Below are 57,640 nucleotides of genomic sequence, written 5' to 3' on the forward strand. Positions count from 1 at the left end.
GAACTTCTGGACAAAAAAGAGTTGGGCCTGGCCAATGGACTCCGGATCGGATTTTACCGTGTGGGCATGCTCGCCTCCGGTTTTGTTCTGATTCTCAGTGACTATGCCGGTTGGTCGGGGGCCTACATGGCCGCTGCGGGTATCTTGTGTCTGTCGGGGTTTTTCTGCCTGAATGCCCCCAAGGAGAAGGCCTATGCGCACAAGGAAGGTCCCTCCCTGCTCGGGGAGTTGAGGAGGCTCATTCACCGCCCTCGCACCTTTGGCATTGTGGTCCTGTTTTTTCTGGGAACATTGTGGCTGATCAATAACGCGACCCACTGGTCGGACACGACCCCTTCTTTCTGGCCGATTTCTCTGGGGGTTGCCGCACTCGTGATGGGGGCAAGCATCGGCCTTGGCTCAAAGGCGCTCTCCTCCGGCAATGGGAACAATTTGTCCAAAGTGGCGGAGGGACCGATGTTCGGAACCCTGATGGCGATGCTTCAACGGCCCTATATTATCCCGGTGATCGTCTTTATATTGACCTTCAAACTTGCAGACAGCTCCATGGGCTTCATGGTAAAACCGTTCTGGGTCGATGTCGGATTCAGTGCCACGGAGATCGGTCTTGTTTCAGTGAACATCGGCCTGATCCTCTCTATTGCCGGCGGCGTTGCGGGGGGGTGGATCACGGACCGAACCAGTATTTTTAAAGCCTTATGGACACTTGGATTATTTCAGGCGGTTTCCAACCTGGGATATGCAATGGCGGCATATGTGCTTCCCGTCGTTGAGGCCGGGACGATCATCTCCTTGGAGCACAAGGCCTTGATCTACTCTGCCAGCGCCGTCGAATCATTTACCGGGGGCCTGGGAACGGCTGCTTTTCTAGCCTTCTTGATGGCGATCGTGAATAAGAAGCATTCCGCGACAGAATACGCGCTGCTTTCCTCTGTGTTTGCCCTCAGCCGTTCATTGGCCGGATGGGCGGGCGGTTTCGGCGCCCAAAATATGGGCTATGCCCCGTACTTTTTGCTGACCTTTTTCCTGGCCTTTCCCGCCTATGGTTTTCTCCCTTATGTTAAAAAAATGCTCCACTATGCGGAATCTCAGGAGGAGTGGGATCAAGTGTAGATGGATGACTGATCATGAACGGTTATCTGATTGCCAAAGTGCGTAGCCTGTTCACCGCGGCAGCCCATTCAAATCTTCGAAAACGGACCAGGTCCCCGTAGGGGGCCGATGCCACGCGGTCCAGGCCTTTCTCCTGAATGTCTTCCATGATCAGTTCCACGATATCCAACAGTGTCCGGTGTCCGTTGACGTAGTGTGATTTGGCATAGGCCATGGCATGGGCGATTGCCCGGACCTGGCTCTTTTCGACAATCTGTTCTACCGAGGACAAGTCGATTCGTTCCGAGCCGAAGGCGATGGTCTCGGCGTCAGGGGCCTTTAGGCGGATTCCACGCGATCCTCTTCTGGGATCGAGGCTGTGCGGTAAGGGAATCCGATGACGGATATTCCCGAAAGAGGGGCCCCCTTCGCGCGTTCTTTCGTCGGCATACTTCCTGGCAATCTCCCGCGCTCGCTCGGTCACATCCTGGGGACGGAAATTCTCCAGGGCGATGACCGTGTCGGCGGTTTCAAAATAATCGCCGCTTCCACCGATGACCAAGACGGTGGAAATGCCGTGGTCGGTATAGAGCTGGCGGACCTTGTCAATAAATGGGGTGATGGGTTCTCGCTCTTTCGCGATCAATTCTTGCATGCGGTGATCCCGGATCATGAAATTTGTCGCGGTCGTATCCTCATCAATCAGAAGGCATTTTGCCTTCATCTCCAGGGCCTCAATGATGTTGGCCGCCTGGGAGGTACTTCCACTGGCATTTTCTGTCGAGAATGCCGTTGTGGAGCGTTTTTGGGGAAGGTTGTTGATGAAAGGGGAGATATCGACCCCGACCACGCGCCTTCCGTCTTCTGCACGGATCTTGACCGCGTCGGGATCTGTGATGACAAATTCCCGCCCGTCCCCCGGGATATGATTGTAGACGCCCCGCTCGATTGCTCTCAGGAGGGTAGATTTTCCATGGTATCCACCGCCGACAATCAGGGTCACCCCGTGTGGGATCCCCATGCCATGAATCGGTCCGAGATTGGGGCGGTGAAAGATCACTCGGAAGGCGGCGGGAGATTGAAAGAGAACGGCCTCTGCTGACAGGGGACGGGAGTCGATACCGCTTGATCTGGGAAGGAGAGCGCCATCGGCCACAAAGGCGATGAGTTTCCGGTCTTGTAATTCCGCACGGATGGCATCGGCATCTTCGACCGTTTCAACAATAGTCTGGATGGCGGCACGGTCTAGTCGATGAAACTTGAGGGTTCTTTCGACAAGGACCGGAAGGTCTTCACAGAGCACTTCGACGGCTTGATGGCCCGAAATGCCCCGGCCTTGGGCCGGAAGGCCAACGAAGCATCGTAACTCGACCTGCTGATCATTCACAAAGGCCGATGTCCGTTCGAGAACCTCCTGCCCCGGTCGGTCAATGGAGATGATCCCGCTGTTACCGGTTCCCCTGCGTCGGCTTTTTTCCCGTGCCTGCCGGTCAAACTGGCGGGTGATGAAGTCTGCCAGGGCCGTCCTTCTGCTCCGGCTTCGATAGAGTTGTTCCGGAAAACTGGCGATCGATTGCGGGATTTGAATCCGAACCCGGCTGGGCGCTGCAAAGGGGTCCCCCTGGACGTGATCAATGATGAAGGTATAGTCAGGGAAGGTATAGCTTCCTTTGATTTGTTTATAAGCCTTATACCCCCGCCCGTCTAAACGGAGCAATTTGTCCTGAAGGTCCTGTTGTGTTTGTATCATAGCATTCATTTTAGCCCTATTCGGTTTAAATGTATAGAAAGGTTAGGAAAATACAGGGGAATTTGACACCTTTAATGGCTGATGATAAAATCACCCCTCTTCATTACTGAAGCCCCTTTTTGAAAGGAGATCCCACGAACGATCGATTCTTAAAGGCCTGCCGGCGTGAGCCGGTGGACGCAACGCCGGTGTGGTTCATGCGCCAGGCGGGCCGTTATATGAAGGCCTTCCGGGACATTCGGGCGAAGCATTCCCTTCTCACCGTCTGCAAGACCCCGGAACTGGCCGCGGAAGTGACGATGCAACCGATTGAGCGTTTCAATTTCGATGCCGCCATTATTTTTGCCGATATCCTTCTGCCGCTTGAGCCGATGGGCCTCAATCTGGAGTTTGTGAAAGGAGAAGGTCCTGTCATTTATAATCCGATCCGGGATAAGGCGGGGGTGGAGGCGCTTCGGCCTGTGACGCCTGAGGAGGATCTTGGTTATGTGATGGAGGCGCTCCGGACGGTTCGGAAGGAATTAAAGGTTCCCTTGATTGGTTTTGCGGGTGCTCCCTTTACACTGGCCAGTTATATGATTGAAGGAAGTTCCTCACGGAACTACCTTCTTGCCAAGACGATGATGTACAGTGAGCCCGATCTCTGGGATGTTCTCATGAAAAAACTGACCCGGGTTCTTATTGATTATCTCTCTGCCCAGGTTGCCGCCGGGGCGCAGGTTCTTCAGATCTTTGATAGCTGGATCGGCGCCCTCTCGCCCGAAGATTATCGGCACAGTGTTTTTCCCCATATGAGGCAACTTTTTTCAGAATTGAAAAAACTGGAGGTGCCTCTCATTCATTTCGGGACAGGGACCTCGATGCTCCTTGAATTACAAAAGGAAGCGGGGGGAGACGTAATCGGTTTGGATTGGCGGATCAACCTGGATGAAGGATGGCGGCGGTTGGGAAACGATGTTGCGGTCCAGGGAAATCTCGACCCGGTGCTTCTCTTCAGTCCGATCCCCGAAATCGAAAAACGGGTTGACGATATTCTTCGCCGTGCAGGAAACCGCCCCGGCCACATCTTCAACCTGGGCCACGGCATCCTCCCGGAGACCCCCATAGAACATGTCGAGGCCGTAATAGAAATGGTCCACGAAAAAAGCGCAAAAATCCTAAGCAGCGGTACTTGATGCTGGTCTTTTACCCATCACTCGCAAGAGGTGGAAGGGCTCAGCTTGCCCAGATTTTCCTTCAAGGCAAGGTGCGAGGAGCGCAGAACAGGAGCGTAATGGTTTACGTGAGGATTCGGGCACCACAGCAACGTAGCCATGGAGAAAAAGATGGGTGAGATGAGCCCTTCCAGGGTGGGGGTGCTTTTGATGGCCCATGGCAGTCCAAATGCACTCTCCGACATCGAGCCCTTCCTCACCCACATCATGAAAGACCGGAAACCCTCTCCCGAAGTGATGGCAGAAATCAAGGAACGGTATCGCCTGATCGGCGGGAAATCTCCTCTCCTGGAAATTACGCAGCAGCAGGCGAAAGGGCTTGAAGCCTTGCTTAATGAGGGAGTTGGCCACCGATTCAAAGTCTACATCGGCATGCGGCACTGGGACCCTTTTATCAAAGACACGGTAAAGGAAATCATCTCGGACAGGGCCGACCTTCTGATTGCCGTGAGCCTTGCCCCGCAATATTCGAAACTGAGTGTTGGCGCGTATATCCAAACACTGAAGCAGGCACTCTCAGAATCCGGAAGCCAACTCCCAATGGTGCCTGTTCAAAGCTGGTGCGACCAGCCTCTCCTACTTGATGCCTTTGCGGGAAAATTGAAAGAGGCCCTTGATGCTTACTCAGAAGAGACCCGCCCTTCTGTTCAGCTTCTTTTCACGGCCCATTCTCTTCCGGAGCATATCCTGAAGGAGGGCGATCCTTATCCTGATGAGGTAGGGGCGACGGTTTCCGGGATTGTCGCGCGGCTCTCTCCAAACCTTCCCAAGAAGCCTTGGAGCTTTGCCTATCAAAGTAAGGGATTGCGTCCGGGGAAGTGGCTCGGGCCGGAGGTGGAGGCCGTCATTTATGAGATGGCCGAAAAAAAAGAAAAGCATCTTCTCGTTGTCCCGATCGGATTTGTCTCCGATCATGTCGAGATCCTTTATGACATTGACATCCTTTATAAAGAAACAGCCGCAAAGGCAGGGATAGCACTGCGGCGCACCCGATCCTTGAACACCCATCCCCTCTTTATCCGTGCGCTTGCCGAGGTGGTCTTTTCCCATACCCAATGATCCAGACCATCATCGTCAAAGTAACGACGATTTTCCCTTCTTTTGAATCTGGTCCATCACATATAGAAAAAGTGTCATTCCCAAATAGCCTGCGCTGAGTAGGAAAGGAATTGTTGTATCGACCTGCCAGGGGAAGAAGAGCCGACCGTCCACGAAGGGAGAATGGATGATTCCGAAGAGGCTGAGGACACCGGCAATGCCAAAGAATATTCCAGCTCTCCTGAGTTTGTGATCAATGATCATGGACAGGCTTGATCCCCACAGAAGCGAAGAAATGATAAAACCATTGGCCACCAGAACGATCATGTTGAAGGTGACGGCCATCTCGCCATGGAGATCTGCGGGGCTTTTTCCAAGGTGGTTCAGAAGGGCATTGAGTTCGATCAATAACAGGGCGGCCACGGCAGGGAGGAAGGCGAAGGCCACGGCCTTATAGTGCTTTTTCGGGGTTTCCGAAAAGGCCTGGGACGTAATTTCGAGGCCGATAAAGATCAGGATGGGTGCCAGGGCTGCTTCAGGGATCAGATCAACCATGATGCCGAGATACCCGAAGATTCCTCCCAGGCCGATAAATAGGGCGGTCCAGAGGGTATAACCGGCGCGTCCTCCCATCTCCTTGTAGGCAGGATGCCCGATGTACGGGGTTGTCTGGACGACGCCGCCGCAGAGCCCTGTCAGGAGGGTCGAGAGTCCGCTGGTGAGCAGGATAGACCGCGTGTCGTAGTGGTCTCCGGCGGCGGCCGCGCTTTCGGAGACATCGATCCCCCCGATGATGACCACGATGGCAAAGGGAATGGTGAGCGGAAGGTAAGCCAGTGTGTAGGGAATCCCTTCTAGAAAATCAAGCGTCGGATAGGGAAAGGTAAACTGTATCCCCTGAAAGGATTGGGAGAGAGAGGGAAGGGAGGCGGCATCTCCGAAAAGATTTCCTGTGATGTAGTAGATGAGTGTGCCGAGAAGGGCCGCGCCAAACACGGCCGGGATACGAAAAGGAAAAGGAACCTTTCCGATGATACAGGTCAATATTACAATAAGAGAGATAAACCCGACCAGGGGGTTGTGGAAGATCTTGATCAGGGGAAGAAAGGCGATCAGGAGGAGAGCCACGCCGGCGATTGGCCCTAAAAGTCCCGCACGGGGGACTGCCCGCTGAAGGAGGGGGCCGAGGAAGGACCCTCCTGTCTTCACGAGACCGACGACGACGACGACGGCCGTTGAGATTTTCCAGGCCAGGACGGGATCTTTTGTTAATAAATAAGCGGGGCCGATGACCCCGAATAAAAAGGTGAAGAGAGAGGGGGTATCGATTCCGAGCGGCATCGCCGTGACATCCCGACGGCCGGTTTTTCGTGCCAGGCGAATGGCCATGATGGTGTAGACCAGGTCTCCGGCAAAGACGCCGATTGCGGAGCCGGGGATCATTCTGTAATAGACGAGTTCTCTGGGAAACTCAAAGACCTTGGTCAGAATCGTTGCCATGATGACCAGTTGGGTCATATTGTCGATGACGAGGCCAAAGAAGGCGTTGACATCTCCCGGTCCGAAGATGAGTGCGCGATCTGTTTTTTGCATACAAATTTCTCCCGCATTGCGCCAAGCGCATCGTTCCAATCGTTACAGCGGATGGATTATACAGTCTTCAATTTGGGACTACAATCCTGTATCCAAAAAATAAAATAAATTGATTTAGGTTTATGTTAAACTGCTAAACTGATGAGAAGATTTATCCCTTATATCCTTTTTCTGGTTGTTCTCTCCGCCTCGTTTACATTTGCAGCGGATGGACGCCATTCTGTCGTGGAGGCGGGTCCCTGTTGCGTAGCGATGAGAGCTGTCTTTTCGGAACCTGAGCGGATCACCCCATCAGTACAGCCGGCGGTGTTTGATTCCCGGATTCATTCCCCGCAGATTCAAGCGATTGCCGATGCCCCTGCCTTTGTGGTGAATATACGCCACGCGCCGCATCCGGATCATACGCGGATCGTCATTGATCTGAGCCGCCCGCTTTTATACGGCTTGGCATGGGTTTCGGAAACGACTCTTGCCGTTGATCTCTCGCCTGCAGTACTGGGGGTGACCCTTCAGGAAAAACGGATCTTATCCATCCAGGACAAGTTTCTGAAAAAAATTGAGATCAAAAAAGGGAAGCGGAATGAGATTATCCTGTTGATTGACTTTAAGTCTTCCGGTGAATACAAGGTCTTCACGCTTCCGAATCCAGACCGACTGGTGATTGATGTTTTTCTCCCCAAGCCTGAAGACGGCGTAGTGGCTGACCTTAAGCGCGGGGACTCAACAATTCTCATCCAGCCTCCCTTTGAGATCAAGACGATTGTCATCGATCCGGGACATGGGGGAAAAGATCCGGGTGCCTCGAGCCGACGCGGCCTGAGGGAGAAGGACATTGTCCTTGATGTCGCGCTCCGATTGAAGACGCTCTTGCAAAGAGAGCTCAAGAAAAAGGTTATCATGACGCGGAGTGAAGATGTCTTTGTTTCTTTGAAGGATCGGACGGAACTGGCCAATCGGAAAAAGGCGGACCTCTTTATCTCGATCCATGTTAATGCCGCTCCGAAGCAGCACGTGAAAGGGATTGAGATCTATCTCTTAGGCCGTGCGACAGATGAAGGCGCGATTGCGACGGCGGCGCGTGAAAATGCGACCTCTGAAGCAGCAGCGCTCAATTTTCAGGAACTCATTCTAAATGATCTTGAACGGGATTTTACCTCAAATGCATCACTTGAACTGGCGCACCATACGCAAGAAGCCTTGATCAAACACCTGATTCCCAGATATCCGACAACCGCCCTGGGTGTCAAACAGGCCCCCTTCTTTGTCCTCGCCCATACCGATATGCCGGCGATCCTGGCTGAGATCTCCTTCCTGAGCAACAAAATCGAAGAAAAACGGCTCCGGACAAAACGCTACCGGCAACAGGTTGCCGAAGCACTTTATAAAGGGATCAAAGCCTATATCCAGTCCCTGAAAACCGGATTCTGAGACCCTTAGATGTCCATTATCAAACTCATGATGGCCTATGATGGGATGAATTATCATGGCTGGCAGAAGCAGCCGAATCTAAAGACCATTCAGGGAAGCCTGGAGGCGGGTCTTCAAAAGATCACAGGGAACTCAACGCCGGTATATGGCGCCGGAAGGACAGACGCCGGGGTTCACGCCTTTGGCCAGGTCGCCCATTTCGAATCGACAGCCCCTTATGCCACAGTGAACTGGGTCCGTGCCCTTAATTCCGTCCTTCCGCAAGACATTGTCATTCATACTGCCGAGGAAGTTCCTGATTCGTTTCACGCGAGATTTTCGGCAAAAAGAAAAACCTATACCTACTACATTCACAATGGACAGAGGCGTTCTCCTCATCAACGCCGAGCGTCCTGGTTTGTCTCCACCCGTTTAAACCTCCATAAAATGCGCGCCGCTTCCAGGATCTTGTTGGGGGAACATGATTTTACCTCCTTTGCGGCTAAAAATGGGGAGGTGAAAGACTGCCGCCTTATTCTGGAGGAGATTCATATTCAAAAGCGGGGAGACCAGATCACGACGACCCTGAAAGCACACCGTTTCCTGAAATACATGGTTCGGAATATTGTCGGTTTTCTGGTCGGGGTGGGTAGGGGGCGGTTTTCTGTTGATGAGGTCACGACGGTCTTAAGATCCATGGACCGGGGAATGGCGGGCCTGACCGCCCCTCCACAGGGACTCTTCCTGGTTCAGGTAGAATATTAGGGTATGATTAAGATTGGGAGCCATCCCTTGTGATTCCTTTATTTTATGTTGAACCCCGCGGTGATATTTTGGTAGAGTGCTCCATAGTATAGGTCATCCTTTTTATTCTCCCAGGTCATTCTTCTTGAAGCAGCCCTTCCGAATTGTTCTGATTAAGCCCTCCCACTATGATGATAACGGCTATGTGATCCGCTGGCAGCTTTCATCTATTCCGAGCAATAGTCTTGCCTGCCTTTATGCGATTACGGAAAAGGTTTATGCCTCGGGAGACTTGGGCGACAATGTCGAAATCATCATTGATGTCTATGATGAGACCAACCAGAAGATTCCGGTTAAAAAAATCCTGAAGCAGTTCCGTTCACCCCATGCAAAGGGTGTGATCTGTATGGTGGGTGTACAGACAAATCAGTTTCCTCGGGCGGTGGATCTTTCACATCAATTTATGAAAGAAAAGCTGCCTGTCCTCATTGGCGGTTTTCATGTGAGTGGGTGTCTCTCCATGCTTGAGAAGATACCAGACGATCTGAACTCGGCAATGTCGGAGGGGATTACCCTGGTGGCTGGGGAGGTTGAAGAGACCTGGGGCGGTATTCTGAAGGATGTTATTCAGGATAAGCTCAAGCCCCTCTATGATTTTTTATCGGATCTTCCGAGTCTTCAGGAGCAGGCCGCGCCGATTCTCCCGGAAAAGGTGGTGTCGCGTTATGTCGGCGGATTGACCACTTTTGATGCCGGTCGCGGTTGTCCTTTTGCCTGTAGTTTCTGCACGATTATTAATGTGCAGGGTCAGAAGTCACGTTTTCGAACCGCAGACGACGTCGAAGAGATTGTCCGGAAAAACTGGGAAAACGGGATCAGGCGTTATTTTGTGACGGACGATGATTTTGCCCGAAACCGGAGCTGGGAATCAATCCTGGATCGGCTTATCTATCTCCGTGAAAATGAGGGGATCAAAATTTCCATGATTCTACAGGTCGATACGGCCTGTCACCGGCTTCCGCGATTTATTGAAAAAGCGGGCAGGGCGGGTTGCCATAAGGTTTTCATCGGATTGGAGAACATCAATCCGGAGGCATTGAAAAGTACTGGTAAAAAGCAGAATCATGTTGAAGAATATCGTGTCATGCTGCTGGATTGGCGTCGTCAGGGTGTTTTGGTGACGGCGGGATATATCATCGGGTTCCCGAACGATACCTATGAATCGGTAATGTCCGATATCGAAATCATAAAAAAAGAATTGCCGATTGATCTGCTCGAATTTTTTATGCTGACCCCGCTTCCCGGTTCTGAAGATCATCAAACGCTGGTCAAAGAAGGGGTCTGGCTGGAGCCGGATATGAATAAATACGACCTGGAGCATCCTTGTGTCAAACATCCAAAGATGTCAGAAATGGAGTGGTATCGGACCTACAGGGCGGCGTGGGATTCCTACTATTCAGAGGAGAATGTCGAGCTGCTTCTGCGCCGGCGATGGGCTGATGGCAACAGTATGCGACGGCTCACAGAGCAGGTAATGTGGTTTTACGGCTCAATCCTCTACGAATCCATCCACCCTCTTCAGTCAGGGATTCTAAGAAGAATTGATCGCTTTGAGAGAAGGCCCGGTCTTCCGATTGAAAACATCTTTAAATTCAACCTTCAGCGTTTTGTGAGCATTATTTCGACCGTAAGTGGCCTCTTGCGGCTACATTTTAAATTGAACAGAATCAAAAAGCGGGTTGAATGCAATCCAAGCGGGAAATCCTATCAGGATACCGCAACCGAGCCGATAAAAAAGGGCAAGGTTATCTCAAAGGTATTGTCATCTGATTTGAAGGTACTCAGTTGACCATTCAGTTTACCCATCTTTTTCACGATTCCTTTGAGTAGAGGGTCGGCTTGGATCGGGGAGAGATCATTCTCAAGAACGGCTAAGGACGATCAGGAGGACAAAGTGGAAAATACACCAGAATACGAGAAACCTCCTGAGGAGGTTTTGAAAGAAAACCTGACTTCCCTTCAATACCGGGTGACGCAGGAGGATGGGACGGAGGGGGCGTTTAAGAATACCTATTGGGATAATAAACAAGAGGGTATTTATGTGGACGTCGTCTCTGGCGAAGCGCTTTTCAGCTCACGTGACAAGTTTGATTCTCAGACCGGATGGCCCAGTTTCATAAAAACCATCGCGCCCGAGGTCGTACTCGAAAAGAAAGACGCCAGTCTCTTCATGACCCGGACCGAGGTGCGAAGCCGTAAGGCCGATTCCCATCTCGGGCACCTCTTTGATGACGGCCCGGAACCGACCGGCCAGAGATACTGCATCAACTCGGCTTCATTGAGGTTTATCCCGAAAGAAGATCTCGTCAAAGAGGGATACGAAGAATATGTTTCCCTTTTTGAGTCGGCATAGGCCAATATCGTCCGATATTAACTCCGCTTAACCAACTCAAACATTGCCCATATACCCAAAAGAAGGATTATAAAGTTCAGGGCGATCATTCCAGCTCCCCCTCGCTTATCCCGCCCTGGAAGGGCGGGGAAGGCACTCACTAGTGCGTGGTCAGAATAGCTGTTAGGCAATTCTCGTTCGGATCTATATGCTAGATCCTTACATGATAACGGTCGGAAGATCAAGCCGTGCTTGTCTCCCTAATTCCGAGATTGCGGAATTAGAAACCGCCGATTCGCCTGATAATACTGCGTTATCGGCCAACAGACTCCTCACCGTACGGGTAAGTACGCCTCGGTTGTCCTTATGGCCTCTGGCCTTGTCTTTCAGCCGACTTGGCGGTTTGTCTCAAGATCAATCGCTGATCTTGAGTGTCTTTGCCTTGGTGCATTGGTGCCAGACCATGACCCCTCCCAAGATGAACATCGGGGCGCTGAGAATCTGACCCATTGAAAAGGTGCCGAAGAGTAGACCTAGGTGGGCGTCAGGTTCTCTGGCGAATTCAACCAGGAAGCGGAACAGCCCGTAGAACAAGATCAGGGACCAGAAGATTACGCCCTTCGCGACATTTCGCCCCGAAAGAAAAAAGAGAATTGCAAAGAGGGCGATCCCTTCTAGACCGGCCTGATAAAGCTGAGAGGGATGGCGACAGGCCTCGCCCCCTTGAGGGAAAACCATACACCAGGGAACATCGGTGGCCCTTCCGAAGAGTTCGCCATTAATGAAGTTCCCCATTCTTCCCAGCCCGAGTCCAATCGGTCCGCTGACGACGGCGACATCGGCCACGTCGTAGAATGAAAATCGATGGGTCTTACAGAAGAGGAGGCCGGCGACCGTCACACCGATCATCCCGCCATGAAAGGACATTCCCCCTTCCCATACGGCCAGAATTTTTAAAGGATTGCTGATATAAAAAGCCGGGTGGTAAAAAAAGACATATCCTAAACGCCCGCCCAGGATGACCCCGGTGGCGATCCAGAGGATCAGGTCTGAGATTTCATCCTGAGTGATCTTTAATTTTTTTTTGATCGCGATGACTCGGATCATATAAATGGCGGTGATGAAGGAAAGCGCATACATCAGGCCGTACCACCGGAAGGCCAGCGGTCCGATGCGGACAAAAATCGGATCAATATTTGGATAGGGGATCATGCGGTGTCTCTTCTCCCCTCAATGCAGACCACGCCCTTGGGACCGACGAGGGCGCTATGACGAAGGCCGGCGGGGACAATAAAGCGGTCACCGAAATGGAGTGTGAACTTTTTATTGAGATCGGGAAAGGAAAAGGTAATTTCTCCCTCAATGCAGAACAAGGTTTTTTGGGTTGTCTGAGTGTGCTCCGGATAGGTTTCAAAAGGCGTATTGGACCAGTGCTTCGGCGTGATCCCGCGACTTTCAAAAAAGGCGATTACTTCCGCCTCGGGGAGAGGGTGCTTATGTGGCCAGCGGATCAGATCGATCCCCTCCGGGGTGGTTTCTTGATACGAAGGGTGGGACATGTTGGATCTCCGGGGAAAGTAAGGGAAACTCTGATTAAGTCTGGGATGAATTTTTCATTGAGATAAAATGTTTCGATTCAAGACGCAAATCACAGAGAATAGCCTGCTATTTTTCAAGATCTGCAATGCGGAAGCGGGACATTTTTGCCCTGAAAAAAAATCCATGACTTGATCAGCGCTTCCTTGGATCATACAATAATAGAATGGAGTGCCTGTTTTCAAGTCAATTATGGGCACCTAACATCGAGAGATTCTCCAATTGACACTTTACTCAGAATATCTGTAGAATAACCACTATGTCTAAAGCATATCGAGATCTCGCTACGGGATTGATTCTCCTCACCTTCTTTTTTGCCGCTTCGTGTGCGAAGCCGGGTCTTACGGTACCCCCTCCGCATTCAGAGGTGGTGGAAAATAAATCCTTGTCTCCTGAATCACCTTATCAAAATATTGAACAGATCGAGGAGGGAAAGATTATCCATGTTCCGACCGGCCTCGAGGTCTCTGAAGATCGCCTGATCGATCTCCTGACGATGGCCCGGATTGCCTATGTCGGCGAGGTCCATGACAGCCTGGAGGACCATCGCGTTCAATTGACGATTCTCAAGGAGCTTTGGGAGCGGTTCCCGGACAAGGTTGCTGTCGGCATGGAGATGTTCCGGCGGCCCGCGCAGCCAAAGTTGGACCAATGGGTTTCCGGGAGATTGTCGGACAAAGATTTCCTTAAAATATGGTATGAGAACTGGGGGGTGAACGAGGATTATTACAAGGAAATTCTTGCCTTTATCCAGGATAAAAACATCCCCTTGATTGCCCTGAATGCCTCCCAGGAGATGGAGGTCAGGGTTGGGATGAAAGGAATCGGCGGGCTTTCCGAGAAGAACCAAGAGGCGCTTCCCCAGATTGATCGCGATGATCCCTATCACCGTCAGGCGCTCGAAGCCATCTTCAAGGGGCATGGAACAGGAACGAAGGGATTTGATATATTCTATGACACGATGCTTCTTTGGGATGAGACGATGGCCGAGAGTATTGTGAACTATCTGACCTCGCCGGAAGGGAGCGATAAGCGGATGGTTGTCTTCGCCGGAGGCTTCCATGTCGGTTATGGTTTTGGAATCCCTCGCCGGGTCTTCCGCCGCCTGCCTGATCCCTACAAGATTATCATCCCGTATGCGAAGGATTTCCCCGAAGAAAAACAGATGTTGAATGTTAAGGCCCCTGATCTTCCCCTGGCCCTTGCAGATTTTATCTGGGGCGTGGCTTACCGTGAGCTTGAAAGTAAAAAAGTCCGTTTGGGGATCTTTATCGAGCCGTTTCAAGCAGGAATTCGTGTGACAGATGTCTTGCCCAAGTCCTCTGCTGATGTGGCTGGAATCCAGACCGGAGATATCATTGTCTCTTTTGATGGTCAGATTATTGATGAGCCCTTTGACCTGACCTATGCTGTCGGGCAGAAGTCTGCCGGAGACCGGGTGAAGCTAGAAATCATTCGGAATGGAGAGTCGATTGAGACAGAGGCGGTCCTGAAGTCCTCAAGCCATCCATAACGTAACAACCCAGAACGCCCCTCTAAGCCCACATGCCGGCGTTGCTGCGGTGCTTCCTCACGTATAAACCATACGCTCCGGGTTCTGCGCTCCTCGCGCCTTGCCCTGAAGGCTTATAGGAGCATTCTGAATCGTTACGACCATATGATCTTCCCTTCAATCCCTCTGAAAAAGACTTTAAAGCATTACGCTTTGATTTCCACTCACTTAGCTAGAGGGATATTTCCCAGAAGTACTAAGCTATTGAATCTGAATGTGTTTAGCCAAGAAAGGTCCACAGATTGAATTCCCATCAATCGCAAACCCCCGCTCCTCTTTTGATCAGTCACCTTCCTCGTCTTCCGAAAGGGAAAGCGCTCGATATTGCGTCAGGTTATGGCCGAAATGCTTTTTATCTGGCGGAGCAGGGCTACGAAGTGGAGGGGATGGACGTTAATGAGGAGGCGGTACATTTCTGTAATGCTGAGGCGACGAGAAGGAAACTCTCTTTTGTCGCAAGCCGGCGTGACCTCGAAAAAGGACTCTTTGTTAAAGAAGCGGACTATTCCTTGATTGCCTGTTTTTACTATCTCGATCGAAAGATTATCCCAGAGATAATGTCCGCCTTACGGGTCGGGGGGATGGTTGTTTATGAGACCTTCCTGATCGATCAACATGAGCGATTTGGAAAGCCATCTCGGAAGGCCTTTTGCTGGGGGCACAATGAACTCCTCCAGAGCTTCGTCAAGTTTCGCATTCTCTATTACCATGAAGGGAGGATCTTCCCTTCTACAGATTCGCTGAATTCGCTCCATGAAACGAGCAAAGAAGGACGGTGGGTGGCACAGTTGGTTGCAGAGAAAGTCAGTTAAGGCAGAGATAGAGGTTTAGACTGTAGACCCTAACCATTTCCGAAGAAAGCGCCGAAAGAGGGGAATCGATCCTGCCGTAATTTGTCCCAGACGTAGGCCTCTTCATATGCAAAGAGGGGGTAGTTTTTTCCTTCCAGGGTTCTTGTCCCGATGACCCGACCGGCGAGCGTCAATACCTTTCCTCTCTTAATGAGGATGGGGTCGAGGCGTTCTGGAAAAAGAACAAAAAATATTTCTCCGGGATCAAAACCCAAGGCCAGGTGGCCTCCTTTGTAGAGGGGAATTTCGACAAACTCGATTTCCGTCTTTTCCTCCTGATAACGAAGTTTTCGTATTTCTCCACCGAGGATGATGATTTTTCCCGTGTGCTTGTCCGGATTTTTAAAAACTTCCTCGAAAAGGGTTTTTTCATCCGCGGTAGATTGGATCTGTTCCGAAAGGATGGCCTGACAGGCCGTTGTGGAAATGAGGAAGAGAATACCGACAAGGCGCATGGATTTTCCTAAACTCATTGGGTATCCTCTTACGGTAGATCGACTTTTATAGTATGCCATGACAAACAAAAAAGTCAAGATGAAACCCAAGATCCGTGATTAGATCTTGGGTCAGACCGTCAAGCCCTGGGTCTTCTTGTTTCCCTTACTCGTCTTCCTGCCGGAGTGTTGCCAGGACCGTATAATCCTCCAGGGTGCTGGTGTCGCCGAGGGTTTCATTCCCAGCCGCAATATCACGAAGGAGCCTCCGCATGATCTTTCCGCTTCGTGTTTTGGGAAGATTTTCTGTGAAGCGAATGTCCTCCGGGCGGGCAATGGCGCCGATTTCTTTGGTCACATGGGTCTTCAAGTCTTTTTTGAGTTTTTCAGTCGGTTTGTGCTTTCCCTCCAGGGTAACAAAGGCCGAGATGGCTGTACCTTTGATCGGGTCCGGTCGTCCGACCACGGCGGCTTCTGCGACGGCCGGATGAGAGACGAGGGCAGACTCCACCTCCATTGTCCCGAGACGATGGCCCGCAACATTGATGACATCGTCTACGCGGCCCATGATCCAGAAATAGCCGTCTTTATCTCGACGGGCCCCGTCGCCGGTAAAGTAAACACCTGGGATGTCAGACCAGTATTGACTTTTGAAGCGTTCAGGATCTCTCCAGATGGTTCTGAGCATTGACGGCCAGGGACGTTTGATGACGAGATAGCCCCCTACGTTTGAATTCACGTGTGCGCCCTTCCGGTTAACGACGTCTACAGATATTCCCGGAAAGGGCCGGGTCGCGGAACCCGGTTTGGTCGGGATGGCGCCGGGAAGGGGGCTGATCATGATGCTGCCGGTTTCGGTCTGCCACCAGGTATCCACAATCGGGCATTTCTTATTTCCGATAATTGTGTGATACCACATCCAGGCTTCCGGATTGATCGGTTCTCCCACCGTTCCCAGGAGACGGAGGCTGGACAGGTCATGCCGTTTCGGCCACTCCTTCCCCAATTTAACCAGGGCCCGTATTGCGGTCGGCGCCGTATAGAAAACATTCACCTTGTATTTGTTGACGATTTTCCAGAGCCGGTCCGGTTCAGGATAGGTGGGTACCCCCTCGTACATCACCGAGGTCACGCCGTTTGAGAGGATTCCGTAGATGATGTAGGAATGGCCGGTGACCCAGCCGATGTCGGCAGTACACCAAAAAGTATCGGTGTCTTTGAGGTCGAAGATCCACCGCGCCGTGACGGTTGTTCCGAGAAGATATCCTCCAGTAGTATGAACAACCCCCTTTGGCTTTCCCGTGGTCCCGCTGGTATAGAGGATAAAGAGCGGATGTTCGGAGTCGAGCGGCACGGCCTTACAGCGGTCTGAGGCCTCTTCCATTAAGTCATGCCACCAAAAATCCCTTCCGCGACGCATCTTGACCGGCGTATTTGTTCGCCGTACGACAATCATTTTTTGGACACTGGGCGATCCTTCGAGCGCCTCATCGACCTTCTCTTTTAAGGTGATGACTCCCCCTTTTCGATATCCCCCATCCGCCGTGACGACCAGTTTGGCTTCTGCGTCATTGATCCGGTCTCGCAGCGCGGCCGATGAAAACCCTCCGAAGATGATCGAATGGGTTGCCCCGATTCGAGCGCAGGCGAGCATGGCAATCGCCAACTCCGGAATCATCGGCATGTAAATAGCGACCCGGTCTCCCTTGACAACCCCTTCCTGTTTCATGACATTGGCAAACTTGCAGACCTCTCGATGGAGGTCCTGATAGGTCAGGGTTCGGGAATCGCCAGGTTCCCCTTCCCAAATAATAGCAGCCTTATTTTTTCTCCAGCCTTCGAGATGCCGGTCAAGACAATTGTATGCGACGTTAATCTTTCCGCCGACGAACCATTTCGCAAAGGGCGGTTTCCACTGCAAGACCTTTTTCCAGGGTTTGAACCAGTGCAGCTCCTTCGCCAGCTCTCCCCAGAAGGTTTCAGGATCTTTATCCGCCTTTCTATAAAGACGTTCATATTCCCGAAGGCTCTTGATATGGGCCTGTCGACTGAATTCTTTATTCGGTTTGAAGAGTCGGTGCTCTTTTAATACGGATATGATCTCATTTTCTCCACCAGCCATTTCTAGGTCCCTTTCTGCGTAGGATATTTTTGATTTTAGAGAAAGCGATACAATACTTATTAATACTTGGGATAATTTATCTGGCCTTAATCCCCGACGGATCCCTTACGGTTCACGACAATTTCTTTGATGATGGTCAGCGGGGAAAGGTGTAGGAGTCCGACGACGAGCTTTCCGATATCTTCCGGGGGAATCATTTCTTCTTGAGGAACAGAGACGTCCCGGACCATCGGGGTGGCGACATAGCCGGGGCAGATTGCTGTTGCCCGAATTTGATGGTGAACCGCTTCTTCCAGAAGACTCTCTGTCAAGCCGATCATGCCGAACTTGGAGGCACAATAGGCCGATGCCCCGCTGAAACCTGACTTTCCCGCGATAGAGGCGATATTGACGATGTATCCCGAACGCTGCTGTTTCATAATCGGCAGAACCGCCTTGGTGCAAAGAAAAGCCCCTTTTAGATTAATGTTCTGTGTTTCATCCCAGTCTTCTTCAGACAAAGTCTCGATTGGATTGAACTTCGCGATCCCGGCATTGTTGACCAGGAGGTCAATCCGTCCAAAAGCATCCATGGTCTGATTTACAAAGTCTGCGACCTGGTCTGCCTTTGAGACATCGGCAGGAATGGCAATGACTTTCCCTCCTTCTTTCTCAAGGGATTTTCGGGCGTAGGTGAGTTTTTGTTTGTCGCGGGCTGCGATGGCGATGGCCATTCCTTCCGCGAGCAGCGCTGAGGCAATGGCGAGGCCAATCCCGCTGCTCCCGCCTGTAATCAAGGCGGTTTGGTCCTGAAGGTGAGACAAGGTACAACCTCACAAATAAACGCAGTCTTTATGAGGCCAGATTGTAACAATTTAATCTTTGGAAAGCGAGGGCGACTTGAAGCCCTATGGCGAGCTTAGTCCACAATCTTTCGTAAAGGGCTTCTTCAAAAAGTTGACAGCCGTTTTATGAACATGATAATAAAGGAGCGTTTTTTATCATGTTGTAGAGTCGCTAGCTCAGTTGGTAGAGCATCGCCCTTTTAAGGCGGGTGTCCCCGGTTCGATCCCGGGGCGGCTCACCAACATTATTAAAGAGTTATGGTGTTTTTGTGCGACCTTTATTTCTACACTCTTCCAATCTCTGTACAAACCTCATCATTTTGCTTATCCACAGACCCATTTAACTGGTCCTCGAAAGCCCTCGTATAGATCGTTGTGGTTGTCAAAGAGGCGTGTCGGATAGGGGGGAATTCATCTGAGATGGTTATTCATACTAGGCAGGTCTTTAAAATTGTGACCACTCAGGGTATTATCCTGGTGGAACATATCCAAAGAAATAGCAGAGAATAAGATGATTACACTCGCCAATCCAGACCTTCCTGTTAATCCTAAAGGAGGAAAAACCCTCATTGTGGATGCAGGTAATTCGGCCTTCTATCCTCTGCCAAGTGCGGCCTTCGAAGATGCGAAACCGGACGATCAGGTCTATGTACGCCCCGGAGTCTACGAGGACCAGCTCTTTATCGTGGATAGCCCGATACAGTTGGTGGGCGCGGGGAAAGATCAGGTGGAGATTTTTTATCGTCGTGGTGCGCCCCTTTATCTACAAAAGGTTCCAGAGGGACTGATCAGCGGGATCACTTTCCGCTATGTCGGAAGCGATCAACATTCGGCGATGAACCTCCTCAACAGCACCTGCACCATCACAGCCTGCCGTATAAAGGAGGGTATCCAATCGGGGATCGTGATATACGGGCCAGAGTCCCGGGCCACTTTAGCCGACAATGAGGTCTGCAGTAATCGGGAATCGGGCATCTTCATTTTTGGGGGCGCACACCCTTATATTCGGCAGAATTTCTGTTACGACAACCACCACTTTGGCATCGCTATACGAGATGCCGAAACTTGTCCCGATCTTGTCCGAAACAACTGCCGTAATAACATGCTTAGCGGAATCCTGATGTTTCATTATGCAGAGGCCTTGGTGCTTGAAAATCACTTCCACGACAATCATGAGTGGTGCATGGTGATCACACCCGACAGCAAACCTTCTCCCGAAAGGGATGCCCTTGCAACAGCAAATAGGCTGAGTGAGAATCCCCGGGGGGGCTTGTGTGAAACCAATGATCCCCTTAGGGGAATAGGGCGATAGGGATCGTTGCAAGAGCGGATAAGGGAGTTAAGGAAGCTCCGAATAAGTCATGAACAGTTTCAGGGCAAAAATACCGCCCTTCTGCGTTGAAAATCTTGAAAATGGCGGGCTATTCTCTGCGATTTTCGCCTTAAATCGAAACATTTTCTCTGCTTAAAAACTCAACCCAGACTTATTCAGAGCTTCCTTAAGAGCCTCATGTGGGGACGGCGACGGTTTTGGATAGAGGCATTTCAATCCAGACCGTTGTTCCAGATCCTGGCCGGTTTTCCAGATGGATCTTCCCCCCGTGATCTTCTAAAATCCGCTTTGCCAGAGAAAGTCCCACCCCAACGCCTTTTCGTTTTGATGTGAAAAAGGGTTTAAAAACATTCTTCATCACTTCTTCAGGAATACCGATGCCTGTATCGGTCATTCTGATGTCCAGGCGATCTTCCTCCATAGCACGGGTTGATATTGCAAGTTCTCCTCCTTTTGGCATTGCCTCGATCGCATTCTCAATCAGGCTAATGAACACCTGGTGCAGTCGCTCTGCATCCGCGTCAATATTTGGAGTGTGAGCTTGCAAATCCAGCGTCATTTTAATCTCATATTGTTTCAGCTTTTTTCCCAGGGACTCAAGCGTTGAGTGCAAAAAACCGTTGAACGGCATTGACGTGTAGGTCCCATCAGACTTTTCGGAATAGACCTGGAGCTCTCGGATAGAAGCGGCTAAACGGTCACCTTCTAAAGTCATTTCCCTGGCAGTTTGGTGTAACCAGGACGGCGCATCCGTTTCCAGGGCGACTTCTGCCGAGGAACGCATTGAGGCCAAAGGATTTCGAATGCCGTGGATGACCGCAGAGGTCAAGTCCCCGACCACGGTTAATTTCTCAGATTCGATCAGTTGTTCTTGTTGCTCCTGCATGACATCGGCCGCGCGCCTCACGATCCAAAAGAGGGTAGCATACAAGAATAATCCTCCAATAACGGCACTTCTCCAGATGAGACGGTTCCCCCTACTGATTGCGCTGAACAGCATGAGGGGGACTTTATACACCTCAAAGACCCCAACGACCTTCCTTTCGTCTTCGCTCCATATCGGGAAATAAAACTCAGCAAAGTAAGGAACTTCCTGATCGAATACATGTTCCGCTTTAACCGGTTTTCCGGAAGTGCCGCTCTCGACAACGAGTTCGCCGGAAAGCGCTCGGATCAACTCGGGGTTGGGCATGAAACGATGATTAATCATGCGCTTATCATCAGACCAGATGACGGTTCCTTCCAAGTCGTAGACATTGACTCGCACTACCTCTGGCATTGTGGAAATTCGATTGAAAAAACCAATAAAGACATCCTTTGTCTTCTCGGTATCTTTATCTTCAAAATAGGATATCAGATTTTCTTCTCGAGCAGTGCTCTGGACGAATGCCATTGTTACCTCTGCATCGCCCCGAAGGATATTCCGTGTCAGAAAACGTGAGAGGAAAAAGGCTGAAGCGACCGAAATCACGGCGATGCACACGAAGCTTAGAATTGAGAACCAGTGAAGGAGGTTGAAAGGTTTATTCTGCTTAAATAATTTCATATCGTAAGGGCCCTCTTACGATTGCATTATGATTCAATTATAGCGATTTCCAACGGAATTTACCACTGAACCTGATTCTGAGCCAGAAGCCCTTGATCATATTTACTTCAGTGAATCGCCATGCTACTATATTGGATATTTTGTTGTCGATAAGAGTAAAAGATGTCTAAAAAAAATATCGAAAAGGTATATCAACCGGATCAGGTTGAAGAGAAGTGGATGGTTCTTTGGGAGAAAGATGGTCTTTTTCATGCCGATGTCTTATCGGACCGTCAATCCTTCTCCATGGTGATTCCTCCGCCGAATGTGACCGGTTCTCTTCACCTGGGTCATGCCCTGAACAACACCCTCCAGGACATTCTGGCCCGATGGAAAAGGATGTGCGGTTATAACGTTCTCTGGTTGCCGGGGATGGATCATGCCGGGATCGCGACCCAGAATGTTGTCGAGCGGCAGTTGGCGAAAGAGGGGAGTGATCGCCGGGCACTGGGTCGTGATGGGTTCATCGAACGGGTGTGGGAGTGGAAGCAGGCCTCCGGGGGAACTATCTTAAAGCAGTTGAAGCGACTGGGGGCCTCCTGCGACTGGGAGCGTGAGCGTTTCACGATGGATGAAGGCCTTTCCCGTGCGGTTCAAGAGGTCTTTGTTCAGCTCTACAAGGAAGGCTTAATTTACCGGGACGAACGGCTGATCAACTTGTGCAGTCGTTGCCGAACGGCCCTCTCTGATATCGAAGTAGAGCATGAAGAGGTTCAGGGAAAGATGTACCATATCAAATATCCGCTTGCAGATGATCCTGAGACTTTTCTGACCGTGGCAACCACCCGTCCGGAGACGATGCTGGGGGATACCGCTGTTGCCGTCCATCCTGACGATCCACGCTTCAACCAATTCATCGGAAAAAAGATTCGGCTTCCCTTAACCTTCCGGACGATCCCCATTGTTGGCGATTCGATCCTGGTCGATCGAGATTTCGGGACAGGCGCCGTCAAAGTGACGCCGGGACATGATTTTAATGACGAAAAGGTTGGCAAGCGACACCATCTTCCCAAAATTTCTCTAATCGACTGGAATGGAACGATGCACCCCTTCGCTCTGCAGGAAGAGGCCCGGGTGGAGCCTGATCTGCTCAGAGCACTGGCTTCAAAGTCTATGGCTGAGGCGAGGGTCATTGTTATTGAACGCTTGGAGGCGGAAGAGTTTCTCCTCAAGGCAGAGGACCACAAGCTTGCCCTGGGAAGATGCTATCGCTGTAAAACGGTGGTCGAGCCCTTCAATTCTCCTCAATGGTTTGTGAAGGTCAATGACCCTGAAAACTCTCTGGCGCAGCCTGCGATTGATGCGGTTCGCCAGAAAAAAATTCGTCTCATCCCTGAGTCCTGGGAGGCGAATTATTTTGGATGGATGGAGAATATCGAGGATTGGTGTATCTCCCGCCAGATCTGGTGGGGCCATAAGATTCCTGTCTGGTATTGCAAGGCCTGTGATGACAAATACCTTCTGGATGTGCCCGGATCTGAAGAGATGATCATTACCCTGGAGGCGACACCGATTGTAGGCGCGAAGTCTTGTCCGCGTTGCGGTTCCGATGAACTGGTTCAGGATCCGGATGTGCTCGATACCTGGTTCTCTTCCGCGCTCTGGCCTTTTTCGACTTCGGGTTGGCCCATCGATCTTCAGCCAAACCCGGAAGGGCGCAAAGAAGCAGAACATCTGCTGGAAAGATTCTATCCGACATCGACCCTGGTCAGCGGTTTCGATATCCTCTTCTTCTGGGTGGCGCGTATGGCCATGATGGGGCTCCATTTCATGAAAGATGTTCCCTTCAGAGAAGTTTATATTCATGCCCTGGTTCGCGACGAGGCAGGACAAAAGATGAGCAAGTCGAAGGGGAATGTGATTGACCCGCTCAACGTGATGAAGGAGTATGGGACGGACGCCCTTCGGTTTACTCTTGCATCGATGGCCTCCCCCGGCAGAGACATCAAGCTTTCTGCGGGACGTATTGAAGGATACCGGAACTTTGCCAATAAGCTCTGGAACGCGGCCCGCTTTATCATGATGAACCTCCCCGAAGAAAAGAACGGGGATGATGTCGCACATGTGACGCCCCAGAAAACAGCTGCAGATCTCTGGATTGAGGCACGGCTCTGCAAAACTTCGATGGCCGTGAACGATGCCCTGGCGCATTATCGTTTCGATGAGGCCTCAAAATATCTTTATCAATTTGTCTGGCACGAGTTCTGTGACTGGTATCTGGAGATGGTTAAGGTGGATTTTCAGGAAGCAGGTGATGGGTGCGAGCATCCTGTCCTTTTATCAACCTATGAGGCCATCCTGAAACTGCTCCACCCTTTTATGCCTTTTATTACGGAGGAGCTTTGGTCTTATCTCGCGAGTCGGGAGGGAAGTATCATGTTGGCCTCTTATCCAGTTAAAGAAGCCGGTACCTTTGATCCCTCCATGGAGCAGGTTGTACAAGAGGTCATCATCAACACCGTTGAGGCGATTCGGAACCTGCGGGGGGAGATGAATATTTCTCCGTCTGTACGTATGACGCTCCTGGTGAAGGCAAAAAATGAGAAAGCGGCGGCTGCATTTGAGCGCCATCTTCCCTATATCAAGCGGCTGGGACGGATTTCAGAAGTCACGATCGGCTGCGATTTGATAAATCCGGGAATGGCGGCTTCAGTATCGACCTCCCTTGCGGAGATCTATCTTCCCCTGGATGAAGTGCAGTTGCGTGGAGAGATTCTTCGGATCGAAAAGAGCCTGAGCAAGGCGGAAAAAGAACTGAGCGCTGTTGAAAAGAAGCTGGAGAACCCCCGTTTTATCACGAATGCCCCGAAAGAAATCGTTGAAAAAAACAAGGGACAGCGGGATGAATGGCGCGCGGCATCTTCTAAATTGGCCCATGACCTCAAGCATTTTCAGGAACTTCTCTTATCGGAAAAGGAACCCTCATGAGTGATTCCTTTCTCCTCAATGATCTCGTGAAACGGGCGCTGGCAGAAGATCTGGGCTATGGCGACAGAACGACAGAGGCCCTCTTTCCCTCTCCTCTTGCGGCGACAGGGTTTATTGTTGCAAAGGAAGACCTCGTCCTTGCGGGACTCGACTTGGTTCGGGTTGTTTTTCAGACTTTGGATCCGTCCGTTATTTTTGAAGAGAAATATGCCTCAGGTGAAAAAGTGGAAAAGGGCGCTCAGATTGCCCAGGTTTCCGGAGATGCACGGATTTTATTGAAAGGGGAACGCACCGCGCTCAACTTTCTCCAACGTCTCTCAGGGATTGCGACGCTGACCTGCCGCTTTGTTGACCGGACTCAGGGGACCTCGGCCCGAATTGTTGATACAAGAAAAACCACACCGGGATTACGTGCTTGTGAAAAGGAGGCGGTCCGCTATGGAGGTGGAAGGAATCACCGCTTCCATTTAGGAGACCTGATCCTGATCAAGGACAATCATATTTTATTGGGCGGGGGTGTCGCACAAGCCATTCGTGCGGTCCGTGCAGCGAAGCCGCATTCCCTGAAAGTTGAGGTAGAGGTCAGTACATTTTCTGAGCTTGAGGAGGCCTTGCAGGTAGGCGTGGAAATTATCATGCTCGACAACATGCCGCTCAGAGAGATCAAAAAGGCTGTCGGTTTGATTAAAGCCAAGGCACCGGAAACGTTGGTGGAGGTTTCCGGTGGAGTTAATCTGGAGCATGTCTCTAAAATTGCAGCCTGCGGTGTTGATCTGATCTCCGTCGGGGCCTTAACGCACTCGGCACCCGCAGTGGATATCAGCTTTGATATCACCCCGGCTTCGCGTCCTTCTGGCCGGAGATCTCCTGTCGGAGCGTAACTATTCAGCATGGGCAGATTTTTCTTCAGGGTAAGACACGAGGAGCAGAAAACCGGAGCGTATGTGTATACGCGAGGATTTGAGCACCGCAGCAACGCAGCCATGGAGGAAAAGATGGGTGTGCTGAATAGTTACGTCGGAGGGGAGGGGCCATGACGCTTGACCTGGAAAAAATTGAAAGCCACCGATTGTCTCACCCAGGACTGCGTGAAATGATCCGGGAGATCCTCTTTTTTGAACGGGTCGAGTCAACAAATCGCGTCGCGCTCGACATGGCCGCTGATGGAATGCCAGGGGGGCTGCTCATCCTTTCCGATTCTCAACGAAAGGGGAAGGGGCGACTGGACCGACCTTGGTTTTCGCCCGCCGGAGCCAATCTCTATTTTTCCCTACTTCTCCGTCCTTACCTTTCCCCCAGAGACTTTCCCCTGTTTTCTATGGCGGCTTCTTTGGCCCTGTGCGACAGTATCCATCGGGCCACCGGATTGCACCCAGAGATCAAATGGCCGAATGACATCCTCATTGAGGAGAAAAAGCTTGCAGGCATCCTGCTGGAATCAAAAACAGCGGGGGCGGAGACGACGCCCCTGATCATCGGAATCGGGGTCAATGTCAATGTGGGCCCGGATAGTTTCCCTACAGATTTGCAGAAATCCGCCACCTCTCTTAAGGCGGTTCTGGGGCATCCGATCGATCGAACGGATCTTCTGAATATAATCCTTGAGGGGCTTGCCGAGCAAGTCAGCCTTTTACAGGACGGAAAGAAAGATCTTCTGATACAGCGGATACAAAAAGAATGTGCAACCCTTGGGAAAAAGGTCCGTGTGAATACCCTCCGGCAGGAATTTGAAGGGTTTGCTGAAGAGATCGATGACGATGGGGCGCTTCTACTTAGAATGGGGGATGGACGCCGCAGAAGAATTCGAATCGGAGACATTACCCACCTTCGTGAGGCCTCTGGGCGCAACTGACTCCATGGAGAATGAGAAAAATTTACTTGCCCTTGATATCGGAAACACGAATATCGTTTGTGGGCTATTTGAAGGTCAAAAGCTGCTTGGGGAGTGCCGTCTAGAGACGATCCCCCCTCGGACCTATGATGAATATGCGACCCTCCTGAGCGACTTCCTCTCTTCTCTGAAGATGGCTTTTTCTGACATCAGCGACGTGATTCTTTCTAGCGTTGTTCCAGAACGAACCCCGATCTTACAGCAATTCACTGAAAAATATATATCATCAAGGGCCATGGTCGTGTCGCATTTGACCCGGACAGGGTTGAAGATTCAATGTCGCCGTCCTGAAGAGGTCGGTGCAGATCGGATTGTCAACGCGGCGGCGGCCTACGCTCTCTATGGCGGACCGGTAGTCATTGTCGATTTTGGGACGGCGACTACCTTCTGTGTTGTTTCCAAAGAAGGGGGCTACGCCGGGGGAGTGATTGCGCCGGGTTTATCGCTTTCGGCGGAGGCACTCTTCTCCAATGCGGCCAAACTTCCAAGGGTTGTATTGAAAAAACCCGATGAGGTGATCGGAAAAGAAACGGTGTCTAGTATGCAGTCTGGTATTGTTTTCGGACATATCGGCCTCGTCAACGAGATCCTCATCCGTATTCATGATGAGATCGGAAAAAAAATGCGCGTCGTGGCGACTGGGGGATTGGCCGGGCTCATTGCTTCCGAATGTCCATTGATTTCTGAACTCAGGCCGACCTTGACTTTGGAAGGACTCATGATTATCTATAGAATGAACCGGTAAGGCGGTTTACTTTTTCGTGCTTACGAGACCCATATTTAAATGGTATCCTATTGTAAAATAAGAGTAAAAGTTGTTGTAGGGGAGATGGGTTCAGGCAGGGCGCTTGACAGCAAAAGAGACCGTCTGATAGTTTAATTAGCACTCTCGTGGGAGGAGTGCTAATTTTGTGATGTTGTATATTGTCGGGGTTTATGGAACTAGATGATCGAACTAAGCGTGTTCTGAGGGCAGTTGTCCTTTCTTACATTGAGACGGCCCATCCGGTGGGTTCCCATGCGGTCATCCAGAACTCGAATTTTGGCGTAAGCTCTGCAACGATACGAAGTATTATGGCGGATTTGGGTGAGGGGGGATTTTTGTCTCAACCCCATCCATCGGCAGGCCGCGTTCCGACGGAAAAAGGGTATCGATTTTATGTCGATACCCTTCTTGAGGAAGAGACGTTTCAGAACCACGAAGATGAGATTCTGAAACAGGCCGCATTACTCGTGAAGCACGAAGATATGGCGGCCCTCCTTCAGGATACTTCTAAACTACTTTCCGACCTCACGCATTATATGGGGATTGTGACTGTGCCCAAATTTTCCGCAACGAGGGTCAAGCATATTGAATTTATTCGTTTGCGTAAAAACTGTGTGATGACGATTTCTGTCTCTGAGGAAGGGTTCATCCAGAACCGGTTTTTTGAGATGGTGAATGATCTTTCTCAGAAAGAATTAAACCGTATTTCCAACTACTTAAATACGCTCTATAAAGGGATGAGCCTCCAGGATGTCAGGAAAGCTCTTATGGGGCAGATCCAGAAGATGAAAGATCTCTATGATCAGCTCCAGCGTGAGACGCTCGAATTGACCAAACAAGCCACCCAGAATGGTGAACAGGCGGATGAGGGAGAGTTGTATATGGATGGAACGGCTCATATGCTTGATCTTCCAGATTTTAGTGATTCTAAAATCATGAAGGGGCTTCTGAAGGCCTTTGAGAAAAAGCGCGTGATCTTGCAGCTTCTGGAAAGGCATATCAATAGTGAGGGGGTTCAGGTCTTTATTGGAGCGGAAAACCCATTTTTGGGGGATCATCATTGTAGTCTGGTGGTGTCTCCCTATAAACGTGGGAATCGTATCTTGGGTGCACTCGGGGTCATTGGCCCGACCCGTATGGCTTATTCAAAGGTGATCCCTCTGGTCGATATGGCGGCGAAACAAGTCAGTCGCCTACTTGAGGAAAGTACTTAGAACATTTTCTAGGAGGCAGGGTGGTAAATCAGGACGAAGATAAGACGGAACCTTCGAATGAAGGGTCTCCTTCTCCAGAGGAAGATCAAAACGGTCCGGATGAGATGGTGGAAGCGGTCCCGTCCACATCTGAAGACGAGCGTTTCATGCAGTTGGAAGAAGAGCTAAAGCGCCTTCAATCCGAGACTGAAGAGAAGGATCAGGCCGTGAAGGACGCCCATGAGCGCACACTTCGGGTCATGGCCGACCTTGAAAATTATAAGAAGAGGATTCAAAAGGATCAGATTGAACAAGCAAAATTTGCGAATGAGAGGCTGATCAAGGAGCTTCTTCCTGTCCTGGATAATCTGGAAAGGGCGCTCTCGCATTCAAAGGAGACAGAAGATCCCGAAAAAATTATTGAAGGCGTGGAACTGATTCATAAAGGCGTATTGTCGGTCCTGGAAAAGTTCAATGTCCGGCCCATCGAGAGTCTCGGTAAACCCTTTGATCCCTTCCACCATCAATCGGTTGGGCAGATTGAGGCGGAGGCGGACTCTGAGATTGAAGACAATCAGGTGGTCGTGGAGAGTCAAAAGGGGTATTTCTTGAATGATCGGGTTTTAAGGCCGGCTCTGGTCCTTGTCTCAAAGAAAAAAGCACTTTCCAGTGTAAAAGAGGAGATGCCAGAGGATCATGGCCCGTAGAGGGTCATACTGAGAGAATCTGGTTGAAAGTTCATACGAAAATGGTCGAAGCGCCTCTATTGATGTGTATACGGCTGCAATAATTGTCTTATTTAAGGAGGGAAACATGGGAAAAGTAATCGGAATTGATCTTGGGACAACCTTCTCTTGTATGTCGGTTGTAAGCGGAGGAGACCCCGAGGTCATTCCCAATGCTGAAGGAAACCGAACCACACCATCCGTTGCGGCGGTCTCCGATAAGGGAGAGCGGCTGATTGGTCTCATTGCCCGGAGGCAGGCCGTCACGAACCCGGAGAATACGATTTATTCCATTAAGCGTCTCATTGGGCGGAAATTTGATTCTCCTCAAGTCCAAGATGCAATGAAACGTCTTCCCTATAAGATCGTCAAGGCCTCAAACGGGGATGCCCATGTCGAGATCCAGGGGAAGGCCTACAGTCCCCCCGAGGTTTCCGCGATGATTTTGCAAAAGTTGAAGCAGGATGCGGAAAATTATTTGGGGGAGAAGGTGTCTGAAGCCGTGATTACCGTACCGGCCTATTTTGATGACAGTGAGCGGCAGGCCACAAAAGATGCGGGCGCGGTTGCCGGACTGAAAGTGCTTCGGATTATCAATGAACCTACAGCGGCGGCCCTGGCTTACGGCCTGGATAAGAAGAAGGATGAGAAGATTGCCGTCTACGATCTTGGGGGCGGGACTTTTGATGTCTCGATCCTGGAAATCGGCGATGGCGTTTTTGAGGTCAAGTCGACGAATGGAGATACTTATCTGGGTGGAGATGATTTTGATGTCAAGATCCTCGACTGGCTTTCGGATGAGTTTAAAAAAGAAAACGGGATCGACTTGAAGAAAGACAAGATGGCCCTGCAGCGCTTAAAAGAGGCGGCGGAAAAGGCAAAAATTGAATTGTCTTCTTCCCAGGAAACGGAAGTTAATCTTCCATTTATCACCGCCGATGCCTCCGGTCCAAAGCATCTGGCCATTAAGTTATCACGGGCAAAACTGGAGCAGTTGATTGACGATGAAATCCAAAGAACGATAGAGCCTTGCAAAAAAGCGCTTGCAGATGCCGGCATCAGTGCTTCCGATATCAATGAAGTTGTGCTGGTCGGGGGAATGACCCGAATGCCGAAGGTTCAGCAGGTCGTCAAGGAATTTTTCGGAAAGGAACCGCACATGGGGGTCAACCCCGATGAGGTGGTTGCCATCGGAGCGGCCATTCAGGGTGCTGTTCTGAAGGGAGATGTGAAGGATGTTCTTCTCCTGGATGTGACCCCACTCTCGCTCGGGATCGAGACATTGGGAGGGGTCTTGACCCGTATTATCGATAGAAATACGACGGTTCCCACAAAAAAGAGCCAGGTCTTTTCTACCGCGGCGGACAACCAGTCGGCGGTAACTATCCGGGTTTTTCAGGGGGAACGGGAGATGGCAGCGGACAACAAGCTCCTGGGCCAATTCGATCTGGTCGGGATTCCTCCGGCGCCGCGGGGCGTTCCTCAAGTTGAAGTCACATTTGATATTGATGCAAATGGGATTGTCCATGTGAATGCGAAGGATATGGCAACCCAGAAGGAGCAATCCATTAAGATTACGGCATCCAGTGGCTTGAGCAAGGAAGAGATTGATCGTCTGGTCAAGGAAGGGCAGGCCCATTCGGAGGAGGACAAAAAGAAGAAGGCCCTGATCGAGGTCCGAAACGAGGCAGACAGCCTGATCTATTCCACCGAAAAATCGCTTGATGAATATGGCGACAAGATCTCTCCGGAAGAGAAAACAAGCGTTCAGGATGAAGTCAGCAAGTGCAAAAAGGCCCTGGAATCGGACGATATTGAGGAAATCAAGACGGCCATTGCAGATCTTTCAAAGGTTTCCCACAAGCTGGCCGAAGAGATGTACAAGAAGACGGCTGAAAGTGAGAAAGACGCACCCAAAACGGGGGACGGCGCTGAAGCAGGCGATTCATCCGAGAAATCGGATGAAAAGGTGGTGGATGCCGAGTTTGAAGAGACGGACAAGGAGTAAAGAGTGGCCACCAAGAGAGATTATTACGAAAGTCTCGGCGTCGAAAGGAACGCATCGGATGACGAGCTGAAAAAGGCATACCGAAAGAAGGCCCTTAAATTTCATCCGGACCGAAATTCCGGAAACAAGGGGTCAGAAGAAAAATTTAAGGAGGTCAACGAGGCTTATAGTGTCTTGAGCGATCCTGCGAAGCGGAAAAGTTATGATCAATATGGTCATGAGGGATTATCCGGCGCCGGGATGGGCGGTTTCGATTTTGGTCAGGGCGGGGGGTTCTCTGATGTTTTCGGAGATATCTTTGAAGAGTTTTTTGGCGGGTCCGCCAGCCAAGGGGGGCCTCGCGCACAACGTGGCAATGACCTTCGCTATAGCATGACCATTACCTTTGAAGAGGCCATCTTCGGCAAAGAAGGAAAGATCAAGCTCCGCCGTCCTGAACCCTGTCATCGATGTAAAGGAAGCGGGGCCAAAGACGGGGCTTTGAAGCGGTGTGCCACCTGCGGCGGCGCGGGTCAGGTCCGTCTTCAGCAGGGATTTTTTACCCTCAATCGGACCTGTAGCACTTGCAGGGGTGAAGGACGGGTGATCACGGAGTCCTGTCCGGAGTGCAGGGGTGAACGATACAGGGCGAATGAAAAGACGATTTCAGTCAAGATTCCGGCAGGGATCGAAACAGGGATGCGTCTTCGCGTGGGTGGAGAGGGAGAGATAGGGCATGGCGGCGGCCCTTCGGGGGATCTCTACGTCGATATTATCGTTGAGGAACATCCTCATTTCAAACGGGAAGACGATCAGATTCTATACGAGAAACCCGTCAGTTTTATTAAAGCAATTTTGGGTGGAGAGGTTGAGGTTCCGACGATTAAGGGAGAGACCCGTTTAAAAATACCACCCGGCACACAAGAGGGAAAGGTATTTCGTTTGAAGGGGCTTGGTTTTCCGAATCTTCGGGGACATGGGATTGGGGATCAGTTGGTCATGATCAAGGTCAAGGTTCCCACGAAACTCACTTCCCAGCAGAGAGAACTTCTTGAAGAGTATGCAAGAATTAGCGAAGAAACAATCGAATCCGATTCTGGAAAGCTTTTCGAAAAGGTCAAAAGTCTCTTTGAATGATTGTTTGCTCCTTCCACTTCCATGGCGTATTCTAAGCGGATCTTGAGATGCCTGTCTATTTTATTCGGTCAGAGCAGATTACAGATAAACGCGTCGAGATCGATGATTCTTTGGCCCATCACCTTCGAAATGTTTTGCGCCTCAGAGAAGGGGAAACCCTTTCTCTGGTTGATGAGCGGCCCAGGCGTTATCTGTGCAGAGTGACCTTGTCTTCCTCCTCCCGCTTTGTCCTGACGATAGAGAAAGAAGAAGGTCCCCCTGAAGAAAATCGACCCATGATCCGTCTCGGCATCGGACTCCTGAAGGGGGAGAAGATGGATTGGGTCGTGCAGAAAGCAACCGAGCTGGGGGTTGTCCGGATTTCTCCGTTGGTGACGCAGCGTGTCATCGCCCGGCCGAGGCCGGACCGTGCGAAACATCAACAGAGGCGTTGGGAGAAGATTGCAAGAGAAGCGGCGCAACAGTCCGGTCGCTGGAAGATCCCAAGCCTGGACCTCCCCGCTTCGCTCCCGGACTTCATGATGGAGACTGCGGGGGAGCGTCTTAAGATGATGTTCATCCAGGAAGCCTCTCAAAAATTGGCCATCAGGGAGTTGATCGGATCATTGTCGGATTTTTCCCTTGCCCCTCAAGCGACTCTCTTAATCGGTCCAGAAGGGGGATGGGTACAATCAGAGCGGGATGGAGGGGTACAACAGGGTTTCACCCCCCTCTCACTCGGGCCGAGAACCTTGCGTGCTGAGACGGCGGCGCTTGCTGCGCTCTCTGTCGTCCAGTATGAATTTCAGAATTTAAAGAGGGGAGAAGGCCGCTGATGGATATTGTCGACCCTGTCTCCAGGCCGAGTGATCTCAGACTGCCCGGAAAAGGGGCCAGAGAAAAAAGTGAGTGGCCACCCATGCCCCCTTTACGAGGGACGGTGATCCCAAGGCCGGCGGGTTTTCTTCGCCGGGCCGTCGCCTTTTGTATTGACCTACTCATCATTATAGGACTCTATCTCCTGCTCTTCTTTGTTGGTATAATGGGAATACGCTTTGCGGAAGATGCCGGGGGAGTGCTTGTGCTTTCGGGAGGACTCGCTCCCTTCTTTATCGGAGGCTTGTTCCTCTTTGTCGGATATTTTGCCTTTTTTCATGCCTATGACGGTCAGACCCCGGCCAAGATGATTCTCCGGATCAGGGTGGTTGCGATGGATGGAAGCCGACTTTCTCCTTTTCATTCAGTACTCCGGGCCACTGGATACTTCCTCTCCGGACCTTTGTCCTTTGGTTTTGGTTTCCTGGTCTCTATTGTTGAAAGAAGAAAAAGAGCCTTGCATGACCTGTTAACTTATTCACAGGTTGTCCTTTCTCCGTGATGTCGGGAGACTGAAATCGTATGGTGAGATATCGCAAGGGATTGCAGGTTTTTATAATTGCGGGCATTTTATGCACAGCCTCTCTTGCTGTGTCTGGCGAAGTGGTTGACCGCATCGCGGCGCTCGTCAATGGAGAGTTCATTTTTCTTTCTGATCTCAAGAGATACCCCTTGTTTTTTGAGCCGCGCAGAGAAAATGATCCGAGCCGAGGGCCGGTTCGATTTCGGCAACTGGACCATCTCATTCATCAAAAAATACTTCGATCTGAAGCGCGTCGATTTGTTTTGGAGGGGCCGACTGAAGAAGAGATTGCTGTCCGTCTCGAAGAGGTTCGACGCCGGTTTTTGAATGAACGGGCCTTTCAAGGGGCGATGCATCAAACCGGGTTTGACTTGGGTGCCCTGAAAGAAGAGCTTCGGGAATACCTTTGGGTCGAGCGCCTCATGGAAGAGAGAATTAAGGCCTTTATCTTTATCCGCCCCAAAGCAATTGAACGGTATTACCAGGACCATCAGAAAAGGTATTTCGGGAAAAAACTGGAAGCGGTTTCCAGTCAGATTCGAAAAATACTGGCCGACCAGAAGGAAGTGGACAAGAAAAGAGCGTATCTGACAGGGCTTCGATCTCGTGCAGAGATAGAGGTCCTCCTGACACACAGTCGGGACCAATAGACCCCTGAAGGGCAAAAATGAAGGTGGACTTTCCATGATCATTTCCCAGATGCCTGACTTAACGCATCTTTCGGCCTTCCTCGCCCCAGTTATGTGCGTTATCCTTGTTATTGCGATCATTTCCTTCCTGCGGAAGGAATAGCAATCTTTCAGGCGACTTGAGAAAGTGATGGAGTCTTTGCGGCGGTGAAAGTTATCGGGTTGATGTCGGGAACCTCTACGGACGGTGTGGATGCGGTCCTCGTGGACATACAACGGCGGAGAAGCCGCTTGCAGATTAAGCGTCTGGCCTTCAATGTTTATCCTTATTCCAAGTCGATTCAAAAAAAACTGATTGATCTGGCTTCCGGCCATCCACTCCCGGTGGCGGTCCTCTGCCATTTGAATGCGACCGTCGGGGAATGCTTTGCGGATGCGGTCATTGAACTGGCGAGGGAGGCTGATTACCCCTTGTCGAAGATCGCCTTGGTCGGCTCACATGGGCAGACCGTTCAGCATCTTCCCGTTCCGAAAAAAGAAGGAAAGTGGTGGGTTCGTTCCACTTTACAGATCGGGGAGCCATCGATTATTGCGGAGAGGACAGGCATACCGACGATTGCTGATTTCAGGACGCGTGATATGGCTGCGGGGGGAGAAGGAGCGCCGCTAACGCCCTATCTTCATTATCTTCTCTTTGGAGGCAGGCGGAAGTCGCTGGCCATTGTCAACATCGGTGGAATAAGTAATGTTACCTACCTGAAGGCCGGTGCGGGGATGGAAGAGACGCTGGCCTTTGATATGGGGCCGGGAAATATGTTGATTGACAGCCTGGTCAGCCTGCTTACCCATAACCGTAAGGGAATTGACCGGGATGGAAAATGGGCACGAAGGGGAGAGGTACATCCGGGGATGTTATCCGAGCTGATGCGGCATCCTTTTATTAAAAAAAGCCCGCCGAAGAGTACGGGACGCGAAATGTTCGGGGCTTCGTTTGTTGAAAAAATTCTTAAAACAGGAAAAAAAAGGCTGTTGGGTCCGGCGGACCTCCTTGCTACGGTTACGGCATTTACTGTCAGTGTCATCACGGAGAACATCCGGCGGTTTATCCTAAAAGACGGGCCACTCAATGAGGTGATCGTCGGCGGTGGGGGAGCCTACAACCCCGTTCTCATGGCAGGACTCCAGGAATCCCTTTCCCCGATATCGGTCCTTACATTTGAGGCCATCGGCCATGAGAGCCGAGCCATTGAAGCGATGACCTTCGCCCTCCTGGCCTACCAAACATGGCACCGTCAGCCAACCAACATTCCCTCCGTAACCGGCGCAAGCCACCCCGTCCTTCTCGGAAAGATCATCCCCGTCATTCGTTGAGATCCCTTCTTAGGACTTTCTCAAACATAAGTTGACAGTTATCGCGCTCAGATCAGGGGGATCTCTGAGTAAGTCATGAATAGTTTTATCAGGGCAAAAATGTACCGCTTCTGCGTTGTAACCTTTGGAAATAGCTGGCTATGGCTTCGCGAGAACCATCCTCTGCGATTTTCGCCCTGAATCGAAACATTTTATCTCCTGAAAAACTCAACTCAGACTTATTCAGAGATCCCCAAGGTCAGATTTGGTCGATCTGAAAGAGGAAAACCGGAGGAATAGCAGCGCTATTTCGAGGATTTCCCGATAGAAGATCGGGCAAAGATGGCCTGAAGATGAGATGCGAGAATGGCAACTTATCCGAAGACGGCGCGTTCTAGCCCATCCCAGAAGTTCATGCGGTAGGAGAGAGAACGCAAAGTCCCTTCTCTGAGTTGGTCTTGTGCCGCTTTTGTTTCAACATGGCGGACAATCATCTCGTTGAAAATAACGGCATGTTTTATGTCCTGAACCATGTGGCAGGAAAAATACTCGAATTGTTCTTCTGTAAGGTTGGTGTTATTCCTGAAGCCGGAAATTAGGTACCCAAACATGGTGGGAATCGAAAACTCATGACCCGGTCCGACCACACCCAGACCGATGAGAAAGTCTTCATCCCGCGTTAAGCTCGTATGACCTTCGATATAGGCGACGGTTTCGGGAAGGTGTTCGATCTTCCCCCAGGCGGCATCGCCCAGGCCAAGGGCCTTCAGGAAACTTCGGTACAGTGCTGGATGGCTCCTGAATATTGTGTGCTGTCCGAACTCGTCTTCAAAGACGGTTCGGAAGTGTTTCATGGCTTCCTCCCCTGGTATCCTGGGGAGAAGATTTGTCATGTAGTTGACGAAGATTTTGACGAGTTGATAATGCTGAAGCCCGAATGTCTGGACCTGAGCAATGGTTAACTTCTCAGTTGCAAAACGCTTGAGAAAGGGGTGATGAACCGCCTCATGTTCCAGGATTTCCTGCTCAAGTTCTTTAATAAATGTTTCCGGATTCATGAAATGTCCAAAAACTACCCTGAAGTGCGTCCCCTAATACCCCATCCCCAGGAATTTTTCTTTGCTTTCTTCCATAAGTGCGGCCGAAATGACCGTTTCCCCGCGTTCCTTTGCAATCCGCTCGATCTCTTTCTTGGCCATCGGCCGGATAAACGAAGGGATGTTATCCAAACGGCTTTCGGCCTCTTTGGACCAGCTCAGGTCGCCGGGATCATTCTTGGACGCGTCCATCACTTCCGGGGTAACCGTAGAGATATTATTCTTGCGGGCATAGCTGTCAACCCCCATCTGAATCATCGGCCGCATAAAAGAAGGGACTTTTTCAATACGTTCCAGGGCTTCCGGTGTCCAGATCACCTCCGTCTGTTTTTCCTCCGTCGCGGTCGTACCGCCCTCCATCTGGGCAACCATGCTTGAAAATGGACAGCCCCCGGCTTCCGCCTTCTCAGCCTTTGTCATCTCGGTCTTCAACATCTCCTGTTGCACAGCCGCAGACGGGACGCCAGGAGAAGACACGGTTTCAGCCACTTCCTTGAGGTTTTCACGGGTATGTTCCATCGGTGTCGCGGGAGCCGTCCTTCCTCCCAGTTTCACACCCAGGGCCTGAACCATTGCAGTCTCCCCCGGATTGGTGACCATGGCAACCTTCATCCCACATGTGGGACAGCCAAAAGTGACGCCAAGCGATTGTTCTCCAGGGGTTTGGACCTTTTCAAAGGCCATAAAGCTTTCACATTTCATACAAACAAATTTCATTGGCTCCTCCGTAACGATTCTTCTGCCAGAATTTTCTTGGTTCCCAGGGATTTCTGAATCTTTTTTGCAATATCATCAAAATATTTTGTAATCCGATGGTTGTCCGGAAGCGGTATGCCGTGGTCACAGGCCTTCGCAAGTTGCGCATCAAAGGGAACTTTTCCCAATAAGGGGACGTCGAGTTCCGCACAGAGATCCTCAGACCCTCCATCAAAAAAAGGAACCTCTTCATCACATTTTGGGCACAGGGCCCCGCTCATATTTTCAATAAGTCCGATAATCGGGATGCCCACATCCCGAGCATAACCGATTGATTTCTTGACAACGGTCATGGCCACTTCCGAGGGGGTGGTGACGACGATGGCCCCGTCCAGTTCCGGAATAAATCCGGCAATCACGGGCGGTTTGTCCGCCGCTGCGCCGGGAGGAAGGTCTGCGAGAAGATAATCGACATCGGTCCAGACAATATCGGAAAGGAATTCCCGAATGACATTCATCTCCATCAGCCCAAGCCAGACAGGAGAGAGTTCCATGGGACCCTTCCATTGAACGGATGAGTTCTCTTCCTTCAGGAAAAAGTCCATGGAGGCGACTTTTATCCCTCTTGGGCCGACAGGGGGGATTGCGCCGTCCGGGGTGATTTCAAACCGTCCCTTCATGCCCAACATCTTCGGGATGCAGGGGCCATTGAGATCAACATCCAGGACGCCAACCCGGTGTCCCAGTCGGGAGAAAGCGAGCGCCAGGTTGGTTGTTGTCATGCTTTTCCCGACGCCCCCCTTTCCACTCATAACGACCAGTTTTCGTTTGATCTGGCCCATGCGGATTTTGACCTGTAGCGTCTGGTCAACAAGCTGTCTTTGTACCTGAGCACTGTCGGCATATTGAAGCTTGTCTAAAATCGTTTTGAGATCTTTTTCTGGTGACAATTCCGCTCCTATAAAAGTATCGATTATCTTATAACTAAGGGGGGGGAGTTGTCAATCTTATCGGAATGGAAGAACTTCACGTTTCCAACCATTTCTCTCAGGACTAACGGGTTCATTTGTTTTTTCCGAATATTGGTCAGATGAACTCTACCATATCTTTGGACTGGAAAAGAACGAACGCCTTCTTTCGTACGAGCAATTCATGGCTTGTGTTCATCCTGATGATCGGGCGTCAATAGAAGATACTGTCCATGATGCGTTGTCTGAAAACAAGCTTTACAGCATTGATTACCGTATTATTTTGCCTGATGGACGTGAGCATTTTGTGCAGCAACAGGGGAGACCCGAGTTGAATAGTAAGGGAAAGTCAATCGCCATGCTGGGTACGATCCAGGATATTACGCAACGGAAGGAAGCCGAAGAAGAAATTCGGCTGTTGGCCTACTACGATACCCTGACGGGTTTGCCGAACCGGCAGCTCTTCCTGGATTATTTGACCCGAACCCTGCATCTTGCACAGAGAAATCATCAGAAGCTCGCCTAATGTACCTGGATCTGGATGGGTTCAAGCATATCAATGATACCTTTGGGCACAGTGCGGGGGATGAGTATCTAAAAAAATTTCTAATATCCTGATTAAACAGATAAGGAATTCTGATATTGTGTCCAGGGTTAATATCGGTAAAGAAGTGTTGGTCCCTCTGGCACGGTTGGGAGGTGACGAATTTACAATTCTCCTCACAAACTTTAAAAAGAGAGAGGAAATTATTAAGGTTGCAAAGCGTATTATTGATGCCATATCCAGTCCGGTCGTGGTCAAAGGGCGCGAATTTTATATCTCCGGGAGTATGGGGATCGCCATTTATCCTGAGGATGGTGACAATCCGAACGCACTGTTAAGACAAGCTGATATGGCCATGTATCAGGCAAAAAATCGTGGAGGAAATAGTTTTAATTTTTACTCTGAATCCTTGAATGTCCTCGCACTCAAGCGACTTGACCTGGAGAGCAATTTGCGCAAGGCATTGGAGCGGAATGAGTTGACACTCCATTATCAGCCACAGGTGGATCTTCAGAGTGACAAGATCATCGGTTTTGAAGCATTATTGCGTTGGAATAATACTGAATGGGGATATATTCCTCCTGATGAGTATATTCCTCTCGCGGAAGAGACCGGCTTGATTCTACCCATTGGAGAGTGGGTGCTCCGGACGGCCTGTGCCCAGGCGAAGGTATGGCAAGGGCAACTGGGAGCAGACCTGACGATTTCAGTGAATGTTTTTGCGCCTCAATTTGAACAAGAGGGTTTTGTGAAAACCGTGTCTGGAGTGATTGATGAAACTGGGCTAAACCCGCACTGCCTGAAGTTGGAACTCACAGAGTCTATCTTGATGAAAAATGTTGAGGAGGTGATCACAAGGCAGAAGCGCTTGAGGGAGGTAGGAATAGGGCTCTCGATTGATGATTTCGGTACCGGTTATTCTTCCTTGGGTTATTTGAAGCGTTTCCCAATAGAATCGGTGAAAATTGACAAGTCCTTTGTACAGGATATTCTTAATGATCCGGATGATGCCCTCATCACTAAGGCGATTATTTCTCTATCACATAGCTTAAGATTGCAGGTTATTGCTGAAGGTGTGGAAACAGAAGAACAACTTCGTTTTTTGCGTGAGAACCAGTGTGACGCGGTCCAAGGTTATCTGATCAGTCGCCCGCTCCCGGTGGAGAAAATCGTTCCCTTCTTCAATCAAAGGATTATCGCACAATCCTCCCCCCCCCCAAGATCAGCGATTGACCTTGGGGCAAACCGCCAAGTTGCCTGAAAGACAAGGCCAGAGGCCATAAGGACGATCGAAGCATACTCACCCGTACGGTGAGGAGTCTGTTGGCCGATAACGCAGTATTATCAGGCGAATCGGCGGTTTCTAATTCCGCAATCGCGGAATTAGGGTCCCCTGAGTGATATTGCTTCTCAAGAAGCGGCTATGGTATAAAAAGTCCTCTCGGAGGGATAGATTGGAAAAGCGGAAACAATCAAAGGCCTGGATTAAGACGGGTGAGCAGGTTTTGATGCCGACCTATACCCGTTTCCCCCTTGTCCTGTTGAAGGGGGACGGCGCGGTCGTCATTGATGTTGAAGGGAAGCGGTATCTCGATTTTGTCAGCGGGATTGCCGTCAACAGCTTGGGACACTGTGATCCCCGCCTTGTGAAGGGGATTCAAAAACAAGCCGAAATCCTGATCCATGTTTCCAACCTCTACTATAATATTCCACAGATTGAATTGGCAAAAAAAATCGTTGCCCATTCGTTTGCCGACAAGGTATTTTTTTGCAACAGCGGTGCTGAGGCGAATGAAGCGGCCATAAAATTGGCCAGGAAGTGGGCAAAAGAGCACCGGAGGACGCCCTGCTTTGAAATTATTGGCGCGCAAGGTGCTTTTCATGGCAGGACCATGGCGGCGCTTTCCGCCACAGGACAGGAAAAATATCAAAAGGGATTTGAGCCGCTTCTCCGGGGGTTTAAACATGTTCCCTTCGACGATGCAGAGGCCATCCAAAAGGCGATTACCCCAAAGACGGCTGCTGTTTTCCTGGAACCCATTCAGGGAGAAGGGGGTGTTCGTGTCCCAAAAAAGGGATATTTTGCCCGTATCAGAAAGATATGTGATGCAGAGGGAATTCTCCTGATTCTTGATGAGGTACAGACTGGTATGGGGAGAACCGGTCGGCTTTTCGCTTACGAGGGTGAAGGAATCAGGCCAGATATCGTCACCGTCGCCAAGGGTTTGGGGGGAGGTTTTCCGATCGGTGCGATGCTGGCGACCAAGGCGGTGGCACAATCATTTACACCCGGAAGCCACGCGACGACTTTTGGCGGAAACCCGCTTGCCTGTGCCGCAGGAATCCAGGTGATGGAAAGGCTGACGGGGGGCGAGATCTTTTTAAAGAGGGTGCGGCAACGGGGAGAATACCTGGTGGATCGTCTCACCCGACTTCAACGTCACTACCCTTTGGTGACGGCGGTGCGAGGAAAGGGATTGATGGTCGCCTTTGATCTGTCTGTCCCTGTGGTGGAGATCATCGAGAAGGCAATGACGCAAGGTCTTTTGCTGAATCGGACATCGGAAAATACCCTTAGATTGATCCCTCCCCTGACGATTCGCCGTTCAGAAATTGATCAGATGCTTTCTATCCTGGGCGGAATTTTAAAAGAAATGAAGTGACGAAGAGTTAAGGAGGCTCTGATTAAGTCTGGGTTCAGATGAAAGATTTGACTTCTCACCCGTATAAGAATATTTTGAAGAGCCCCGCCCCAGAGGGGCGTGGGTTACGCTCGCTTGCGTGTTCAAAAAGTGCGATTATTCCTGATGGTGATCACATGGTTCTGAAATTTGTCATCATTTTCTTCTCTTTAATATTGTCTCCAGTTGATGGGTTTTCTACGACGCTCGCCGGTCCTGGAAAAGGTGCCTTGCCCAATGGTGTCATCGAAGGGAGTATCGATGATGTGGCAAAAGCGGTCGCGACCTATTTTCCGAAGGTTCTTGGAAAGGTAATCCGCATTGATGGTGACTTTGTTGAAGTGAGTCTCGGAAAAAGGGAAGGTTTTTCCAAGGGAACCCTTCTGACCGTATACCGGGAAAAGGAGGCCTTCATCCATCCCCTCACAGGGAGAGTCCTGGGAAAGTTTGAAGAGGAACTCGGGTTGATCGAGGTCAGAGAATTCAAAGAGGAGAGCCTGACCACGAAGATTGTTAAAACGTCCGGCGCAATACGTGAGGGGGATCTTGTCCGTATTACGGCCACCCGGATACGTCTCGCCGTATCAATTTACGAAGGAGATGAGGCTTTCCTGATGGATGAACTGGTCTCCGCCCTGGTGGAAACCAGACGTTTTCGAGTCGACAGTCTTCCCGCGCAGGCTTCCGAGAATGCTGCACGTAAAAGAAATAACCACTACTTGATCAAACTGGAGACATCTCGAACAGGCAAAAAATTTCTCATGAATTTACAGATTCACAATACAGAATCTGAGAGTCTGTTGACAAAGATGGATATCCTGATCAATCAATCCGAGGAGAGTGATCTTATTCTTGAGCACTTGCAATACCAGCTTTTCGAGCAGCAACGTCAGGAAGAACCCGGTGAAGAATAGGTGTTGATGATCTATGAAGAATGAAATATTCAGGACTCATGATTCAGGCAATGGATCGGAAGGCCCCGAAGAAAAGTCGATCCTTACGGAGCTCGATTTAAAAAATCTCCCCCGGCATGTGGCCGTGATCATGGATGGGAATGGCCGCTGGGCGGCCCGGAAGCGTCTTCCCCGCATTGAGGGTCACCGGAGAGGGATACAGGCGGTGCGGGAAGTCATCACCCTTGCGCGTGAACTGGAGATCAGTATTCTTACCCTTTATGCATTCTCAAATGAAAACTGGAGCCGTCCTGCACCTGAGATTAACCAGCTCATGACGCTCCTGAAGCGGTATCTGCTGAAAGAGGTCGAAACCATGATGTCCAATGAGATTCGCTTCAGAGCCGTTGGACAGATTGATCGCCTCCCAGGTGCCGTTGCCGACCTGATTCAATCAGTGGAAGAAAAAACCAGGGATAATAAAAAGATGACCCTTGTCCTGGCCTTGAGTTATGGGGGAAGGACAGAAATTGTAGATACGGTGAAACGGCTGGCTGAAGACCTTCGTACGGAGAAGATCTCGGTAAAGGACCTGGATGAGACCCTCTTTTCTGAATATCTATATACTGGGGACATCCCAGATCCCGACCTGATGATTCGGACCAGTGGAGAGGTCAGGATCAGCAACTTCTTCCTTTGGCAGTTGGCCTATACCGAGCTTTACTTTACCCGGGTACTCTGGCCCGACTTCAAGCGAGAGGACTTTCTTCTTGCCCTTCTAGGTTATCAACAACGGGAACGCCGTTTTGGTCTTGTCTCGAAATGGAAGCAGGGGTATCGGGCAGCCAAAGAATCGCAATGATTCTTACGTGGCGTGAAGATCTCCTCAAGAGGAAAGCCAATCACTGGAGCATGGGTTGAATATCAAACAGAGCCGTCTGGCGATTGCCTTTATCCTACTTCCAATTCTTTACGCTCTCCTGCGGTTTCTGCCCCCCTTTTTCTTTTTTCTTTTTGTATCCGTCATTATTCTCCGGGTGCAGTATGAATTTTACCGGCTTTTCTTTAAGGGAGGAGCCAATCGGACTGTAGCTGTTGGGTTGGGACTCGGGTTTTTGCTTTCGATCTCTTTTTTTCAAAAGGCCAGCCTTGTTGAAGAACCCCTTTTCCCGATCGCTATGGTCATTTTTTTCGTGCTAATGGGGGTATTGATATGTACTCTTTTTTCTTTTCGTGATATCAAGTCGGCTCTGATCGATTCGGCCGTCCTGTTCCTGGGTGTGTTGTACATCTCCGGGTTTTTAAGCCACCTCATCTTTATTCGCCATATCCCGGACGGAAGATTTCTGATTGTTTTTCTCCTTCTTGTGATCTGGGGAGGGGATGCCGGGGCCTATTATATCGGGAAGGCAATCGGTAAGCGGAAACTCTATCCAAGGGTCAGCCCCAACAAGACCGTTGAAGGCTCTATAGGGGGTTTGCTGGGAAGTTTCCTGGGAGGCAGCCTGGCCAAATTGACTTTTCTCCCGATGTTTTCCTGGGGCGAACTCCTGTTTATTTCTCTCCTTCTTGGCGGTTTCGGCCAGTTGGGAGACCTCACCGAGTCACTCTTTAAGCGGAGTGCCGGCGTCAAAGACTCAAGCAGTCTGGTTGCGGCGCATGGAGGTTTGTATGATAAACTGGACAGTATTGCCTTTGCTGCGCCGGTGTTCTATTATTATCTGTTCTCTGTAAAAGGATTTTGATTGACCCTAATTCCGCGATTGCAGAATGAGAAACCGCCGATTCGCCTAAAATTACTTCGTTATCGGCCAATGGACTCCTCACCGTACAAGTGAGTACGGCTCGATCGTCCTTATGGCCTCTGGCCTTTTCTTTCAGGTGACTTATGCGGTTTATCCCGAGATCCAATCGTGGATCTTGGGGATTGATGGCTGGCTTGGTTTAACAGAATGAAAAACATTGTAATTTTAGGCGCCACCGGGTCGATCGGCATGAACACCCTTGATGTGATCGGCCGTTTCCCTGATCGGTTCCGGGTTGTTGGTTTGACGGTACGATCCAACGATGTTAAACTTGAAACGCTCATCAAGCAATTTCGACCGAAGGTCGTTTCTTTGATCGATGAAGTTGCGGCGGCGGCCCTTTCAAAGCGGTTGAATGGTTCCGGGACAGAGGTGCTGTCGGGAATGGAGGGCTGTGTTGAGGTGGCCCGTTTCCCGGAATGTGACTTTGTCGTCTCTGCTATCGTCGGGGCGGCCGGCCTTCTCCCGACCCTCGCGGCGATTCAGAACAATAAAGTCGTCGCACTGGCAAACAAAGAAACGCTGGTTATGGCGGGCGAGATCATTCAGAAAGAGGCGCGATCCCGGAATGTACCTCTTATACCGATAGACAGTGAACATTCTGCTATTTTTCAGGTTTTGTCCGGCGAACGTCATGAAGATGTGCTTAGACTTATCCTGACGGCCTCAGGAGGACCGCTTATTGATTTCACGCCGGAGATGAAGGAGAAGGTTTCTCCGGCCGTGGCGCTTGCACATCCAAACTGGAAGATGGGGCCGAAGATTTCGATCGATTCTGCAACACTGATGAATAAAGGTCTCGAGGTGATCGAGGCGCGATGGTTTTTTGACACGCCGCATGAAAAAATAGATGTTGTGATACACCGCCAAAGCATTGTCCACTCCATGGTGGAGTTTGTGGACCGATCTGTTGTGGCGCAAATGGGCCTTCCCGATATGCGTGTTCCCATCTCCTATGCTTTGCATTATCCTGAAAGGGCACCACTATCGCTCCCATCACTTCGATTGGAGGAAATCGGGACGCTGACTTTTGAAAAACCGGATCGAAAGGCTTTCCCATTGCTCACCTGTGCCTATGACGCCCTGAAAGGTGGGGGGACGCTTCCCTCCGTCCTGAATGCGGTGAACGAAGAAGCCGTCGCGGCCTTTCTCGCTGAGAAGATCTATTTTGGGGGAATCGCACGGGTGGTCCAGCAGACGATGGCGTCCCATTCCCCTCAGTCCATCGAGACATTGGATGACGTCATTGGGGTCGATCAGTGGGCGCGCAGGGAAGGTCAAAAATGGATTTCGAAATATGCCGCTTAATTTTGTTACTCAAGAGTTTTTTTTTCGGGGAACGAACAAAGGAGTTCTGCCATGTTTAGTTTAACGTCCATCGTGGCTTTTGTGCTGGTCCTGGGGGTATTGGTCTTTGTCCACGAGTTTGGTCATTATATTATCGCAAGGTGGTGTGGTGTTCAGGTTGAGACCTTCTCTCTTGGCTTTGGCCCAAAGATATTGTCCAAGAAATGGGGTCCTACCGAGTATTGTGTGTCGATCATTCCCTTGGGGGGCTTTGTCCGAATGCTGGGAGATGATCCGAATGAGGAGGTTGCTCCAGAGGATGTGGAGCGATCCTTTCTTGCGCAGAAGGTGAGTAAGCGGATTGCCATCGTCATCGCAGGTCCGGTTTTTAATCTCCTCCTTGCTTTTTTTATTTTTGCGGGTGTTTTCATGGGAGGTATTCCCCGTCTGACGGCGGATGTCGGAGAGGTCCAGGAGGATTCTCCGGCGGGGCAGGGCGGGATGAAATCGGGTGACCGGATTATTTCCATTGGGGAGCAATCCATTACGGAATGGGAAATGATTCGAGAGGTGCTCCAAAAAGAAGGGGGCCGGGAACTTCGTTTCATTGTGGAACGAGATGGCAGTCAAATGGATCTGATCATTACCCCTGAAATGAAAGAGGTCAAGGATCTCCTGGGCGATCCGAAGATTGTGTGGCTCATCGGGATCATTCCAACGGGAGATTCCTTCAAAATGCACTATAGTGTTTTCAGTGCGATTTCCCTCGGGGCACAGAAGACGGGTGAGGTGATGCGGCTGACGTTTCTCGGAATCGTAAGAATGATTCAGGGGAGAATTTCAAGCGATAATATCGGGGGTCCCATCCTTATCGCAAAACTGGCTGGGGATTCTGCTGCCCGCGGCCTCACGAATGTGGCTTTTTTTACCGCCTTGATCAGTATTAATTTAGGAATCCTCAATCTCCTTCCGATTCCTGTTCTGGACGGAGGTCACCTCCTCTTTTTCACCATAGAAGCGATTCTGGGGCGTCCCTTAAGCTTAAAAAAGAGAGAGATTGCCCAGCAGGTTGGTTTATTCCTGATCGTCTCTTTGATGGTATTCGCTTTCTATAATGACATCATGCGTTTTCTCATAAAACCACAATAGAAGACCCAAGATCAGCGGTTGATCTTGGGTGAAACCGTCAAGTCGTTTGAAATACAAGGCCAGAGGCCATAAGGGCGGCCGAGGCGTACTTACCTGTACGGTGAGAAGACTTTATGGCTGATAACGCAGTATCTTCAGGCGAATCGGCGGTTTCTAATTCCGAAATATCGGAATTAGGGGAAGACAGACATTTGATCAGCAATCTGAAGAGCCTGCGCCGAAAAACAAGACAAATCTCTGTTGGATCCGTCAAGATTGGCGGAGATGCGCCCGTGGTCGTTCAATCAATGACAACGACCGACACGCGCGATATTGCTTCAACACTTGCGGAAATTCATCGACTGGAGGAAGCGGGTTGCGAGATCGTTCGCGTGGCAGTTCCCGACAGCGAGGCGGCTCAAGCACTCCCCAAAATACGGTCACAGATCGGTATTCCCCTGATTGCGGATATCCACTTCGATTATCGTCTGGCCTTGGCAGCGCTGGATGCAGAGGTGGAGGGTCTCCGGCTTAATCCCGGGAACATTGGCTCCCGTGATCGTATCGAGAAGGTGGTCAAGGCTGCGGCGGAGCGGCAGGTCCCGATCCGTATTGGCGTCAATGCCGGTTCATTAGAGAGTGATCTCCTCGAAAAGTATGGGTATCCAACCGCAGAGGCGATGGTCGAGTCGGCCCGGCGGCATGTCGCTATTTTAGAATCACTCAATTTTTTCGACACGAAGGTTTCTCTCAAGGCCTCCCATGTGGGTCTGGCTGTTGAGGCCTACCGGTTATTCTCCAGCCAGTCAGATTATCCTCTCCACCTGGGTATCACTGAAGCGGGGACTCCCATCACTGGGGGTGTTAAATCAGCGGTTGGACTGGGCCTTCTACTGGCTCAGGGGATTGGCGATACCATCCGAATTTCACTTGCGGCGGATCCGGTTGAGGAGGTCCGAGTCGGATTTGAAATCCTTAAAGCGCTTAATTTACGAAAACGCGGGGTCAATATCATTGCCTGTCCGACCTGCGGACGACTGGAGATTGATGTCATCAAGCTTGCGACCCGCCTGGAGCAGAAATTCAGCCATATCACTGAGTCCATAGACATCTCAATCTTAGGCTGTGTTGTGAACGGTATTGGTGAAGGGAAGGAGGCCGATATCGGTATCGCAGGCGGGAGGGGGGTCGGCCTTCTCTTTCGGCACGGGGAGGTCATCCGAAAGGTCCCCTCGGCACAATTAGAGGCGGTCTTGATCGCAGAGGTTGAGCAGGTGGTGAAAGAGCGGCAAGAGAAGAAAAAAGAGGCAGAAACAAAGGAAGGGATAGAACCCCCTGTCCGGCCTGACAAAGATCCAATATTTCAGTAAGGACTTCAAACCACAGCGATTCCTAATGAAAGCGAGCGAATAAATGCGTCATACGAAGGTTTTTATCCCCACGCTTCGGGAAGATCCGGCCGATGCGGAGATCGTCAGTCACCGATTGATGCTGCGTGCGGGTTTGGTTCGTAAGGTATCTTCCGGGATTTATTCCTACCTGCCTCTTGGGTTGCGGGTTCTCTCCAAAATTGAAAGAATTGTACGGGAAGAGATGGACAATGCGGGTGCGCTGGAGGTTCTCCTCCCGGCGCTCCAGCCGGCGGAACTTTGGCGGGAGACAGGCCGATGGGACCAATATGGAAAAGAGTTGATGCGCCTTCAGGATCGGCATGCTCGTGATTTTTGCCTCGGTCCAACCCACGAAGAAGTCATTACAGACCTGGTCCGGGGGGAAATTCGCTCGTATCGTCAGCTTCCTGTCAATCTTTATCAGATTCAGACCAAGTTCAGAGATGAGATCCGGCCCCGCTTTGGTTTGATGCGCGGTCGCGAGTTTATCATGAAGGATGCCTACAGCTTCGATGCCGATGCGGAAGGAGCGAAGGAGAGTTACCGCCGGATGTATGATGCCTATCACCGGATTTTTAAACGTTTCGGCCTTCACTTCCGTGCGGTCGAGGCGGATACTGGCTTGATCGGCGGTTCCTCGTCTCACGAATTCATGGTCCTGGCCAGTACCGGAGAGGAGGGGATTGCCTCCTGCACGGCCTGTGAGTATGCGGCCAATGTAGAGCGGGCCGAGGCGCTTGTAAAGACAGATTCAGAGGGGGTGGAACGGGAAAAGGTTTCTGACAAGAAGCGAGTGGAGACACCTGGCATGAAATCGGTTGAAGAGGTTTCCACTTTTTTGAAAGTGTCTGTAGAACAACTGGCGAAGACCCTCCTCTTTCTTGCGGACGGCCATCCCGTCGCTGTCTTGGTGCGTGGCGACCATCAGGTGAACGAAATCAAGCTCAAACGGCTTCTCAAGGTCTCTGAACTGGTATTGGCGGATACTGAAACCGTTCAGAAGGTCACGGGCGGACCTTCCGGGTTTTCTGGTCCGGTGGGATTGAAGGATGTGGAGATTATTGCGGACCGACTTGTTGAGACGATGATGGATGTGGTTGTTGGGGCAAATGAGAAAGATACACACTATCTTCATGTAAACCCGGAACGGGACTTTAAGGTGGGTCGTTATGAAGACATCCGAAACGTGGTCGCGGGTGATCCCTGTCCACGCTGCGGACAGGCGATTGTAATCGACCGGGGAATTGAAGTTGGCCACGTGTTTATGCTTGGGACCAAGTACAGTGAGGCCATGAAGGCAACTTTTCTTGATCAAAATGGAAAGAAGCAGTTTTTCGAGATGGGGTGTTATGGTATCGGAGTTTCTCGAATCATGGCGGCGGCCATTGAACAGAACCACGATGATAAAGGCATTATCTGGCCGATGCCGATTGCGCCTTTTTCGGTACATGTGATTCCGGTTCAGGAAAAATCGGATCGGGTGATGATGTCTGCTGAATTGATCTACAGCTCTCTTTTACAGGCCGGAGTGGAGACCCTTCTGGAGGATAGAAAAGAACGGATCGGGGTCAAGTTTAATGATGCGGATCTCCTTGGGATTCCTTATCAAGTCATCATTGGCGAGAATAACCTCCATGAAAGTCTCGTCGAGGTTAAAAATCGGCGCACCGGAGAAACGAAAAAAATTGAGGTTGAGAAAATCATAAATTATCTCATCGAACTTCTCGAAGATTCGCCGGACGGTGGTGATTTTTATTTTTGACCTTGTCCCTCTCCGAAACACGCACAGCGAGCGAAATCCCCGTCTCTCTGAACAGGGTTCTTCAAAATCGTCAGTTTTTTATTCCTCAATCGCGGAATGAGGGGCAAACAAAAAACTTGACATTATGGGTAACCTATTGTATTTTATGAGCAATTTTATTCCTTGTCGGATCATTTGATAAGGGAGTCACGGGTGTATTTTCCGTCACACCTTGTCTTAAAGTAGACGGACAGACAACTAAATGAGGTAAGGATGAGAAAAGCCGATATTGCCAACGAGGTTTTTGAAAAGGTCGGTATTTCAAAAAAAGAATCGGCCGATATGCTCGAGGTGATCCTCAATTTGATCAAGGAGGTTTTGAAAAAAGGAGAGACGGTCAAGATTGCCGGTTTTGGAAATTTTATTGTTCGTCACAAGAAGGCGAGGAAGGGAAGAAACCCCAAAACAGGAGAGGAGATCGGGATTTCACCTCGAAAGGTTGTTACCTTTCGACCGAGCCAGGTTTTTAAGAAGTATGTAAACAAGTGAATCCGCATAGCGAGCGAAATCCCCGCCCTCGAGCCAGTCGAAGAAATAAGGAATATACTGCGGGGATGGCAAATAGGCACATTTTCAGATGATAGGCGTTAAATATGGAACTATTCTCCTCAAATCATCTCTTAACTTGTCTCTATTTTCCATTTATTTCCTTGCGACCCTATTTTTCCGTCAGGCTCCTAGGGCGGGAGTCTGACTGAGGCGCATCGTAGTCAGGAGAAGTCGATGCAGGAGAAGTTGTTTTATAAAATAGGTGAAGTCAGCGAGATGACCGGGCTCGAATCGTACGTTCTCCGTTTTTGGGAGACGGAGTTCTCTCGGCTTCGTCCCAGGAAGAGTAAGGGGAATCAGCGTGTTTATACCAGAAAAGAAATTGATCTTATTTTAAGGATTAAAGGATTGTTATATAAAGAAGGTTTGACGATTTCAGGGGCGAGAAGAAGGCTGGTCCGGCCTTCTCGAGCAGAGGGTTTGAGCGTACCCAATGGCAAAATGGGCAAGGTGAATCATGCGATTCACACCGTGAAGAGAGAATTGGAGGAGTTGCTCCACATCTTACGTTGATCGGGGCGTGGCGCAGCCTGGTAGCGCACTCGCTTGGGGTGCGAGAGGTCGCTGGTTCAAATCCAGTCGTCCCGACCAAGGAAAGAAGATCAGCCGGTTGGACCTAGTGTCCAAGAGGCGTGGATACGGGGGCTGTTTCTCCTGGTGTGACTGAAACTTCTAAAAAGCTGCTTGGCAGCTTTTTTTGTTTATGCGTAATAAAAGAGAGTTTTTCTGGTTTGAATAATCCTGTCATATTGGTTTCCAATGATGATGGTGTCCACTCCCCTGGTCTTCATTGTCTGGCAGAAGCGCTCAAAGCCCTGGGAGATGTTACTGTCGTTGCCCCTGACAGAGAGAGAAATGCGGCCAGCCATGCGCTGACGCTTCATAAGCCTTTGCGTGTGGAAGAGGTTCGGTCGAGGGTTTTCAGTGTGAATGGGACCCCGACAGATTGTGTGAATCTTGGCGTACTCCACCTCCTGAAAGGGAAACCTCCAGACCTTGTCGTCTCCGGAATCAATAAGGGGGCAAACCTTGGGGATGATGTCACCTATTCCGGAACGGTTTCAGCCGCCATGGAGGGGACGTTGCTTGGAATCCCTTCCCTGGCCTTTTCCCAACCGGACCTGGACAGAGCGCTTCATACGCAGGGAAAATATCACTTTGAAACAGCGGCCCGTTTTGCCCTTCGCCTGGCGCGTCTTGTCCTGGAACGTGGTTTGGAAAAAGGGAGATTCCTGAATGTTAATGTTCCGAATTGTCCCTCTGAGGATATCCAGGGGGTCCGGGTCACATCCTTGGGAAAACGTGTTTTCGATGAAGGGGCGATTCATGAACAGACGGATCCCCGAGGGAGAAAGTACTATTGGATCGGTTTGAACGGGATGACCTGGGAAGAAGGAAGGAAGAATACAGATCAGGCAGCCCTTGCGCACGGGATAATCTCAGTGACGCCGCTCCATCTCGACTTAACGGATTACCGGGCGCTTGATACCCTTTCTTCCTGGGCTGAGGAACTTCGCGATTCTGAGCACTAACCCTTTGTTCAGGCGAGCGGTTTAATATCGGTACAGTCTTGTATCGACAGGAAGACCTGGCCGGAAACCTGTCAGAACAGACTGTTCCGTCTGACGCTCTCCCGGAAACAAACGAAATCCCTGCCAGTATAACGATGTAAGGAGTGACGAGAGAACGAAATGCTCCATTTTGAAACAGTCCGTCGGCGGATGGTCGATGAGCAGCTTATAAAAAGAGGGATCAAGGAGGAGCGGGTCCTGGCGGCGATGCGAGAGGTTCCCCGCCATCTTTTCGTTGAGGAAGCGCTTCAGCACCGGGCTTACGGGGACTACGCGCTTCCGATTGGGGAGAAGCAGACGATCTCGCAGCCCTACATGGTGGCCTTGATGACGGAGGCCTTATCGTTAAGCGGTTCTGAAAAAGTCCTGGAACTTGGGACCGGATCAGGTTATCAGACGGCCGTATTGGCAGAGTTAAGTGCGCGGGTTTTCTCGATAGAACGCATCAAGGGCCTGGCGTATAAGGCGAGGAAGATACTGGAATCCTTACAGTATCTGAATGTTGTCATTCGTCTGAAGGATGGAACCTACGGCTGGAAGGAGGAGGCCCCTTTTGATGTCATTCTCGTTGCGGCGGGGGCACCTGAAATCCCTATCCGACTGATTGAGCAGCTCAAGATCGGGGGCCGTCTGGTCATTCCGATCGGAGGAAGAGCCTCCCAGGTCTTGAAGCGGGTGGTGAGAGAGGAGAAGGGAATCCTTGAGGAGGAATTGAGCGCATGTGTTTTTGTTCCTCTTGTGGGGGCCTACGCCTGGAAAAGGAATGATGTTACGTATTAACAACTCGCTTTCAGGGAAAAAAGAACCCTTCTCTCCCCGCGTTCCGGGGAAGGTCACGATGTATGTTTGCGGGATGACAGTATACGATGACTGTCACCTGGGCCACGCGCGTTCTGCCATTGTCTTTGATGTCATCAGGCGCACCCTTGAGTACAAGGGGTTTGAAGTTAAATACGTAAAGAACTATACCGATGTCGATGATAAGATCATTGAACGCGCCCATCGGGAAGGAAAAGACTGGAAAGAGATTTCGGAGTCCTTCATCGATTCTTATGAACGGGACATGTCCCGGCTGGGGGTCCATCCTCCATCCATCTCACCCAGGGCGACCGAACATATCGGAGAGATGGTCGGGTTGATTGATCGACTGATCTCAAAGGGCCTGGCCTATTCGGTCGAAGGCAATGTTTATTTTGCCGTGAAAAATTCCCCATCCTATGGCAAGTTGTCGAAACAGAAGCTTGAGGAGATGGAAGCAGGTGTCCGTGTCGAAATCGATCAAAGGAAGCGGAGTCCCTTCGACTTTGCGTTGTGGAAGGGGTCCAAACCGGGAGAGCCGGCCTGGAATAGCCCTTGGGGAATGGGCCGGCCGGGATGGCATATTGAATGTTCCGCCATGGCGATCAAACATCTGGGGGAGACAATTGACATCCATGGTGGAGGGAAGGATTTGATTTTTCCGCACCATGAGAATGAAATCGCGCAATCAGAGGGATATACTGATAAAGAGTTTTCACAGTGTTGGGTCCATCATGGCTTTGTCACGATAGACCATGAAAAGATGTCTAAATCTCTCGGAAACTTTTTTACGGTCAGAGAGATTTTTGAGAAATCATCTCAGTTCTCAGAGGAGATCACGGCAGAAGTTGTCCGTTTCTATCTTCTCTCGACCCACTACCGCTCGCCCATTGACTTTTCTGACTATAGCCTGGGTGTCGCCAAGAAAGGGCTGGATAATCTGTATACCCTTTTTCAAAAACTGGAGGAACTCCAAGAGAAAAAGAAAGAAAGTGGCGATACAAAAAACGGTGAATGGTCCCGGTTTCAGTCTGAGTTTGATGCCGCGATGGACGACGATTTTAATACGGCAAAAGCAATCTCCGTGTTACAGGGCCTACGTGCGGAGGTCAATATTCGGATTACGAAAGGCGATCCATTCAACCTTTCCGACACTCTTTCTCTTTTCAAACGGTGTGGAGAGATCCTCGGTCTCTTCCGGATATCTCCTTTGAGATGGCGCTTTCATGCCTGGGATTCAAAGAAACAGATTGTCGTGCCTGAGAGCGTGGAGATGAACTTGACGTCAGCGGTTCCAATCGTCGTTAATGAAGAGGAGGTTCAGAGCCTGATCAAAGAGCGAGAGGAAGCGCGGCGGAAAAAGGACTGGGCGCGGTCGGATGTCATTCGGGATCAGTTGGCTGCGGCCAGGATTGCGATAGAAGATCGTCCTGACGGGACGACCCGTGTGAAACGATGAATCAAGCACAGCCGATGATTTACGGCGTTAACCCGGTTCTCGAATCCTTACGATCAAATCAGAATTGTCTGAACAAGATTTTTCTCCTTCAAAATCGCCGGGGGAAGGAGATTGAGATGATCCGCTCCCTGGCACGGGAGAGTCACACTGTTCTCTTAACGGCAAATCGAGTTGAACTGGACCGAATGGCCCGGACCACGAAGCACCAGGGGATCGTTGCCATCCTGTCATCAGAACCCTATAGTAACCTGGATGACATTCTGCGGATTGCGAAAGCTGGTAAGGTCCCTCCCTTCCTGGTCATCCTGGATGAAGTCGAAGATCCGAGGAATCTGGGTGCCATTATTCGGACGGCGGATGCGGTCGGAGTGCATGGAGTCATCATTCCGGAGAGAAGGGCAGCCGGCTTAACCGCAGTCGTTTCAAAAGCCTCTGCGGGGGCACTTTCCCATCTCCCGGTTGCGAGGGTTGTTAATCTTTCCACGGTGATCGACCGTTTGAAGGAGGAGGGCCTCTGGATTGTCGGAGTGGACTCCGGAGCTCCGATGTCTTACGATCAGTATGATTTCAAGGGACCAATCGCCTTGGTGGTGGGAAGCGAAGGGAAAGGAATCCGCCGGAAGATCCTGGACCGCTGCGATCAGGTGGTTTCAATGCCGATGAGCGGGCATGTCTCATCGCTTAATGTTTCTGTGGCCTTGGGTATCGTCGCGTATGAGGTACTCAGGCAACGTCGGAAGGAGTGAAGTGTGAATATTTCTAAAGAGATGCATTTGAAAGTGGCTTTTTTCTGGTGGGGAGCCGTTGGGACGATGCTCCTGATCGTTGGGAGTGGCCTTCTTTTCGGAGGACGCTCCCTGAGTGTCCTGAACACAGGGCCAACTTCTCCCGGTACGGCACAGTGGGTGGGGCTGGCGATTGCTTTATGTATCGGTTTTATTAAAGGCCGTTTTGTTTTCAGGAAGGTTGCGCGTCGATATATAAAACGTATCCAGGCGCTTCCGGAAAAGAGTCCCGTCTATATGACCTTCAGTCTCAAGAGTTGGGGCCTTATTCTCTGCATGATGGCGCTTGGGATGATATTGAGAGCACTGGAGACCCCTCATTTGGTTCGAGGCGTTATTGATATCGCCGTGGGACTGGCCCTTGTCCTCGGGAGCAAGAACTACCTGATTCACCCGTCGTAACGACTAAATTCCCACCAAATTCGCTCGCTCCTTGCCTTTCTACCCATTCGCGGATAACATTATCCATGAAGCAGAACATCTTGTTTTTGATAATGTCCTGGAGAGCCAGTTGGGGATAGAGTATGTTACCTTAGAGACCACCCCGATGTCTCTGAAACTCTGGCCCAGAAATATATTTGCATCCCGATCAACGTGAACAGAAGGTATCTTTCCGTTGCGATGGCGGATCCCCTGGATTATGAGTGTATTAAGGATATTGGTTTCCACAGTAATTTTGAGGTGAAGCCTCTCATCTCTACCCGGGAAGAGATCCTGAACGCGATTCAGCAACACTATAATTTAGGCGATTCTGTTGAAAATATCATCCATTCCACCGATGGCAGGTTTGAGGACTCCAAGATAGAAATCCTCCCTACCGTCTCTCATGGCTAGACCGTTAGCTCAGATGGCTCAGAAGACTTGAAGAAAAAGAGCCAGATGGCGCCGATCGTAAAACTGTTCAATCTTATATTCATTAAGGCGGTGTCCGCGAGGGCGAGCGATATTCACATCGATGCGCTGCGAAAGAGTCTGTCTGTCCGCTTCCGGGTGGATGGCATCCTGAGGGAAGAGATGAATCTTCCGAAGTGGGTCCAGGGGGCGCTTGTCTCGAGAATCAAGGTCCTTGCCTCACTTGACATCTCAGAACGCCGCCTTCCGCAGGATGGTGCCATCCGAATCCGGCTCGATAACCGTGATATTGACTTGAGAATTTCCACGCTCCCGACCAACTATGGAGAAAAGGTCGTTATCCGCATTCTGGACCAGTCGACCGTTCCGACCAGCTTGACGGGGCTGGGCCTGGGCGAAAAGGAATTAAAACAGCTTGAGGACTTATCCGGGAAGAAGCAGGGAATTCTTCTGGTCACCGGTCCGACCGGGAGTGGAAAGACCTCGACCCTCTATGCCATTGTCAATAAGATTCGTTCTGAAAAAATCAATATTATGACTGTTGAAGACCCGATTGAATATGATATCGAGGGCCTTAATCAGATACAGGTCAAACCTGACATTGGATTGACCTTCGCCAATTGTCTTCGTTCCATACTCAGGCAAGATCCCAACGTCATCCTTGTGGGAGAGATCAGAGATCTTGAAACGGCGGAGATTTCAATCCGGGCGGCCATGACGGGGCATTTTGTGGTCAGCACGCTTCATACCAATGATTCGGTTTCAACCATTGTGCGCCTGTTGGAGATGGGAATACCGAGATATATTCTTTCCACCTCCCTGGTGGGCATCGTTGCTCAGAGACTGGTGCGAAAGATATGCACGAAATGCCGGGAAGAGGTTCCAGTTGATAAGGAGCGTATCAAGAAGATCGAAAGTCATATTGACCCCGCTGCTATTTCCCGTTCCTATTGCGGGAAAGGGTGCCAATAGTGCAAATTTACCGGCTTCCGTGACCGCATTGGGATTTTTGAGATACTCCCCTTGGGACCGAAGGTGAAAGAGGTGATTTCTTCTGGTGGGAGTGAGGAAGAGGTTCGACGTGCTGCTGAGCTTCAAGGAATGAAGACCATGGCCGAAGAGGGTTTTTCAAAGGTCAATGCAGGGATTACTACGCTGGAGGAAGTCCTTCGGGTCATTGCACTGGAGGATGACATCAAGACTCCCTGCCCAAGTTGCGGAAAAGTTATTCACCTGGATTTTATTGCCTGCCCCTACTGTAAATATGACGGCCAGTCCAGTTGTCCGTCCTGCCAGAGACGGCTTCAGGATGAATGGGTGGTCTGCCCCTACTGCAAGCAAGATTTATAAACCGTCGATTTTCCTGCAATACTGCGTCATCGGTCTTTTTGACTCCTCAACGTACAAGGTGTACGCTTCGGTCGTCAAAAAGACCTCTGGCCTTGTCTTGCAGATGACTTGACGGTTTACTTTAGAAATTACCCCGCCTGTTCGATTTCGACAATCAAGTTTATCTCTTTTAAAATATTGGCCACTCTTTCACATTCTTCCCTTGTCCCGGTAAAACAGGCGGCGCGGCCTTTCGTGTGGGCCACCATTGTGATCTCGAAGGCGACCTGTAGAGAGGCCCCGGTCGCCTTTTGGACCTGAAAGATGACGGCGTCGATGGGATGATGCTCATCGGTAATCCCCCCATTAATAATGGTTCACAGAAGTAGAGCCTGTGTTGCCAGCGTCAATTTTTGATAGGGTGTAATTCCTCCAATCGCCATATTAGGCCGATTATTGTTGTAAAGCCATAACCATCGTGTCGCAGTTTCTTGT

The 57,640-nt window shown here is 50.5% G+C and carries 54 protein-coding genes, 2 tRNA genes and 1 pseudogene (1 of these 57 running past the window's edge); 45 read left to right on the forward strand and 12 right to left on the reverse strand.

Translation table 11 applies throughout. The features are described 5' to 3' along the window. On the forward strand, window positions 1–1,113 hold the 3' portion of the coding sequence (locus EYQ01_00550; GenBank protein ID HIE64306.1) for an MFS transporter. The gene continues 372 nt to the left of window position 1, outside the view; only the last 1,113 of its 1,485 coding nucleotides appear in the window; its start codon lies beyond the left edge, outside the window; its stop codon occupies window positions 1,111–1,113. Window positions 1,114–1,135: 22 nt separating this feature from the next. Here EYQ01_00550 and EYQ01_00555 read toward each other — a convergent pair whose 3' ends face one another. Further along, a complete protein-coding gene (locus EYQ01_00555; GenBank protein HIE64307.1) occupies window positions 1,136–2,839 on the reverse strand; it encodes an ATPase in 1,704 nt (567 codons plus the stop codon). A gap of 122 nt (window positions 2,840–2,961) precedes the next feature. Here EYQ01_00555 and hemE point away from each other — a divergent pair, with 122 nt between their 5' ends. Continuing rightward, window positions 2,962–4,017 carry a uroporphyrinogen decarboxylase gene (gene hemE / locus EYQ01_00560; GenBank protein HIE64308.1) on the forward strand — a complete coding sequence of 352 codons (1,056 nt, stop codon included), beginning with the start codon at window positions 2,962–2,964 and terminating at the stop codon, window positions 4,015–4,017. 138 nt (window positions 4,018–4,155) lie between these two features. Then, a complete protein-coding gene (locus EYQ01_00565) occupies window positions 4,156–5,115 on the forward strand; it encodes a ferrochelatase (GenBank protein HIE64309.1) in 960 nt (319 codons plus the stop codon). Between the two features lie 15 nt (window positions 5,116–5,130). Here EYQ01_00565 and EYQ01_00570 read toward each other — a convergent pair whose 3' ends face one another. Beyond that, complete coding sequence (locus EYQ01_00570; protein HIE64310.1) at window positions 5,131–6,687, reverse strand: MFS transporter; 1,557 nt, start codon at window positions 6,685–6,687, stop codon at window positions 5,131–5,133. Window positions 6,688–6,828: 141 nt separating this feature from the next. Here EYQ01_00570 and EYQ01_00575 point away from each other — a divergent pair, with 141 nt between their 5' ends. The 4 genes from EYQ01_00575 to msrB all read left to right on the forward strand — a co-directional run bounded on the left by EYQ01_00575 (window position 6,829) and on the right by msrB (window position 11,251). Next, window positions 6,829–8,115: an N-acetylmuramoyl-L-alanine amidase gene (locus EYQ01_00575; GenBank protein HIE64311.1), complete on the forward strand. Its 1,287-nt coding sequence runs from the start codon at window positions 6,829–6,831 to the stop codon at window positions 8,113–8,115. A gap of 9 nt (window positions 8,116–8,124) precedes the next feature. Next, window positions 8,125–8,859: a tRNA pseudouridine(38-40) synthase TruA gene (truA, locus tag EYQ01_00580; protein HIE64312.1), complete on the forward strand. Its 735-nt coding sequence runs from the start codon at window positions 8,125–8,127 to the stop codon at window positions 8,857–8,859. Window positions 8,860–8,983: 124 nt separating this feature from the next. Continuing rightward, entirely contained in the window at window positions 8,984–10,687 is a 1,704-nt protein-coding gene (locus tag EYQ01_00585) for a radical SAM protein (protein ID HIE64313.1), read from the forward strand. A gap of 15 nt (window positions 10,688–10,702) precedes the next feature. Beyond that, a complete protein-coding gene (gene msrB, locus EYQ01_00590; protein ID HIE64314.1) occupies window positions 10,703–11,251 on the forward strand; it encodes a peptide-methionine (R)-S-oxide reductase MsrB in 549 nt (182 codons plus the stop codon). A 393-nt stretch (window positions 11,252–11,644) separates the two neighbouring features. Here the strand turns inward: msrB and EYQ01_00595 are convergent, their stop codons facing one another. Both EYQ01_00595 and EYQ01_00600 read right to left on the reverse strand, forming a co-directional pair. Continuing rightward, window positions 11,645–12,439, reverse strand: a complete 795-nt coding sequence (locus tag EYQ01_00595; GenBank protein ID HIE64315.1) for a prolipoprotein diacylglyceryl transferase — start codon at window positions 12,437–12,439, stop codon at window positions 11,645–11,647. Further along, entirely contained in the window at window positions 12,439–12,789 is a 351-nt protein-coding gene (locus EYQ01_00600; protein ID HIE64316.1) for a cupin, read from the reverse strand. Before EYQ01_00600 ends, EYQ01_00595 begins: the two co-directional genes overlap by 1 nt. A gap of 296 nt (window positions 12,790–13,085) precedes the next feature. Here EYQ01_00600 and EYQ01_00605 point away from each other — a divergent pair, with 296 nt between their 5' ends. Beyond that, window positions 13,086–14,339 carry a PDZ domain-containing protein gene (locus EYQ01_00605; GenBank protein ID HIE64317.1) on the forward strand — a complete coding sequence of 418 codons (1,254 nt, stop codon included), beginning with the start codon at window positions 13,086–13,088 and terminating at the stop codon, window positions 14,337–14,339. Window positions 14,340–14,620: 281 nt separating this feature from the next. Next, a complete protein-coding gene (locus tag EYQ01_00610) occupies window positions 14,621–15,190 on the forward strand; it encodes a methyltransferase domain-containing protein (GenBank protein HIE64318.1) in 570 nt (189 codons plus the stop codon). 29 nt (window positions 15,191–15,219) lie between these two features. Here the strand turns inward: EYQ01_00610 and EYQ01_00615 are convergent, their stop codons facing one another. The 3 genes from EYQ01_00615 to EYQ01_00625 form a co-directional block, all read right to left on the reverse strand. Next, on the reverse strand, window positions 15,220–15,744 hold the full coding sequence (locus tag EYQ01_00615) for a hypothetical protein (protein HIE64319.1): 525 nt from the start codon (window positions 15,742–15,744) through the stop codon (window positions 15,220–15,222). An 85-nt stretch (window positions 15,745–15,829) separates the two neighbouring features. Further along, window positions 15,830–17,785, reverse strand: coding sequence for an acetate--CoA ligase (gene acs / locus EYQ01_00620; protein HIE64320.1), 1,956 nt, complete (start codon window positions 17,783–17,785; stop codon window positions 15,830–15,832). A gap of 86 nt (window positions 17,786–17,871) precedes the next feature. Next, complete coding sequence (locus tag EYQ01_00625) at window positions 17,872–18,588, reverse strand: SDR family NAD(P)-dependent oxidoreductase (protein ID HIE64321.1); 717 nt, start codon at window positions 18,586–18,588, stop codon at window positions 17,872–17,874. A 187-nt stretch (window positions 18,589–18,775) separates the two neighbouring features. Here EYQ01_00625 and EYQ01_00630 point away from each other — a divergent pair. Next, a tRNA-Lys gene (locus EYQ01_00630) sits at window positions 18,776–18,851 on the forward strand. A gap of 269 nt (window positions 18,852–19,120) precedes the next feature. Continuing rightward, window positions 19,121–19,921 carry a right-handed parallel beta-helix repeat-containing protein gene (locus EYQ01_00635; protein HIE64322.1) on the forward strand — a complete coding sequence of 267 codons (801 nt, stop codon included), beginning with the start codon at window positions 19,121–19,123 and terminating at the stop codon, window positions 19,919–19,921. A gap of 196 nt (window positions 19,922–20,117) precedes the next feature. Here EYQ01_00635 and EYQ01_00640 read toward each other — a convergent pair whose 3' ends face one another. Next, on the reverse strand, window positions 20,118–21,488 hold the full coding sequence (locus tag EYQ01_00640; GenBank protein ID HIE64323.1) for a hypothetical protein: 1,371 nt from the start codon (window positions 21,486–21,488) through the stop codon (window positions 20,118–20,120). A 162-nt stretch (window positions 21,489–21,650) separates the two neighbouring features. Here EYQ01_00640 and EYQ01_00645 point away from each other — a divergent pair, with 162 nt between their 5' ends. The 12 genes from EYQ01_00645 (at window position 21,651) to EYQ01_00700 (ending at window position 35,532) form a co-directional block, all read left to right on the forward strand. After that, a complete protein-coding gene (locus EYQ01_00645; GenBank protein ID HIE64324.1) occupies window positions 21,651–24,455 on the forward strand; it encodes a valine--tRNA ligase in 2,805 nt (934 codons plus the stop codon). Then, window positions 24,452–25,336, forward strand: a complete 885-nt coding sequence (gene nadC / locus EYQ01_00650) for a carboxylating nicotinate-nucleotide diphosphorylase (protein HIE64325.1) — start codon at window positions 24,452–24,454, stop codon at window positions 25,334–25,336. The genes EYQ01_00645 and nadC overlap by 4 nt, the downstream gene beginning before the upstream one ends. A gap of 152 nt (window positions 25,337–25,488) precedes the next feature. Then, complete coding sequence (locus EYQ01_00655) at window positions 25,489–26,307, forward strand: biotin--[acetyl-CoA-carboxylase] ligase (GenBank protein ID HIE64326.1); 819 nt, start codon at window positions 25,489–25,491, stop codon at window positions 26,305–26,307. A gap of 4 nt (window positions 26,308–26,311) precedes the next feature. Continuing rightward, the gene (locus EYQ01_00660; GenBank protein HIE64327.1) at window positions 26,312–27,091 is read left to right on the forward strand and encodes a type III pantothenate kinase; all 780 of its coding nucleotides are present in this window, start codon (window positions 26,312–26,314) and stop codon (window positions 27,089–27,091) included. Window positions 27,092–27,282: 191 nt separating this feature from the next. Then, window positions 27,283–28,326: a heat-inducible transcription repressor HrcA gene (hrcA, locus tag EYQ01_00665; protein ID HIE64328.1), complete on the forward strand. Its 1,044-nt coding sequence runs from the start codon at window positions 27,283–27,285 to the stop codon at window positions 28,324–28,326. A 20-nt stretch (window positions 28,327–28,346) separates the two neighbouring features. Then, complete coding sequence (gene grpE / locus EYQ01_00670) at window positions 28,347–29,012, forward strand: nucleotide exchange factor GrpE (protein HIE64329.1); 666 nt, start codon at window positions 28,347–28,349, stop codon at window positions 29,010–29,012. A gap of 106 nt (window positions 29,013–29,118) precedes the next feature. Beyond that, window positions 29,119–31,038, forward strand: coding sequence for a molecular chaperone DnaK (gene dnaK, locus EYQ01_00675; protein ID HIE64330.1), 1,920 nt, complete (start codon window positions 29,119–29,121; stop codon window positions 31,036–31,038). Between the two features lie 3 nt (window positions 31,039–31,041). Then, window positions 31,042–32,154 (forward strand): molecular chaperone DnaJ, encoded by a 1,113-nt coding sequence (dnaJ, locus tag EYQ01_00680; protein HIE64331.1) that lies wholly within the window; start codon window positions 31,042–31,044, stop codon window positions 32,152–32,154. Window positions 32,155–32,201: 47 nt separating this feature from the next. Further along, the gene (locus EYQ01_00685; protein HIE64332.1) at window positions 32,202–32,969 is read left to right on the forward strand and encodes a 16S rRNA (uracil(1498)-N(3))-methyltransferase; all 768 of its coding nucleotides are present in this window, start codon (window positions 32,202–32,204) and stop codon (window positions 32,967–32,969) included. Then, complete coding sequence (locus EYQ01_00690) at window positions 32,969–33,511, forward strand: RDD family protein (protein HIE64333.1); 543 nt, start codon at window positions 32,969–32,971, stop codon at window positions 33,509–33,511. Before EYQ01_00685 ends, EYQ01_00690 begins: the two co-directional genes overlap by 1 nt. Window positions 33,512–33,531: 20 nt before the next feature. Next, window positions 33,532–34,182, forward strand: a complete 651-nt coding sequence (locus tag EYQ01_00695; protein ID HIE64334.1) for a hypothetical protein — start codon at window positions 33,532–33,534, stop codon at window positions 34,180–34,182. A gap of 186 nt (window positions 34,183–34,368) precedes the next feature. Next, window positions 34,369–35,532 (forward strand): anhydro-N-acetylmuramic acid kinase, encoded by a 1,164-nt coding sequence (locus tag EYQ01_00700; GenBank protein ID HIE64335.1) that lies wholly within the window; start codon window positions 34,369–34,371, stop codon window positions 35,530–35,532. A 353-nt stretch (window positions 35,533–35,885) separates the two neighbouring features. Here the strand turns inward: EYQ01_00700 and EYQ01_00705 are convergent, their stop codons facing one another. The 3 genes from EYQ01_00705 to EYQ01_00715 form a co-directional block, all read right to left on the reverse strand. Then, entirely contained in the window at window positions 35,886–36,569 is a 684-nt protein-coding gene (locus EYQ01_00705) for an iron-containing redox enzyme family protein (protein ID HIE64336.1), read from the reverse strand. A gap of 33 nt (window positions 36,570–36,602) precedes the next feature. Beyond that, a complete protein-coding gene (locus EYQ01_00710; GenBank protein HIE64337.1) occupies window positions 36,603–36,800 on the reverse strand; it encodes a protochlorophyllide oxidoreductase in 198 nt (65 codons plus the stop codon). 521 nt (window positions 36,801–37,321) lie between these two features. Then, on the reverse strand, window positions 37,322–38,254 hold the full coding sequence (locus EYQ01_00715) for an ATP-binding protein (GenBank protein HIE64338.1): 933 nt from the start codon (window positions 38,252–38,254) through the stop codon (window positions 37,322–37,324). A 154-nt stretch (window positions 38,255–38,408) separates the two neighbouring features. Here EYQ01_00715 and EYQ01_00720 point away from each other — a divergent pair, with 154 nt between their 5' ends. The 22 genes and pseudogenes from EYQ01_00720 to EYQ01_00825 all read left to right on the forward strand — a co-directional run bounded on the left by EYQ01_00720 (window position 38,409) and on the right by EYQ01_00825 (window position 57,166). Beyond that, window positions 38,409–38,798 (forward strand): PAS domain S-box protein, encoded by a 390-nt coding sequence (locus tag EYQ01_00720; protein ID HIE64339.1) that lies wholly within the window; start codon window positions 38,409–38,411, stop codon window positions 38,796–38,798. Next, a pseudogene (locus tag EYQ01_00725) lies at window positions 38,747–38,890 on the forward strand (diguanylate cyclase). Before EYQ01_00720 ends, EYQ01_00725 begins: the two are co-directional and overlap by 52 nt. A 26-nt stretch (window positions 38,891–38,916) precedes the next feature. Next, window positions 38,917–40,077, forward strand: coding sequence for a bifunctional diguanylate cyclase/phosphodiesterase (locus EYQ01_00730; GenBank protein HIE64340.1), 1,161 nt, complete (start codon window positions 38,917–38,919; stop codon window positions 40,075–40,077). A 247-nt stretch (window positions 40,078–40,324) separates the two neighbouring features. Continuing rightward, window positions 40,325–41,479: an acetylornithine transaminase gene (locus EYQ01_00735; protein HIE64341.1), complete on the forward strand. Its 1,155-nt coding sequence runs from the start codon at window positions 40,325–40,327 to the stop codon at window positions 41,477–41,479. A 155-nt stretch (window positions 41,480–41,634) separates the two neighbouring features. Further along, window positions 41,635–42,411 (forward strand): hypothetical protein, encoded by a 777-nt coding sequence (locus EYQ01_00740; GenBank protein ID HIE64342.1) that lies wholly within the window; start codon window positions 41,635–41,637, stop codon window positions 42,409–42,411. Window positions 42,412–42,424: 13 nt separating this feature from the next. Next, window positions 42,425–43,252 carry an isoprenyl transferase gene (locus EYQ01_00745; GenBank protein HIE64343.1) on the forward strand — a complete coding sequence of 276 codons (828 nt, stop codon included), beginning with the start codon at window positions 42,425–42,427 and terminating at the stop codon, window positions 43,250–43,252. 43 nt (window positions 43,253–43,295) lie between these two features. After that, window positions 43,296–44,135, forward strand: a complete 840-nt coding sequence (locus tag EYQ01_00750; protein HIE64344.1) for a phosphatidate cytidylyltransferase — start codon at window positions 43,296–43,298, stop codon at window positions 44,133–44,135. 207 nt (window positions 44,136–44,342) lie between these two features. Then, window positions 44,343–45,503, forward strand: coding sequence for a 1-deoxy-D-xylulose-5-phosphate reductoisomerase (locus tag EYQ01_00755; GenBank protein ID HIE64345.1), 1,161 nt, complete (start codon window positions 44,343–44,345; stop codon window positions 45,501–45,503). A gap of 51 nt (window positions 45,504–45,554) precedes the next feature. Next, window positions 45,555–46,631: an RIP metalloprotease RseP gene (gene rseP / locus EYQ01_00760; GenBank protein ID HIE64346.1), complete on the forward strand. Its 1,077-nt coding sequence runs from the start codon at window positions 45,555–45,557 to the stop codon at window positions 46,629–46,631. Window positions 46,632–46,744: 113 nt separating this feature from the next. Then, window positions 46,745–47,980 (forward strand): flavodoxin-dependent (E)-4-hydroxy-3-methylbut-2-enyl-diphosphate synthase, encoded by a 1,236-nt coding sequence (ispG, locus tag EYQ01_00765; protein ID HIE64347.1) that lies wholly within the window; start codon window positions 46,745–46,747, stop codon window positions 47,978–47,980. A 43-nt stretch (window positions 47,981–48,023) separates the two neighbouring features. Further along, on the forward strand, window positions 48,024–49,763 hold the full coding sequence (locus EYQ01_00770; GenBank protein HIE64348.1) for a proline--tRNA ligase: 1,740 nt from the start codon (window positions 48,024–48,026) through the stop codon (window positions 49,761–49,763). A 252-nt stretch (window positions 49,764–50,015) separates the two neighbouring features. Continuing rightward, window positions 50,016–50,291, forward strand: coding sequence for an integration host factor subunit alpha (locus EYQ01_00775; protein ID HIE64349.1), 276 nt, complete (start codon window positions 50,016–50,018; stop codon window positions 50,289–50,291). Between the two features lie 234 nt (window positions 50,292–50,525). Continuing rightward, complete coding sequence (locus EYQ01_00780) at window positions 50,526–50,864, forward strand: MerR family transcriptional regulator (protein ID HIE64350.1); 339 nt, start codon at window positions 50,526–50,528, stop codon at window positions 50,862–50,864. A 1-nt stretch (window position 50,865) separates the two neighbouring features. After that, window positions 50,866–50,942 (forward strand) — tRNA-Pro (locus EYQ01_00785). A gap of 140 nt (window positions 50,943–51,082) precedes the next feature. Further along, entirely contained in the window at window positions 51,083–51,883 is an 801-nt protein-coding gene (gene surE, locus EYQ01_00790; protein HIE64351.1) for a 5'/3'-nucleotidase SurE, read from the forward strand. A 159-nt stretch (window positions 51,884–52,042) separates the two neighbouring features. Next, complete coding sequence (locus EYQ01_00795) at window positions 52,043–52,702, forward strand: protein-L-isoaspartate(D-aspartate) O-methyltransferase (protein ID HIE64352.1); 660 nt, start codon at window positions 52,043–52,045, stop codon at window positions 52,700–52,702. Then, the gene (locus EYQ01_00800) at window positions 52,686–54,179 is read left to right on the forward strand and encodes a cysteine--tRNA ligase (GenBank protein HIE64353.1); all 1,494 of its coding nucleotides are present in this window, start codon (window positions 52,686–52,688) and stop codon (window positions 54,177–54,179) included. The genes EYQ01_00795 and EYQ01_00800 overlap by 17 nt, the downstream gene beginning before the upstream one ends. Further along, complete coding sequence (rlmB, locus tag EYQ01_00805; protein HIE64354.1) at window positions 54,176–54,925, forward strand: 23S rRNA (guanosine(2251)-2'-O)-methyltransferase RlmB; 750 nt, start codon at window positions 54,176–54,178, stop codon at window positions 54,923–54,925. Before EYQ01_00800 ends, rlmB begins: the two co-directional genes overlap by 4 nt. Window positions 54,926–54,928: 3 nt before the next feature. Then, complete coding sequence (locus EYQ01_00810) at window positions 54,929–55,366, forward strand: hypothetical protein (protein HIE64355.1); 438 nt, start codon at window positions 54,929–54,931, stop codon at window positions 55,364–55,366. Between the two features lie 159 nt (window positions 55,367–55,525). Continuing rightward, window positions 55,526–55,798: a hypothetical protein gene (locus EYQ01_00815; GenBank protein HIE64356.1), complete on the forward strand. Its 273-nt coding sequence runs from the start codon at window positions 55,526–55,528 to the stop codon at window positions 55,796–55,798. A 27-nt stretch (window positions 55,799–55,825) separates the two neighbouring features. After that, entirely contained in the window at window positions 55,826–56,788 is a 963-nt protein-coding gene (locus EYQ01_00820) for a type II/IV secretion system protein (GenBank protein HIE64357.1), read from the forward strand. A 51-nt stretch (window positions 56,789–56,839) separates the two neighbouring features. Next, window positions 56,840–57,166 (forward strand): hypothetical protein, encoded by a 327-nt coding sequence (locus tag EYQ01_00825; protein HIE64358.1) that lies wholly within the window; start codon window positions 56,840–56,842, stop codon window positions 57,164–57,166. A gap of 128 nt (window positions 57,167–57,294) precedes the next feature. Here the strand turns inward: EYQ01_00825 and EYQ01_00830 are convergent, their stop codons facing one another. Beyond that, complete coding sequence (locus tag EYQ01_00830) at window positions 57,295–57,519, reverse strand: ATP-dependent Clp protease adaptor ClpS (protein ID HIE64359.1); 225 nt, start codon at window positions 57,517–57,519, stop codon at window positions 57,295–57,297. Window positions 57,520–57,640: the final 121 nt, after the last annotated feature.

It is taken from the genome of Candidatus Manganitrophaceae bacterium (assembly GCA_012960925.1).
GTDB lineage: Bacteria > Nitrospirota > Nitrospiria > SBBL01 > JAADHI01 > DUAG01.

What these genes read in the sequence shown, in the direction of transcription:
- EYQ01_00615 (HIE64319.1), bottom strand. Translation starts at nt 15,744, where the DNA reads ATGGCATACTATAAAAGTCGATCTACCGTAAGAGGATACCCAATGAGT.
- acs (HIE64320.1), bottom strand. Translation starts at nt 17,785, where the DNA reads ATGGCTGGTGGAGAAAATGAGATCATATCCGTATTAAAAGAGCACCGA.
- rseP (HIE64346.1), top strand. Translation starts at nt 45,555, where the DNA reads ATGTTTAGTTTAACGTCCATCGTGGCTTTTGTGCTGGTCCTGGGGGTA.
- EYQ01_00570 (HIE64310.1), bottom strand. Translation starts at nt 6,687, where the DNA reads ATGCAAAAAACAGATCGCGCACTCATCTTCGGACCGGGAGATGTCAAC.
- EYQ01_00655 (HIE64326.1), top strand. Translation starts at nt 25,489, where the DNA reads ATGACGCTTGACCTGGAAAAAATTGAAAGCCACCGATTGTCTCACCCA.
- EYQ01_00770 (HIE64348.1), top strand. Translation starts at nt 48,024, where the DNA reads ATGCGTCATACGAAGGTTTTTATCCCCACGCTTCGGGAAGATCCGGCC.
- truA (HIE64312.1), top strand. Translation starts at nt 8,125, where the DNA reads ATGTCCATTATCAAACTCATGATGGCCTATGATGGGATGAATTATCAT.
- EYQ01_00795 (HIE64352.1), top strand. Translation starts at nt 52,043, where the DNA reads ATGCTCCATTTTGAAACAGTCCGTCGGCGGATGGTCGATGAGCAGCTT.
- EYQ01_00755 (HIE64345.1), top strand. Translation starts at nt 44,343, where the DNA reads ATGAAAAACATTGTAATTTTAGGCGCCACCGGGTCGATCGGCATGAAC.
- EYQ01_00685 (HIE64332.1), top strand. Translation starts at nt 32,202, where the DNA reads ATGCCTGTCTATTTTATTCGGTCAGAGCAGATTACAGATAAACGCGTC.
- EYQ01_00745 (HIE64343.1), top strand. Translation starts at nt 42,425, where the DNA reads ATGAAGAATGAAATATTCAGGACTCATGATTCAGGCAATGGATCGGAA.
- EYQ01_00800 (HIE64353.1), top strand. Translation starts at nt 52,686, where the DNA reads ATGATGTTACGTATTAACAACTCGCTTTCAGGGAAAAAAGAACCCTTC.
- nadC (HIE64325.1), top strand. Translation starts at nt 24,452, where the DNA reads ATGAGTGATTCCTTTCTCCTCAATGATCTCGTGAAACGGGCGCTGGCA.
- EYQ01_00705 (HIE64336.1), bottom strand. Translation starts at nt 36,569, where the DNA reads ATGAATCCGGAAACATTTATTAAAGAACTTGAGCAGGAAATCCTGGAA.
- EYQ01_00575 (HIE64311.1), top strand. Translation starts at nt 6,829, where the DNA reads ATGAGAAGATTTATCCCTTATATCCTTTTTCTGGTTGTTCTCTCCGCC.
- EYQ01_00735 (HIE64341.1), top strand. Translation starts at nt 40,325, where the DNA reads ATGCCGACCTATACCCGTTTCCCCCTTGTCCTGTTGAAGGGGGACGGC.
- rlmB (HIE64354.1), top strand. Translation starts at nt 54,176, where the DNA reads ATGAATCAAGCACAGCCGATGATTTACGGCGTTAACCCGGTTCTCGAA.
- EYQ01_00775 (HIE64349.1), top strand. Translation starts at nt 50,016, where the DNA reads ATGAGAAAAGCCGATATTGCCAACGAGGTTTTTGAAAAGGTCGGTATT.
- EYQ01_00695 (HIE64334.1), top strand. Translation starts at nt 33,532, where the DNA reads ATGGTGAGATATCGCAAGGGATTGCAGGTTTTTATAATTGCGGGCATT.
- EYQ01_00600 (HIE64316.1), bottom strand. Translation starts at nt 12,789, where the DNA reads ATGTCCCACCCTTCGTATCAAGAAACCACCCCGGAGGGGATCGATCTG.
- EYQ01_00660 (HIE64327.1), top strand. Translation starts at nt 26,312, where the DNA reads ATGGAGAATGAGAAAAATTTACTTGCCCTTGATATCGGAAACACGAAT.
- EYQ01_00645 (HIE64324.1), top strand. Translation starts at nt 21,651, where the DNA reads ATGTCTAAAAAAAATATCGAAAAGGTATATCAACCGGATCAGGTTGAA.
- EYQ01_00605 (HIE64317.1), top strand. Translation starts at nt 13,086, where the DNA reads ATGTCTAAAGCATATCGAGATCTCGCTACGGGATTGATTCTCCTCACC.
- EYQ01_00635 (HIE64322.1), top strand. Translation starts at nt 19,121, where the DNA reads ATGATTACACTCGCCAATCCAGACCTTCCTGTTAATCCTAAAGGAGGA.
- EYQ01_00780 (HIE64350.1), top strand. Translation starts at nt 50,526, where the DNA reads ATGCAGGAGAAGTTGTTTTATAAAATAGGTGAAGTCAGCGAGATGACC.
- ispG (HIE64347.1), top strand. Translation starts at nt 46,745, where the DNA reads ATGGCTGATAACGCAGTATCTTCAGGCGAATCGGCGGTTTCTAATTCC.
- EYQ01_00690 (HIE64333.1), top strand. Translation starts at nt 32,969, where the DNA reads ATGGATATTGTCGACCCTGTCTCCAGGCCGAGTGATCTCAGACTGCCC.
- EYQ01_00740 (HIE64342.1), top strand. Translation starts at nt 41,635, where the DNA reads ATGGTTCTGAAATTTGTCATCATTTTCTTCTCTTTAATATTGTCTCCA.
- dnaK (HIE64330.1), top strand. Translation starts at nt 29,119, where the DNA reads ATGGGAAAAGTAATCGGAATTGATCTTGGGACAACCTTCTCTTGTATG.
- EYQ01_00640 (HIE64323.1), bottom strand. Translation starts at nt 21,488, where the DNA reads ATGAAATTATTTAAGCAGAATAAACCTTTCAACCTCCTTCACTGGTTC.
- EYQ01_00710 (HIE64337.1), bottom strand. Translation starts at nt 36,800, where the DNA reads ATGGACGCGTCCAAGAATGATCCCGGCGACCTGAGCTGGTCCAAAGAG.
- hrcA (HIE64328.1), top strand. Translation starts at nt 27,283, where the DNA reads ATGGAACTAGATGATCGAACTAAGCGTGTTCTGAGGGCAGTTGTCCTT.
- EYQ01_00565 (HIE64309.1), top strand. Translation starts at nt 4,156, where the DNA reads ATGGAGAAAAAGATGGGTGAGATGAGCCCTTCCAGGGTGGGGGTGCTT.